The sequence below is a fragment of the Micromonospora sp. M42 genome (assembly GCF_000568915.1).
GTDB classification, from domain to species: Bacteria; Actinomycetota; Actinomycetes; order Mycobacteriales; family Micromonosporaceae; genus Micromonospora; species Micromonospora chalcea.
Genome location: NZ_KK037233.1, coordinates 320,031 through 375,372 on the forward strand (window position 1 = coordinate 320,031; position 55,342 = coordinate 375,372).

52 protein-coding genes are annotated in these 55,342 nt (G+C 72.0%); 21 read left to right on the forward strand and 31 right to left on the reverse strand.

Features of this window, described 5'->3' with window-relative positions:
• Positions 1 to 34: 34 nt before the first annotated feature.
• The 3 genes from MCBG_RS34630 to MCBG_RS01125 form a co-directional block, all read right to left on the reverse strand.
• Entirely contained in the window at positions 35 to 166 is a 132-nt protein-coding gene (locus tag MCBG_RS34630; RefSeq protein WP_255358559.1) for a hypothetical protein, read from the reverse strand.
• Positions 167 to 253: 87 nt separating this feature from the next.
• Positions 254 to 706, reverse strand: coding sequence for a hypothetical protein (locus tag MCBG_RS33390; RefSeq protein ID WP_223200976.1), 453 nt, complete (start codon positions 704 to 706; stop codon positions 254 to 256).
• A 262-nt stretch (positions 707 to 968) separates the two neighbouring features.
• Entirely contained in the window at positions 969 to 1,265 is a 297-nt protein-coding gene (locus MCBG_RS01125; protein ID WP_013286940.1) for a DUF1540 domain-containing protein, read from the reverse strand.
• A 635-nt stretch (positions 1,266 to 1,900) separates the two neighbouring features.
• On the opposite strand from MCBG_RS01125, the gene MCBG_RS01130 reads away from it, so the two are divergent.
• A complete protein-coding gene (locus tag MCBG_RS01130) occupies positions 1,901 to 2,476 on the forward strand; it encodes a VanZ family protein (RefSeq protein WP_043323164.1) in 576 nt (191 codons plus the stop codon).
• 84 nt (positions 2,477 to 2,560) lie between these two features.
• On the opposite strand, the gene MCBG_RS01135 is transcribed toward MCBG_RS01130, so the two are convergent.
• Entirely contained in the window at positions 2,561 to 5,281 is a 2,721-nt protein-coding gene (locus tag MCBG_RS01135) for a sugar-binding protein (RefSeq protein WP_043323166.1), read from the reverse strand.
• 508 nt (positions 5,282 to 5,789) lie between these two features.
• On the opposite strand from MCBG_RS01135, the gene MCBG_RS01140 reads away from it, so the two are divergent.
• The 7 genes from MCBG_RS01140 to MCBG_RS01170 all read left to right on the forward strand — a co-directional run bounded on the left by MCBG_RS01140 (position 5,790) and on the right by MCBG_RS01170 (position 14,433).
• Positions 5,790 to 6,938, forward strand: a complete 1,149-nt coding sequence (locus tag MCBG_RS01140; RefSeq protein ID WP_043323169.1) for an ROK family transcriptional regulator — start codon at positions 5,790 to 5,792, stop codon at positions 6,936 to 6,938.
• A gap of 258 nt (positions 6,939 to 7,196) precedes the next feature.
• On the forward strand, positions 7,197 to 8,312 hold the full coding sequence (locus MCBG_RS01145; RefSeq protein ID WP_223200977.1) for an extracellular solute-binding protein: 1,116 nt from the start codon (positions 7,197 to 7,199) through the stop codon (positions 8,310 to 8,312).
• Positions 8,309 to 9,382, forward strand: coding sequence for an ABC transporter ATP-binding protein (locus tag MCBG_RS01150; protein WP_043323172.1), 1,074 nt, complete (start codon positions 8,309 to 8,311; stop codon positions 9,380 to 9,382). Before MCBG_RS01145 ends, MCBG_RS01150 begins: the two co-directional genes overlap by 4 nt.
• Complete coding sequence (locus tag MCBG_RS01155) at positions 9,379 to 11,127, forward strand: ABC transporter permease (protein ID WP_043323174.1); 1,749 nt, start codon at positions 9,379 to 9,381, stop codon at positions 11,125 to 11,127. Before MCBG_RS01150 ends, MCBG_RS01155 begins: the two co-directional genes overlap by 4 nt.
• Positions 11,115 to 11,936: a creatininase family protein gene (locus tag MCBG_RS01160; RefSeq protein WP_043323177.1), complete on the forward strand. Its 822-nt coding sequence runs from the start codon at positions 11,115 to 11,117 to the stop codon at positions 11,934 to 11,936. The genes MCBG_RS01155 and MCBG_RS01160 overlap by 13 nt, the downstream gene beginning before the upstream one ends.
• A gap of 47 nt (positions 11,937 to 11,983) precedes the next feature.
• Entirely contained in the window at positions 11,984 to 13,438 is a 1,455-nt protein-coding gene (locus MCBG_RS01165) for an argininosuccinate lyase (RefSeq protein WP_043330003.1), read from the forward strand.
• A 95-nt stretch (positions 13,439 to 13,533) separates the two neighbouring features.
• Positions 13,534 to 14,433 (forward strand): ROK family protein, encoded by a 900-nt coding sequence (locus MCBG_RS01170; protein WP_043323180.1) that lies wholly within the window; start codon positions 13,534 to 13,536, stop codon positions 14,431 to 14,433.
• A 70-nt stretch (positions 14,434 to 14,503) separates the two neighbouring features.
• On the opposite strand, the gene MCBG_RS01175 is transcribed toward MCBG_RS01170, so the two are convergent.
• The 23 genes from MCBG_RS01175 to MCBG_RS01285 all read right to left on the reverse strand — a co-directional run bounded on the left by MCBG_RS01175 (position 14,504) and on the right by MCBG_RS01285 (position 36,332).
• The gene (locus MCBG_RS01175) at positions 14,504 to 15,364 is read right to left on the reverse strand and encodes an HpcH/HpaI aldolase/citrate lyase family protein (protein ID WP_043323183.1); all 861 of its coding nucleotides are present in this window, start codon (positions 15,362 to 15,364) and stop codon (positions 14,504 to 14,506) included.
• Between the two features lie 12 nt (positions 15,365 to 15,376).
• Positions 15,377 to 16,840: a dihydroorotase gene (locus MCBG_RS01180; RefSeq protein ID WP_043323186.1), complete on the reverse strand. Its 1,464-nt coding sequence runs from the start codon at positions 16,838 to 16,840 to the stop codon at positions 15,377 to 15,379.
• 22 nt (positions 16,841 to 16,862) lie between these two features.
• The gene (locus tag MCBG_RS01185; protein WP_043323188.1) at positions 16,863 to 18,269 is read right to left on the reverse strand and encodes an MmgE/PrpD family protein; all 1,407 of its coding nucleotides are present in this window, start codon (positions 18,267 to 18,269) and stop codon (positions 16,863 to 16,865) included.
• Positions 18,262 to 19,101, reverse strand: coding sequence for a cyclase family protein (locus tag MCBG_RS01190; RefSeq protein ID WP_043323192.1), 840 nt, complete (start codon positions 19,099 to 19,101; stop codon positions 18,262 to 18,264). Before MCBG_RS01190 ends, MCBG_RS01185 begins: the two co-directional genes overlap by 8 nt.
• 31 nt (positions 19,102 to 19,132) lie before the next feature.
• Positions 19,133 to 20,332: a CaiB/BaiF CoA transferase family protein gene (locus MCBG_RS01195; RefSeq protein WP_043330005.1), complete on the reverse strand. Its 1,200-nt coding sequence runs from the start codon at positions 20,330 to 20,332 to the stop codon at positions 19,133 to 19,135.
• Complete coding sequence (locus MCBG_RS01200; protein ID WP_043323194.1) at positions 20,325 to 21,185, reverse strand: IclR family transcriptional regulator; 861 nt, start codon at positions 21,183 to 21,185, stop codon at positions 20,325 to 20,327. The genes MCBG_RS01195 and MCBG_RS01200 overlap by 8 nt, the downstream gene beginning before the upstream one ends.
• A 42-nt stretch (positions 21,186 to 21,227) precedes the next feature.
• Positions 21,228 to 22,217, reverse strand: a complete 990-nt coding sequence (locus MCBG_RS01205; protein WP_043323196.1) for an EamA family transporter — start codon at positions 22,215 to 22,217, stop codon at positions 21,228 to 21,230.
• Entirely contained in the window at positions 22,204 to 22,668 is a 465-nt protein-coding gene (locus tag MCBG_RS01210; protein ID WP_043323200.1) for an Ohr family peroxiredoxin, read from the reverse strand. Before MCBG_RS01210 ends, MCBG_RS01205 begins: the two co-directional genes overlap by 14 nt.
• Positions 22,665 to 23,492 (reverse strand): alpha/beta fold hydrolase, encoded by an 828-nt coding sequence (locus MCBG_RS01215; RefSeq protein WP_043323203.1) that lies wholly within the window; start codon positions 23,490 to 23,492, stop codon positions 22,665 to 22,667. The genes MCBG_RS01210 and MCBG_RS01215 overlap by 4 nt, the downstream gene beginning before the upstream one ends.
• Positions 23,489 to 24,853, reverse strand: a complete 1,365-nt coding sequence (locus tag MCBG_RS01220) for a M20/M25/M40 family metallo-hydrolase (RefSeq protein WP_043323205.1) — start codon at positions 24,851 to 24,853, stop codon at positions 23,489 to 23,491. The genes MCBG_RS01215 and MCBG_RS01220 overlap by 4 nt, the downstream gene beginning before the upstream one ends.
• Positions 24,854 to 24,888: 35 nt before the next feature.
• Positions 24,889 to 25,635 (reverse strand): SDR family NAD(P)-dependent oxidoreductase, encoded by a 747-nt coding sequence (locus MCBG_RS01225; RefSeq protein WP_043323206.1) that lies wholly within the window; start codon positions 25,633 to 25,635, stop codon positions 24,889 to 24,891.
• 100 nt (positions 25,636 to 25,735) lie between these two features.
• Positions 25,736 to 26,587, reverse strand: a complete 852-nt coding sequence (locus MCBG_RS01230) for an ABC transporter permease (protein ID WP_043323208.1) — start codon at positions 26,585 to 26,587, stop codon at positions 25,736 to 25,738.
• A 12-nt stretch (positions 26,588 to 26,599) separates the two neighbouring features.
• Entirely contained in the window at positions 26,600 to 27,379 is a 780-nt protein-coding gene (locus MCBG_RS01235; RefSeq protein ID WP_043330007.1) for an ABC transporter ATP-binding protein, read from the reverse strand.
• Between the two features lie 75 nt (positions 27,380 to 27,454).
• On the reverse strand, positions 27,455 to 28,564 hold the full coding sequence (locus MCBG_RS01240) for an ABC transporter substrate-binding protein (RefSeq protein WP_043323209.1): 1,110 nt from the start codon (positions 28,562 to 28,564) through the stop codon (positions 27,455 to 27,457).
• Positions 28,565 to 28,693: 129 nt separating this feature from the next.
• Positions 28,694 to 29,080 carry a nuclear transport factor 2-like protein gene (locus MCBG_RS01245; protein WP_043323211.1) on the reverse strand — a complete coding sequence of 129 codons (387 nt, stop codon included), beginning with the start codon at positions 29,078 to 29,080 and terminating at the stop codon, positions 28,694 to 28,696.
• Positions 29,080 to 29,391, reverse strand: a complete 312-nt coding sequence (locus MCBG_RS01250; protein ID WP_043323213.1) for a hypothetical protein — start codon at positions 29,389 to 29,391, stop codon at positions 29,080 to 29,082. Before MCBG_RS01250 ends, MCBG_RS01245 begins: the two co-directional genes overlap by 1 nt.
• Entirely contained in the window at positions 29,391 to 30,467 is a 1,077-nt protein-coding gene (locus MCBG_RS01255) for a class I SAM-dependent methyltransferase (RefSeq protein WP_043323216.1), read from the reverse strand. Before MCBG_RS01255 ends, MCBG_RS01250 begins: the two co-directional genes overlap by 1 nt.
• A gap of 63 nt (positions 30,468 to 30,530) precedes the next feature.
• Positions 30,531 to 32,558 (reverse strand): oxidoreductase, encoded by a 2,028-nt coding sequence (locus MCBG_RS01260; protein ID WP_043323219.1) that lies wholly within the window; start codon positions 32,556 to 32,558, stop codon positions 30,531 to 30,533.
• 361 nt (positions 32,559 to 32,919) lie between these two features.
• Positions 32,920 to 33,504, reverse strand: coding sequence for a TetR/AcrR family transcriptional regulator (locus MCBG_RS01265; RefSeq protein ID WP_043323222.1), 585 nt, complete (start codon positions 33,502 to 33,504; stop codon positions 32,920 to 32,922).
• Between the two features lie 58 nt (positions 33,505 to 33,562).
• Positions 33,563 to 34,288 carry an ABC transporter ATP-binding protein gene (locus tag MCBG_RS01270; RefSeq protein WP_043323225.1) on the reverse strand — a complete coding sequence of 242 codons (726 nt, stop codon included), beginning with the start codon at positions 34,286 to 34,288 and terminating at the stop codon, positions 33,563 to 33,565.
• Positions 34,285 to 35,415: an ABC transporter permease gene (locus MCBG_RS01275; RefSeq protein ID WP_043323227.1), complete on the reverse strand. Its 1,131-nt coding sequence runs from the start codon at positions 35,413 to 35,415 to the stop codon at positions 34,285 to 34,287. Before MCBG_RS01275 ends, MCBG_RS01270 begins: the two co-directional genes overlap by 4 nt.
• Before the next feature lie 115 nt (positions 35,416 to 35,530).
• Positions 35,531 to 35,998: an SRPBCC family protein gene (locus MCBG_RS01280; RefSeq protein ID WP_043323230.1), complete on the reverse strand. Its 468-nt coding sequence runs from the start codon at positions 35,996 to 35,998 to the stop codon at positions 35,531 to 35,533.
• On the reverse strand, positions 35,952 to 36,332 hold the full coding sequence (locus MCBG_RS01285) for an ArsR/SmtB family transcription factor (protein ID WP_176722809.1): 381 nt from the start codon (positions 36,330 to 36,332) through the stop codon (positions 35,952 to 35,954). The genes MCBG_RS01280 and MCBG_RS01285 overlap by 47 nt, the downstream gene beginning before the upstream one ends.
• A gap of 324 nt (positions 36,333 to 36,656) precedes the next feature.
• On the opposite strand from MCBG_RS01285, the gene MCBG_RS01290 reads away from it, so the two are divergent.
• The 10 genes from MCBG_RS01290 (at position 36,657) to MCBG_RS31005 (ending at position 47,458) form a co-directional block, all read left to right on the forward strand.
• Positions 36,657 to 37,859: a dipeptidase gene (locus tag MCBG_RS01290; protein ID WP_043323232.1), complete on the forward strand. Its 1,203-nt coding sequence runs from the start codon at positions 36,657 to 36,659 to the stop codon at positions 37,857 to 37,859.
• Entirely contained in the window at positions 37,856 to 39,481 is a 1,626-nt protein-coding gene (locus tag MCBG_RS01295) for an ABC transporter substrate-binding protein (RefSeq protein ID WP_043323235.1), read from the forward strand. The genes MCBG_RS01290 and MCBG_RS01295 overlap by 4 nt, the downstream gene beginning before the upstream one ends.
• Before the next feature lie 32 nt (positions 39,482 to 39,513).
• Positions 39,514 to 40,467 (forward strand): ABC transporter permease, encoded by a 954-nt coding sequence (locus tag MCBG_RS01300; RefSeq protein WP_043323238.1) that lies wholly within the window; start codon positions 39,514 to 39,516, stop codon positions 40,465 to 40,467.
• Positions 40,468 to 40,531: 64 nt separating this feature from the next.
• Entirely contained in the window at positions 40,532 to 41,413 is an 882-nt protein-coding gene (locus MCBG_RS01305; protein ID WP_223200978.1) for an ABC transporter permease, read from the forward strand.
• A gap of 2 nt (positions 41,414 to 41,415) precedes the next feature.
• Complete coding sequence (locus MCBG_RS01310; protein ID WP_043323243.1) at positions 41,416 to 42,597, forward strand: M24 family metallopeptidase; 1,182 nt, start codon at positions 41,416 to 41,418, stop codon at positions 42,595 to 42,597.
• The gene (locus tag MCBG_RS01315) at positions 42,594 to 43,430 is read left to right on the forward strand and encodes an alpha/beta fold hydrolase (protein ID WP_043323247.1); all 837 of its coding nucleotides are present in this window, start codon (positions 42,594 to 42,596) and stop codon (positions 43,428 to 43,430) included. The genes MCBG_RS01310 and MCBG_RS01315 overlap by 4 nt, the downstream gene beginning before the upstream one ends.
• On the forward strand, positions 43,427 to 44,410 hold the full coding sequence (locus MCBG_RS01320; RefSeq protein ID WP_043323248.1) for an ABC transporter ATP-binding protein: 984 nt from the start codon (positions 43,427 to 43,429) through the stop codon (positions 44,408 to 44,410). The genes MCBG_RS01315 and MCBG_RS01320 overlap by 4 nt, the downstream gene beginning before the upstream one ends.
• Positions 44,394 to 45,383, forward strand: a complete 990-nt coding sequence (locus tag MCBG_RS01325; RefSeq protein ID WP_043323250.1) for an ABC transporter ATP-binding protein — start codon at positions 44,394 to 44,396, stop codon at positions 45,381 to 45,383. The genes MCBG_RS01320 and MCBG_RS01325 overlap by 17 nt, the downstream gene beginning before the upstream one ends.
• Before the next feature lie 29 nt (positions 45,384 to 45,412).
• Complete coding sequence (locus MCBG_RS01330) at positions 45,413 to 46,615, forward strand: dipeptidase (RefSeq protein WP_198033260.1); 1,203 nt, start codon at positions 45,413 to 45,415, stop codon at positions 46,613 to 46,615.
• 87 nt (positions 46,616 to 46,702) lie between these two features.
• Complete coding sequence (locus MCBG_RS31005; protein WP_051610902.1) at positions 46,703 to 47,458, forward strand: GntR family transcriptional regulator; 756 nt, start codon at positions 46,703 to 46,705, stop codon at positions 47,456 to 47,458.
• A gap of 67 nt (positions 47,459 to 47,525) precedes the next feature.
• Here MCBG_RS31005 and MCBG_RS01340 read toward each other — a convergent pair whose 3' ends face one another.
• The gene (locus MCBG_RS01340) at positions 47,526 to 48,893 is read right to left on the reverse strand and encodes an extracellular catalytic domain type 1 short-chain-length polyhydroxyalkanoate depolymerase (protein ID WP_084789395.1); all 1,368 of its coding nucleotides are present in this window, start codon (positions 48,891 to 48,893) and stop codon (positions 47,526 to 47,528) included.
• A 242-nt stretch (positions 48,894 to 49,135) separates the two neighbouring features.
• Between MCBG_RS01340 and MCBG_RS01345 the strand changes: the two genes are divergently transcribed.
• From MCBG_RS01345 to MCBG_RS01360, 3 genes are all read left to right on the forward strand, one after another.
• On the forward strand, positions 49,136 to 50,107 hold the full coding sequence (locus tag MCBG_RS01345; RefSeq protein WP_043323252.1) for a PaaX family transcriptional regulator: 972 nt from the start codon (positions 49,136 to 49,138) through the stop codon (positions 50,105 to 50,107).
• Between the two features lie 76 nt (positions 50,108 to 50,183).
• Positions 50,184 to 51,794 carry a cytochrome P450 gene (locus MCBG_RS01350; RefSeq protein WP_223200979.1) on the forward strand — a complete coding sequence of 537 codons (1,611 nt, stop codon included), beginning with the start codon at positions 50,184 to 50,186 and terminating at the stop codon, positions 51,792 to 51,794.
• Between the two features lie 53 nt (positions 51,795 to 51,847).
• Positions 51,848 to 53,086 (forward strand): beta-ketoacyl-[acyl-carrier-protein] synthase family protein, encoded by a 1,239-nt coding sequence (locus tag MCBG_RS01360; RefSeq protein ID WP_043323254.1) that lies wholly within the window; start codon positions 51,848 to 51,850, stop codon positions 53,084 to 53,086.
• 8 nt (positions 53,087 to 53,094) lie between these two features.
• Here MCBG_RS01360 and MCBG_RS01365 read toward each other — a convergent pair whose 3' ends face one another.
• The 3 genes from MCBG_RS01365 to MCBG_RS01375 form a co-directional block, all read right to left on the reverse strand.
• Complete coding sequence (locus tag MCBG_RS01365; protein ID WP_043323256.1) at positions 53,095 to 54,417, reverse strand: glycosyltransferase family 2 protein; 1,323 nt, start codon at positions 54,415 to 54,417, stop codon at positions 53,095 to 53,097.
• Positions 54,418 to 54,419: 2 nt separating this feature from the next.
• Complete coding sequence (locus MCBG_RS01370) at positions 54,420 to 54,689, reverse strand: phosphopantetheine-binding protein (RefSeq protein WP_030499105.1); 270 nt, start codon at positions 54,687 to 54,689, stop codon at positions 54,420 to 54,422.
• Between the two features lie 86 nt (positions 54,690 to 54,775).
• Positions 54,776 to 55,342 (reverse strand): 4'-phosphopantetheinyl transferase family protein (locus tag MCBG_RS01375; protein WP_084789399.1); only part of this gene is annotated, 567 nt, incomplete at its 5' end.

The following is a 55,342-nucleotide window of genomic DNA, read 5'->3' on the forward strand; positions in this document are numbered from 1 at the left end:
CCGCCGCGATGCGCTCGGTAGGGAGCGGACAGCCCTAGCCGAGCAGCGTCCGCAGCGCCCCGGCGAGGCCGGCGCCGGCGGTGACCGGGTGGAGGAAGGACAACCGGATGTCGGCGTGACCGTCCGGCCGCTCCGCGCGCAGCACGATGCCCTCGGCGTCGAGCAAAAAACAAAAAACATCCGCGTCGCGCCGGCGCTGACGGCGCTGTCGACGAGCGCACCGAGCCGGTCCAGAGGTCGCCGTGGCACCGGGTCAGGTGCCGAGGTGGGCGGCCTCGTCGACGGCGATCGGGTCCGGGCGGGCGGCACGGTACGTGCCGAGGTCCACCGCGACGGGTTCGGTGGCCCGGTCGAGGAGGATCTCGTCCGGCTCGATCGCCCACAGCGCCACCGGCGGCAGGTCGAGCAGCGACATCACGGTGGCCGGGTCGCAGGCGTCGAGCGCGGCCGGGTCGAAGCGGCGGGCGGTGCCCAGGATCCGCAGCCGGTCCCGCACCCGCGAGCGTACGGCGACCGGAGCGAGGTGGGTCACGTCCACGCGTACCGCACCGCGGTGACCGCGCGCGGCCACCAGCAGGCCGCCGGTGCGGCTCATCGCGTCGACCGCGAGGACGATCGTGCCGTCGGGGAGGACTGCGTGGGCGGACAGGAGGTCGGCGGTGGTGTCGCCGAGCGTCAGCCGCAGCGACGAGGCAGCGCTCAGCACGCACCGGGCGGCGACGGCGTCGCGGGGCGTGGAGGTGACCGGAGACGGCCCGGCGGCGACCGGGGTGACGCCGGTCGACGGGCCGGGCGCCCGGCGGGGTGCAACGCCATGTCTGTCTCCTCGGCCCGGAAGGGGTGAAGTCGGCCCAGGTCAGACGGTAGTAGGTAAGGCTTACCTGTGCAACGGCGGGTCGGGTGCCGGAGACGCGTACGGGTCACGACGGTGACCGTCGTGACCCGTACGGGCGTGGGTGTCCGCTTTGTCAGGCGGGCTGGTAGGTCAGGCAGTCGCTGACGGTGGCGCCGGGGCCCACCGTGATCGACTCGGCCGTGCAGGCGAGGTTGGTGTTGAACACGCACTCGGCCCGCGCGCACGCGCCCACCGCGCCGGTGACCTCCGCGATCCCGCCGCTCAGCGACGACTCGACGAACGTCGCGCAGGACGCCGCGTCGGCGCTCGCCGCCACGGTGATCGCGGGCGCGTGACAACCGTTGTCGTTGAAACTGCACGCCGTGGCGGCGCACTCACGTACCGGCGGAGACTGCAACAGCGTCTTCATGGTGCCTCCAAGTCATGCGGGCCGGCGGTGCGACGGCCGGCCTCGTGGTGCTCGAATGCCATTCGGTATTAGCCCTGCGAGCGGGGCTTCAAACCTGTCCGCCCGAAGTGAGGATCATGCTCACCATAGCAGCGGAATGCGGCGTCGGCGGCGGTAAACCGTCGATCCCGCGCGAACTCCCGGGCGGGCGAAGATGAGGCTTACCTTTGTAAGGAAAGCCTTTGTTTGCCGGTGCGAGGTGGGCGTGCGCTGGCCCCGTCCGCGCTGGTCCGAGCGCAGGGTGCGGTCCGGCGAACGGCCTGGAGCGCGCCGAGGGTCATGCGCCGGATCGGGGAGGTGAATTGATGTGCGGAAATCGGCGCTCCGGAGCCGGGAATTGGTTTCGTCGCCCGGGGCGGAAATCGAATTTCCGCAGCGCCGGTTCCGTACACGGAATTGTGTGCCCGCGCCGGTCGGCGGCGGTGGGTCGGCCGGGGGTCCGCGTCGTGCCCGTGCGCCGGGCTGTCGTCCGCGCGGGCCGCCCGGGGCGGGGGCCCGCGGGGTGGCGGGCAGGATGGCACCCTGAGCGGGCCGGGGCGCCGGTCCGCGCCGGTCGGACCTGGCGGGATCCCCGGGCGGACAGAAGGTGAGGCGGCGTGGTCGAGGGGTGGCACGGCTGGTTCGGCACGATCAACGGGGTCGTGCTCGTCACGGTGGCCGCGCTGCCTTTGGCCGCGCTGGTGGTGTGGCTCCTCGCGCGCCGGCGCGGCGGCGGGCCGGCCTGGCGGCTGTCGCTGGCCGAGGTCGGCATCGTCTACGGGACCGCGCCGTGGGTCTGGATGATCATGCTCCCGGGGGACGGCGCCGGTGTGGTTCCGGGCCGGGTGAGCCTGGTGCCGCTGCGGGACCTGCTGACCGTCCTCGCGAGCGGGCCGCTGACGGTGGCGGTCCAGATCGTCGGCAACCTGCTGGTGTTCGCGGCGCTCGGGTTCTTCGGCCCGATGCGGTTCGCGGCGCTGGCGTCGGTGCCGCGGATCCTGGCGCTCGCGGCGGGCTGCTCGGTCCTGGTCGAGGTCGCGCAGTACGTCCTGCGGCTGGACCGGGTGTCCTCGGTGGACGACGTCCTGCTCAACACCGCCGGCGCCGGACTGGCCGCGCTGGCCTCGCGCCGCTGGTGGCCGGCCCCGGCGTTTCCGGACCGGCCCCTGCCGGTGCCGGCGGCGAAACGCTGAACGGCCCGGATGCGGCACGATGGGCCGGACCTCACGGCCCGGCCCATCGCGTCAGCACGTCAGGTCGACGCGTTCACCGTCCGGTCAGCACAGCTTCTTCGCCAGAGCGGTGGTGGCGCCACCGCTCTCGTACGAGACGAGCAGCGAGGTGCCGGCCGGGAGCGACCCGCTCAGCGGCAGGACGAGCGTGCCGTCCTTCCGCAGGCTGGCCTGGGTCTGCGCCACGACCCGGCTGCCGTCCCAGACGAAGACCCGGGCGGTGCCGGCCTTCTTCACCTGGAGCTGCACCGAGACCTTGTTGGCGGTGCGGGTGACCTTCTTGAGCTTCACCGTGTTGTCCGCCAGCTTGGCGTAACCACCCGGTGCGACCCCGTCCGAGACGGACTGCAGCAGGGTCTGCGGCGAGTCCACGCTCAGCGCCGCGGTGTCGGGCATGATCGGAGCCTTCGGCGCCGACGGCTGCGCCGGCAGGCCCGGCAGGAGCGCGTTGCCCCAGCGCCACGGGTCGGCCCGCACGCCGCTCCAGGTCGACCAGCCGACCCGGGTCTGCGAGCTGAGGTCCTGCGTGTCCGAGTCGTTGACCAGGATGTTCAGGCCCATCCGGCTCGGGTCGATGGTGTCCGGCAGCACGCTGAACGGAATCTTGACCTCGATCCGGTAACCCGTGTACGGGTTGCTGGTCACCACGGAGGCGATCTCCACACCCGGCGCGGTCTCCGGGCCGCCCTGGTGGTTGTCCCGCTCCCGGGCGAAGCACGGCGGGTTCCCGTTGGCCGGGTCGTTCGTGGCCGGGAAGAGCGCCATGTTGAACACCGTGGAGGTGTTCGCCGAGTTGCCGCGCGGGTCGATGCCGAACTCGATGTTGTCGTTACGCCGCGGACGCTTGCAGTCCTCCGGCGGCAGGACGGTGCCGAGCACGTCATCGGTGATGTTGAAGATGGCGTACAGGGCGTCGTCGGTGTGGGTCAGCTGGGCGGTGCCGGAGATGTCCGACGCCGGGGCGGCGGTGCCCTCCCAGCGGGTGGAGATGTCGATGACCTCGCCGGTGTACTCGTGGTCGTGCCCGTGACCGTCCACCGTCGGCGCGGTGGTGGCCTTCGGGATCGTGGTGGTCGGGACCAGGTTGAACGCGCCCGGCTCGGTGGCGCTGCCACCGACGTAGCTGGTCTCGATCTGCACCCGGTAGGCGCCGTTGTCCGGCGCCCGGTTGGCCGTCGGCAGCGACGTGTCGGTGTTGCTGACGGTGAACGTCACCGAGGTGGTGGCGCCCGGCCGCAGGCCGCTGTACGGCACCTGCTGCTCGGCCACCGAGAAGCCGGCGGGAACGTTCAGCTTGACCGAGCCGGACTCGACCCGGGTGCCGTGGTTGGTCAGGTTGACCTTGACGCTGCGGGTGCCGCCGCTGGGGATGTTCAGCAGGGACTCGATGAGCGCGTCGAGCTGCTGGGTCTTGTTCCGCACGGTCCAGGCGCGGAAGTCGGCGATCTCCTCCAGCGGCTCCAGGGTGCCGCGCACCGGAGCGGTGCCCTGCACCTGGGCGCTGCTGACGCCGCTGCCGTCCTTCTTGCTGGTCAGCGTGGCGTTGAGCCGGAAGCGGGTGCCCACCTCGACCTGCGCGGGCGGGGTGACGGTGAAGGTCTTCACGACCTCCTTGCCCGGGGTCAGCGTGCCGACGTTGCCGTTGCCGCTGACGCTCCAGCCGGCCGGGACGTCCAGGGCGACCTTGGCGCCCGGGATGGCCTTCTCGGCGTACAGGACGGTGTCCACCTTGATGGGCTGGCCGCCGACGGCCTCCCAGGTGCGCGGACGCACGTGGATCTCGGTGCCGAGCGGCAGGCCGCCCGGGGCACGCAGGGTGGCGCCCTGCAGCGCGCCGGTGCCGGCGCCCACGTTCGGGTCCGGGTACGGCGTGCGGGTGTCGATCAGCGTCAGCCGGTTGCAGCCGATGGCGTCCGGGTTGGTCGTCGGGAAGGAGCTGTTGCCCCAGCCCTGCGACACGTACTCCCGGCGGGCCCAGGTCTGGACCGTGTTCCACCGGTTGCCGTCGTGCCGCGCCGACTCGTAGCCCTGCCAGGTGCCGAAGATGACGTTGCTGGCCTCGGCCGGCGTGAACGTGGTCTCGCAGGCGGGGCCGTTGGTGCCGGTGGTGCCGCTGCCACCGGTCTGGAAGATGCGGGAGACCCGCCAGGGCTTGAGCCCTTCCTTCTTGATCTGCTCCGGGAACGCCTTCGGGTCGGCCGCCGCGTAGAAGGCCTCCACGGCCAGCATGGCCGCCTTCTGGTGGTTGCCGTGGTTGCCCTGCGTCGCCGAGGGGTTCATCGTGAGGATGACCTCGGGCTTGGTGGTCCGCAGGACCCGCACGATCCGGGACAGCGTCTCCTGGTGGCCCCAGACCTCCTCGGTCAGCGGGGCGCTCGCGGTGTACCAGAAGTCGAGCGCGTCCAGGTTGTAGATGTGCTCGACGCCGGCCCAGCCGACGGCCTTGCGCTCCTCGGCCTCCCGCAGGATGCCGAGCTCCGGGCCCTCCTCGAGACCGGTGGCGTTGCCACCGCCCTCGCCGCGGGTGGTGGTGATGACGCCGGCCTTCATGCCGTGATACTCGTTCCAGTATCCGAGCATGCCGAGCTGGCCTGCCTCGTCGTCCGGGTGCGCGCCGATGAACATGATGTCCAGGTCGACGGGCTTGTCGGACTTCTTGGCCTGTGGCTTCGGTGCTGCGTTCTGGGGGTTGGCCTGGGCCGGAGTGGCCAGGCCCAACGACAGAAGACCGCACATGGCGATCGCTGCCGTGGTGCGCCATCTCATGGGCATACCTCTTCGTCTCGAAGCGAGAGTGCTGCGGCTGGGGGACGGGTCACGGGCCCGGCGCGCGCCGGGTCGTGACGCGGACAGCTGTCCATTGAGGACTGTCGGGTCCTCGCTGGTCGTGGTGCTCGACAACGGGGTGATGGTGTACGCGCACCGTCACGGCGTGAGCGGTGCACACGGTGGCGACGGATCGGTCCACCGGAAGGCCTTCGGGCCGTAACCTAGGGATCTTGCGGAGGCGTCGTCAATAGGCCCGGACGACTTTCTTCCTTATTCGAAGAAACAATCCCCGCAGCTCAGTGGCCCGGCTGCTCGGCCTGCATCAGCCGGAGGGGGCGCTTTGCCCTATTTTGGGCACCCAATGTGGACGCGAGGGCCCGGTTTTGCGCGCCATGTCGGGGTGGCCTGGCGCGTCCGGCTTGCCACTTCCCAAATTTCCGCTGGCCGGAGCTCCGAGATCATCTCGTTACTTGACGTCTCATTTTTTTCACACTAGGAAGAAAGCGTGTCTGACAAAGCCCCGACCAGCCCGGTCAGCCGTGAGCGGTCCCGTGAGATCAAGCGTCTCTCGGTGATCTTGGCCGCCCGGCAGGCCCGGCGGCTGTCCCGAGTGGACCTGGCCGAGATGACCGGCCTCTCGGCGGCCACGGTCACCGCGCTCGTGCGGGAACTCGTCGCCGAGGGCTACCTCATCGAACGCGGGCCCGGCGCGCCCACCACCGGCCGGCCCCGGGAGATGCTCGAGTTCAACCCCCGCGCCGAGCTCGTCGCGGCGGTGTCGCTGGAGCCACCCCGGATCAGCTGCGAGATCGCCGACAGCGAGGGCGCGGTCATCGCGCACCGCGTCGCGCGGCTCGGCGCGAACGTGGTGGAGACCGTCTGCGAGTTCGTCCTCGACCTCGTCGGCGACAACCTGCCCTCGCTGCGCGGCGTCGCGATCGCGGTGCCCGGCGTCTCCACCAACGGCGCGGTACGCCTCGCGCCGTCGGTCGGACTGGTCGAGGCGTGGCCGATCGGCGAGTCCGTGCAACGGCGGCTCGGCGTGCCCGTGGTCGTCGACAACGACGTGAACCTCATGGCCGCCGGCGAGTGCGTCGCCGGCGCCGGCGCGGACGTGGCGAACCTGCTGCTGATCCACGTCGCCGAGGGCATCGGCGCGGGCCTCGTGCTCGACGGCAAGGTCCGCCGGGGCGCCAGCGGAGCCGCCGGCGAGGTCGGCTTCCTGCCGCTGGGCGGCACGACCGAGCGTCGCTACAGCGGTGTCGGCGACTTCGAGGCCCGGTGGTCGGTGAACGCCATCGCGGAGCGGGTCGTCGCGCTCAACCCGGGCCGCCGGCCCGAGTCGCCGGTACGGGAGCTGAGCCGCCTCGCCGCGACGTCTGCGCCCGCCCGCGAGTACCTCGACGAGGTCCTCGGCGCCTGGGCCGGGCTCATCCTCTCCTGCGCCTGCGTCGTCGATCCGGGACTGGTGCTGCTCAGCGGCGCCGCCGCGGAACTGGACGACGCGGCCCTCGACCAGCTTCAGACCCTCGTCTCCGCCCGGACCCCGGCCCCCACCGAGGTGCGCCGGGCCACCCTCGGTGACCAGGCAGTGCTGCACGGAGCGATCAGCTACGCGCTCTCGGCCGCGGTGCCCCGCCCCTCGCTTCCCTGACCACCACCCGACCCCGGCCCCCGACGACCCCGACCCCGACCCCGACACCCACCACACCCCACCGTCACCGTCGCGGCGACCGCGTCCGGATCCCGGACGACAGGTCGCGGCGCGATGCGGCGCGCCCCGGTCCGGGCGCGACCCGCGGACCTTCGACCCCGAGCCCGGGGAGCCGGTGAACCCGCCGGCGTCCCCGGGCCGGCACCGCACACCGTCTTTCTCCGCTCCCGATAGTTCCCCCGCAAAATGGAGGTACCAATGAAACGTCGTTTGGCCCTGGCCGTCGCGTTCAGCGCGCTGCTGGCCGTCAGCGCGTGCGGCAGCAGTGACGACGACAAGGACACCGGCTCCTCCGGCGCCGCGCCGGCCGAGAAGGTCGTCATCTACAGCGCCCGCGACAAGTCGGTCACCGACTACGTCGTCGAGCAGTTCACGACCAAGAACCCCGAGTACAAGGGCAAGGTCGAGGTGCTCAACATGGGCGCCCAGGAGGTGCTCGAGCGGGTCCGCGCCGAGAAGGCCAACCCGCAGGCGTCGGTCTGGTGGGGCGGCACCCAGCAGGGGCTGGCCGCCGGCGCGTCCGAGGGGCTGCTGGAGTCCTGGCAGCCGTCGTTCGCCTCGAAGATCGACGCGCGGTACAAGGACGCCGAGGGCCGCTGGTTCGGCGAGATCCTGCTGCCCGAGGTCATCATGTACAACAACAAGGCGCTGACCCCGGAGACCGCGCCGAAGGACTGGGACGACCTGGTCGACCCGAAGTGGAAAGACAAGATCATCATCCGGGACGTGGCCGCCTCCGGCACCATGCGCTCGATCTACGCCTCGATGATCCAGCGCTACACCCCCGACGGGTCGAACCCGCAGCCCGGCTACGACTGGCTGCGCAAGCTCGACGCCAACACCGTCGAGTACGCCGCCAACCCGAGCGACCTCTACCTGAAGATGTCGCGTGAGCAGGGCGTGGTCAGCGCCTGGAACCTCCAGGACATCCTGCTGCAGGCCAACGAGAAGATGCCGTTCGGCTACGTCATGCCGGCCTCCGGCGCGCCGGTGCTCGTCGACGGCGTGGCCGCGGTCAAGGGCGGCAACACCGAGGGCGCGAAGAAGTTCCTCGAGTTCCTCTTCGACGACTCGCTGCGGGCCAGCCTGGCCAAGGACTACTTCCAGATCCCCGCGGTCGAGATCGCCGAGAAGCCCGAGTGGCTGACCAAGCTCGACCTCAAGCCGATGGACGTCAACTGGGACGTGATCGGCAAGAACGAGACCGCCTGCCTCCACACTGGACGCCCGTCCCAGCGGGCGCGGCTAAGACGCTCGGAACCGGGCCGTGCTGCGGCACGGCCCGGCTTCGTCCTGGAAGGACCCACGAAATGATCGATGTCCGACTGACGGCGGTCAGTAAGCGCTTCGCCAAGTCGAGCGACTCCGCGGCGGTCGATGACGTCACCGTCACCATCGGAGCCGGCGAGTTCTTCACGCTGCTCGGGCCGAGCGGCTGCGGCAAGACGACGACGCTGCGCATGGTGGCCGGCTTCTACTTCCCGACCTCCGGTCACATCCACTTCGGCGACGACGACGTCACCCACTGGACGCCGAACAAGCGGGACACCGGCATGGTGTTCCAGAACTACGCGCTGTTCCCGCACATGACTGTGGCGCAGAACGTCGCGTACGGGCTCAAGGTCCGCCGGGTCTCCCGCGCCGACCAGGCCCGCCGGGTCACCGAGGCGCTCGAACAGGTGCACCTCGCCGGGTACGGCGACCGGCGCATCGACGCGCTCTCCGGCGGCCAGCAGCAGCGGGTCGCGCTGGCGCGGGCCCTGGTCATCCGCCCGCGCACCATGCTGCTCGACGAGCCGCTGTCGAACCTCGACGCGAAGCTGCGCGAGGAGACCCGCGCCGAGATCCGGCGCATCCAGCGGGAGAGCGGCACCACCTCGATCTACGTGACGCACGACCAGGCCGAGGCGATGGCGATGTCGGACCGGATCGCCGTCATGGAGTCCGGCCGGGTCCAGCAGGTCGGCACCCCGCACGAGATCTACTACAAGCCCGCGAACGCGTTCGTGGCCCGGTTCATCGGGCGCAGCAACGTGCTGAGCCTGCCGGTGACCGGCGCGACCGACGACAGCGTCGCGGTGCGCCTGCCCGGCGGCGCCACCATCGACGTCGGCGCGCCCGCCGGGCACGGGCTCGGCGCGGGCGACACCGCGCTCGTCTCCGCGCGCCCCGAGCACATCGCGCTCGGCGGCGACGACGACACGGCGGCCATGCGCGGCCGGATCAGCCACGTCGAGTTCACCGGCATGGCCACCAACATCAGCGTCGACGTCGACGGCAACGAGGTGATGGCGGCGCTGATCGACGCGCCGGCCGGCCTGCAGCTCGGCGACGTGGTGGGACTGCGGCTCGTACCGGAGCGCCTCTGGGTGGTCAAGCCGTGACCGCTGCGACCCGGACCGCCCCCGCCTGGGCGGCGGCCCTCGGCCGGCGTCTGTCCGGCGGGGCCAATTCCCGCTGGTTCCCGTACCTGCTGGTGCTGCCGCTGGTCCTGGTGCTCTGGGGCTTCGTCGTCCAGCCGATGTTCGCCACCTTCCGCGAGAGCGTCAGCGCCAACGGCTCTGACAACTACCTGCAGTTCCTCTCCTCCTCCGGGGTGGCCCGCGAGTCGCTGTTCACCTCGCTGTTCATCTCGGCCGCCAGCGTGCTGCTCTGCGGCATCGTCGGCGTGGCGATGGCGTTCCTGCTCAAGCGGTTCCACTTCCGCGGCCGGCGGCTCATCGAGGCGTTCATCCTGGTGCCGGCGGCCCTGCCGCCGCTGATCGGCGCCGTGTCCTTCCAGCTGCTCTACAGCAACATCGGCATCGTGCCGCGCGGCCTGCAGGCGCTGCTCGGCACCGAGAAGCCGGTCCTGGCCTTCGACGGCATCGCCGGTGTGCTCGTGGTGCACACGTTCACCATGTACCCGTTCTTCTTCCTGGCCGCCTCCGCGGCGCTGGCCGGGATGGACCCGTCGGTCGAGGAGGCTGCGTACAACCTCGGCGCGGGCCGGTTCCGGGTGTGGCGCACGGTCCTGCTGCCGATGCTCACCCCCGCGCTGATCTCGGCGTCGCTGCTGGTCTTCATGACGTCGCTGGCGTCGTACACCGCGCCGCTGCTGTTCAACGTCAGCCAGACCATGACGATGCAGATCTACATCAACCGCACCAACGGCGACCTGCCGATGGCCTCGGCGTACGCCTCGGTGCTCGGCATCGTCTCGATCATCTTCCTGCTGGCGATGCGCTGGTACGAGGGACGGCGCAACTACCAGTCGCAGTCCAAGGGCATCTCGGCGGTCCGGCGGGAGATCACCAACCCGATCGGCCGCTGGCTCGCGCCGCTCGCCTCGGTGCTGGCCACGCTGGTCCTGCTCGCCCCGGTCGGCGCGATCGCGCTCGTCGCCTTCTCCGAGGACCGGTCCTGGACCACCGAGGTGCTGCCGCCGACGTACACGTTCGAGAACTTCGTGACCATCTTCACCGACCCCAAGGCGTTCGAGCCGATCCTCAACTCGGTGCAGATGAGCCTGATCGCGGTCGTGGGCTGTGTGGTGATCGGCGTGCTCATCGCGTACGCGGTGCGGCGGCTGAAGTTCGTCGGGCGCGGCCTGCTCGACGTGGCCGTGATGATCGCCTGGGCGCTGCCCGGCACGGTCGTCGCGATCAACCTGATCTCGGCGTTCAGCACCGGCAACGCGTTCAGCTTCGGGCAGGTGCTGGTCGGCACGTTCTGGATCCTGCCGCTGGCCTACTTCGTGCGGTTCCTGCCGATCGTGTTCCGGTCCAGCTCCGCGACGCTGGCGCTGATCGACCCGTCGCTGGAGGACGCCGCCCGCAACCTCGGCGCCTCCTGGCTGCGCGCGTTCTACACGATCACCGTGCGGCTGATGCTGCCCGGCGTGCTCGCCGGCGCGCTGCTGGCGTTCGTGCACGGCGTCGGCGAGTTCGTCGCCTCGGTGCTCATCTACACCTCGTCGACGGTGCCGATCTCGGTCGCCATCAACAACCGGATGTACAGCTTCGAGCTGGGCACCGCGGCCGCCTACGGCATGCTCCAGGTGCTGCTCATCTTCGTGGTGATGTGGTTCTCCGGTCGGCTGGAGAGCAGCCGGACCGCGACCCGGAGGGCCGAGCAGTGGACGAACTGATCGAGCGGTGGCGGACCGGGGGAGGGCTGCTCCCGGTCACCCGCGTACCCGGGCACGCGTTCGCCGCCGTGACCGAGGCGGCCGACCTGGCGGTGCTGCCGGTCGGCGCGGTCGAGTGGCACGGCCCCCACCTGCCGATCGGAACCGACCTGATCCTGGCCGAGGGCTTCGCCGGGGAACTGGCCACCGGGCCGGCCCGGGCGGTGCTGTTCCCGGCCACGCCGTACGCCGCCTGCCCGGGCCAGACCCGGCCGTGGCCGGGCACGGTGGCGCTGCGACCGGAGATCGCCGTCGGCTACCTCGCCGACGTGCTCGCCGGCATCGTCGAGGCGGGCTTTCCCCGGGTGCTCGTGGTCAACGGGCACGACGCCAACATGTCCACCGTCCGCGCCGCGATGGAGTGGGTCTCCGGCCGGCACCGGGCCAGCATGATGCTGGTGAACTGGTTCCAGCTCGTCGGCCCGGACGAGACCACCGAGATGTTCGGTGAGCTGCCCGCCCGGGGGCACGGCGGCGCGTACGAGAGCTCCGCGGTGCTGGGCTTCGACCCGGACGCGGTGCGCCTGGACGCCGCGCCGGACCTGCCGCCGAAGCCGAAACTGCCCACCCCGTACCCGTACGTGCTCGTGGAGTCGCGGCCCGACCCGTGGCAGGGCTGGTCGGGCCATGTCTCGCTGGCCGGGGAGGAGGCCGGCGGCCGGATCCGCGCCACCGCCGGCGCACGCCTGCGCGAGCTGGTCGGGGCGTGGCTCGCCGCGCCGCTGCCCGGGCCCCCCGGCGCCGACGGGCCGGACCAGACGACCGGATGACCACGCGCGGCACGCCGCACGACAACGCACCACCTCGGGAGGCCACCATGAGCCCGTCACTGACCGTCTATCAACAGCACCACCTCCGGGTGGTGTTCGACCACCACGTCGCCCACCTCTACCCGGCGATGGTCACGGCCAGCAAGGCCCACGTCGTCATGCTCGCCGAGCAGGGACTGATCACCGACGAGGCCGCCGCCACGATGCTGCGCGGCCTGGTCACCCTCACCGGGGACCGGCCCGAGGAACTGGAGTACGACGGCAGCGTCGAGGACGTCTACTACACGCTGGAGAAGCGGCTCGCCGCCGCGGCCGGCATCGAGCCGTCGCAGCTCAGCGTGCAGCTCGCGCGCAGCCGCAACGACCTCGACGCCGGCGTGTTCCGGATGGTGCTGCGCGACCAGCTGCTCCAGGTGCTCGACGCGCTGCTGGCCACCGGCCGTACCGTGCTGGACCGCGCGGACCGGCACGCCGACGTGGTGGTCACCGGCTACACGCACCGCCGCCCGGCCCAGCCGACCAGCATCGGGCACGTCTTCGCCGGCTACGCGGAGGCGCTTGCCGGTGAGGCCGCCGCGTACGCCGACCTGCTGGACGAGATGAACCGCTCGCCGCTGGGCTCCTGCGCGTTCGCCGGCACCGACCTGGACATCTCGCCCCGGCGGCTGGCCGACCTGCTCGGCTTCGACCAGCTGATCGTCAACTCGTACGAGGCGGTGGCCGGCGCGGACCACCTGGTCCGGGTCGCCACGCTCAACGCGCAGGCGCTCGCCACCGGGGCCCGGCTGGCCCGCACGCTGATGGACTGGCTGAGCTGGGGCTGGGTGGTCACGCCCGGCGAGTTCACCCAGGGCAGCAGCATCATGCCGCAGAAGCGCAACCCGGTGGTGCTGGAGCACCTCGTCTCGATGGCCGGCGCCGCCGCGGCCGACGCCGCGAGCGTGCTCAACAACGTCGGCGCCGCCTGGTGGGAGGACTCCAACAACGCCACCACCGACGTGCAGGCCCGGCTCTGGGACGGCGACGACCGGGCGTACCGGTTCTTCTCGCTGCTCGGCGGCCTGATCGAGAAGCTGGACCCGCTGCGCCCGCCGTCCGCTGAGGAGATCGTCGCCTCCGGCGCCACCACCACCGCCGCGGCCGACGCGCTGGCCCGCCACGGCGTGCCGTTCCGGGGCGCCCACTCGCTGCTCGGCCGCCTGGTACGCGGCGGCGCGCCCGCCACCTGGACCGGGGACCTGGTCCGGTCCACCGCCGCCGAGCTGGGTCTGACGCTCGACGACGCCGCGGTGCGGGACCTGCTGGCCGCCGCGGTCCGCCCCGAACTCGTGCTGCGCCGTGCCCAGGCCGACGGGCCCGGCGAGGCGGCCGTCCGGGACCAGGTCGGACGACTGTCTACAATGCTCGACGCGGTGCAGGAGCGGGCGCAGGCGTTGCGCGAGCGGCTGACCCGTGCCGACACGGCTCTCGCCGAGGCGGTCGCGGCGAGGGTAGGCCCGTGACGGGGCGACAGACGCAGCTGGCCGTGGTCGCGGACGTCGTGTCGCGGCGACCACGTGATCTGGACCGACGGCCCGAAGGGCGATCTGACATCACCATGGAACGACCGGCAAATCCGCGCCTGCTCGGCATCGACTTCGGCGGCACCAAGATGGCCATCGGCGTGGGCGACGCCGACGGCCGGCTGCTCGTCTCCGAGCGCCTGCCCACCAATGCCGAGCAGGGCGCGCAGCAGGCCCTCACCCGGGCGCTGGACCGGGCCCGCGAACTCGCCGAGCAGACCGGCGGCACGCTCGTCGCGGCGGGCATCGCCTCGCCCGGCGTGGTCCACGACGAGGGCATCGAACTGGCACCGAACGTGCCCGGCTGGGAGCAGCTGCGGCTCGCCGACGCGGTCCGCGCCCACCTGAACCTGGCGCACGTGCGGGTCACGAACGACCTGAAGGCAGCCGCCCACGCCGAGCTGCGGCTCGGGGCGCTGCGCGACGCGGACCCGGGACTCGTCGTCGGGCTCGGGACCGGCGTCGCGGCGGCGGTCACCGTCAACGGCGAGGTGCTGCCGGGCCGCCACGGCGCCGCCGGGGAGATCGCCTACGGGCTGACCGACCACAGCTGGCCGCCCCGCCTGGAACCGATGCTGGAGGCGACGTTCTCCGGCCGGGCCCTGGACGAGCTGGCGCAGCGGCTGGGCGTGGACGGCCGGGCGGCCGGCCTGTGCGCGGCCGCGCAACAGCCGGGCGAGGTACGCGAACAGCTCCGCCGACGCGTCGACGAACTCGCCCGCCACCTCGTCACCTGCTGCCTCGTGCTCGACCCGCAGCGGATCGTGCTGGTGGGCAGCGTCGCCGGCAACGACCTGGTGCGGGCGCTGCTGACCGAACGGCTCACCCATACGCTGCCGTACCCGCCGGAGATCGTGCTGTCGGACTTCGCGCAGGACGCCGCGCTGCTCGGTTCGCTCGCCATGGCCGTCGAGGCCCAGCCCGCGGTGGTCTGAGCGGGCCGGGCGCCGGGAACGGATCGGGCGGGGCGCGGTGGGGCGCCCCGCCCGGTCGTTTCTCGCGGGTTCAGTCGGTGGACGCCTCGGCGCGGCGTACCACCTCGGCGGCGGCCCGCACCACCGCCCGGTCCAGCAGCCGCCCGTCGGCGTCGGTGGCCACCCCGGAGCCGCCGCGTTCGGCCCGCTCCAGCGCCGCCAGCACGGCCCGCGCCGAGGCCACCTCGGCCTCGGTGGGGGTGAACACCTCGTTGATCGTCGCGATCTGCCCGGGGTGGATGGCGCTGCGGGCCCGGAAGCCCTGCCGCAGCAGCGCCCGGGTGGTCAGCTCCAGCCGTTCCGGGTCGCGCAGCGTCGTCTCCACCGGCCCCACCGGCGGGGTGATGCCGGCCGCCGCCGACGCGACCACGACCTGGGAACGGATCGGCGCGAACTCCGCCCGGTCCGGCCCCGGCTGCAACCCCAGCTCACCGGCGAGGTCCGCCTCGCCGAGGCCGAGCCGCAGCACCCGCGGCGCGGCGGCCACCCGCGGCGCGGTGAGCACGCCCCGGGCGGTCTCGATCAGCGCCACCACCCGGAACGCCGGGGCGTCCGGGCCGAGCCGCCGCTGCACCCGGGCCAGCGCGGCGTCGACCTCGGCGAGCAGCTCGGGCTCGGCCTTCGGCACCCAGACCCCGGCCGCCGCCGGGGAGAGCACCTCGACGTCCGCCGCGACCTGGTCGCTGTTGATGCGCACCCACAGCTCGGGGCCGGCCGGCACGGCGGCGCCCAGGTACCCGGCGACCGTCTCCCGGGCGTGCGCCTTGCGGGCCGGCGTGACCGCGTCCTCCAGGTCGAGCACGAGCGCGTCCGCGCCGCGCCCGGCCGCCTTGTCCAGCAGGTCCGCCCGGTCGCCCGGCACGTACAGGTAACTGCGCGCCACCGCCGCCATCAGTCGTTCCCCCTACCGCTGCGGGCGGGCGAGGTAGCGGCCGGCCGGCTCGCCGGTCACCTTGCCGTCGACGAGCACGTGCTGCCCGCGCACGAAGGTGTCAGTGACCCGGGCGGTCAGCTCGAAGCCCTCGAACGGCGTGTACTCCTGCGTCGACTCGGAGTCCTCCGCGCGCACCGTCCAGGTCGAGTTCGGGTCGACCAGGCAGATGTCGGCGTCGTACCCCTGCGCGATCGCGCCCTTGTTGCGCAGGCCGAAGCGCTGGGCCGGGTTCCACGAGGTCAGCTCCGCCACCCGCTGGTAGGACAGGCCGCGCCGGTTGCCCTCGGTGACCAGGCCGGGCAGCAGGTACTCGGCGCCGCCGAAGCCGGACTTGGCGACGAAGATGTCGTCGCGCGGCTCACCGAACTTGACCTCGTCCTTGCAGCAGGCGTGGTCGCTGACCACCCAGTCGATCTTGCCGTCCAGGACGTACCCCCAGAGCGCCTCGACGTCGGCGCGCGGGCGCAGCGGCGGGTTGACCTTGCCGCCCAGGCCGTGCGCGGTGTCGATGTCGGCCACCAGGTGGCCGATGGTCACCTCGCGGCGGAAGTCGATGTGCGGGAACGCCCGCGCCATCCGCAGCGCCGCGTCGACCGCCTTCTCCGAGGTCAGGTGCAGCAGGTTGATCTTCGGCAGACCGGTCTCGTGCGCCAGGTACGACGCGATCGACACGGCCAGTCCCTCGGAGTGCGGCGGCCGCGACGCGTGGTACGCCTCCAGCCCGCGCAGCGTGCCGTCCTGCTCGACCTGCTTGGTGTACGCGCTCATGATCTCGGCGGTCTCGCAGTGCAGCGACAGCGAGATCTCGTCGGCCAGCTCGGGGAAACGCTCCCGGGCCGCCTGGACGCCCCGCATCACGAACTCGAAGTGGGCGTAGTCGTACCGCTCGCCCTCCGGGATCATCAGGAACGAGTTCTGGTCGGCGGAGCGGCCGTGCAGGCCGTGGCTGCCGTAGAACATGAAGATCTTGAACGAGGTGACCCCGTGCTCCTCCACCAGCGACGGCACCTCGCCGATGTGCTCCCGCGACATCGGCGCCAGGTGGAAGCCGTAGTCGATGTAGGAGCGGCCCTCGGTCGCGGCCAGGACCTCGGGGAAGAAGTCCGCGTACCGGCCGCCCCGGTTGAGGTAGTACTGCCCGGTGCGCATGTAGTTCAGCGCCGTGGTGACGCCGCCCTGCACCGACGCGCGGCTCTCCGAGACGGCGTCCTCGCTCAGCGGGTTGTAGATGCCCCAGTGCTGGTGCGCGTCGACCACGCCGGGGAAGGCGAGCCGGCCGCCGCCGTCGACGACCTGGGCGGCCTCCGCCCGGTCGATCTGCGGCGCGACGCGGCTGATCCGCCCGTCGGTGACGCCGATGTCCATCAGCTCGGGCTCGGGCCGGTCGTGCCGGACCACGCGGACGTTTGTCAACAGCAGGTCGTAGGTGCTCATGGTGTTGCTCCTCGTGCTCGGTTCAGCGGCGGTTGATCAGGCCCATCAGGCCGTGGACGTCGGGGGCCTGGTCGAGCCGGTGGACCTCGTCGGCGATGCGGGCGGCGGTGGCCTCGGGCAGGGACGCGGCGTTCGTGCGGAACTTCACCGCCAGCTCGGCGTCGCTGAGCGGACGCTGCGGGCCGCCCCGGTTGGCCAGGACCTCCTGCACCCACTCGCGTCCGTCCCGGGTGACGATCCGCAGCACCGCCGGGAACTGGTGCGGGAAGATCTCGTCGCACCGCTCGTCGGCCACCACGTCGACCCGCGCCATCAGCGCCCGCCGTTGCGGGTCGTGCGCCAGGGCGTCGGTGAAGTCGGCCAGCTCCACGCCCAGACCGCCGCCGCCGATCAGGCCGGCGGCGACCGCGTACGGGCCGCTGAACTGCGCCTCGTAGCCGGTCTGCGGCGCGCGCTTGCGCTCGATCGGCTGGCCGATGGTACGCACCGTCGGCGTGGGCACGCCGAGCGTGATCGACTCGATCTCGTCCAGCGGCAGCCCGCGCTCGCGCAGCGCGATCGCCGCGTCGATGGCGGCGTGGGTGAAGTGGTTCGCCGGGTACGGCTTGAAGAAGATGCCGGGCACCGCCCACTCGGAGCCGAGCCCGCGGACGATCTCGTCGCCGTCGAACTCGCCGCGCAGGAACGCCTGGAAGAAGCCGAAGCGCCCCTCCAGCACGGTCGGCGGGCCGGTCACGCCGTGCCGGGCCAGCTGCGCGGCGCTGACCGCCGCGTGCGCCGCCCAGCCGCAGTGGATCCGCTTGACGGTGCCGCCGTTGCGGTTGGACTCGATCAGCCCGGCCGCCATCGAGGCGGACACCCCGAGCGCGTCGAGCGTGCCGCCCGCGTCCAGCTTCAGCAGCCGGGCCGCGGCCACCGCCCCGCCCAGCGTGCCGCAGATCGAGGTGGCGTGCTGGCCGTGCTCGAAGAAGACCGAGTTGCCGGCCGCCGGGTCGTAGCCGGCCATGCCGAGGCGTACGCACGCCTCCAGGCCCACCGCGATCGCGGCCACCGTCTCCTGCCCGGAGGCGCCGGACAGCTCGGCGGCGGCGAGCGCGGCCGGCACCACCGTGGCACTGGGGTGCAGCACCGACGGCAGGTGCGTGTCGTCGTAGTCGAGGGAGTGCGCCAGCACGCCGTTGGCGAACGCGGCCAGCGCGGCCGGGACCTTCTCGTCCACGCCGACGGCGGTGGCCTGGCCACGGCCGCCCTGCTCGGCGACGTACGCCAGCGCGGCCTGGCTGGTCGGCAGCGGCTGCGCCGCCACGCAGAGCCCGAGCACGTCCAGCACGCGGGCCCGGACGCTGGCGACCACCTCGTCGGGCAGCCTCGCGGCGGAGGTGTCGGCGGCGAAGGCGGCCAGGTGCCGGCCCAGGGTCGGCTCAGCCACGGCTGACCACCGCCAGCGGACGCACCGGGGAGCCGGTGGCGCCGTACAGCGGCAGCGGGGCCATGACGAAGGTGAACTCGTGCACCCCGTCGCGGGCCAGCTCCTCCAGCGCCATCGTCTCGATCAGGTAGATGCCGTGCTCCACCAGCAGGATCCGGTGCGCCGGCAGCGTGCTGTGGCCCTTGCCCGGCGGCAGGCACTCGAAGGCGATGGTGTCCGCGCCGGCCGCGTGCACGCCCCGCTGCGCCAGCCAGCCGGCGCCGTCCGCGCCGACCCCCGGTACGCCGGAGTCCTTGCCGATGTACTGGTTGCGGTCCTCGTGGTCGAACAGCCGGCCCCAGCCGCTGCGGATGAGCACCACGTCGCCCGCGCCCACCGGCGTGCCCTGCCGGGACACGGTGGCGTCCAGGTCGGCGGGGGTGATCTCGTAGCCGGCCTCGCAGCCCTCCAGGCCCAGCGTGGCGGGCACGTCCAGCAGCACGCCGCGGCGGACCATCGGCGCGACGGTGTGCACGCCCAGCTCGTCGAACCGGCCGCCGACCTGCGCCGCGGCGGCGTCGGCGCCGCCGTGCAGCCGGCCGTCCTGGGACACGTGCGCGAGGGCGTCGACGTGCGTGCCGACGTGCGTGCCCATGACCAGCAGGTCGTTGGCGGCGGAGCCGCCGTCGGCGCGCACCATGTCGCCGTGCCGGCGCGGCAGGGTGAGCCCGAACGCCGGGTGGTTCGGTGACTGCGGCATGCCGACGGTCAGCCGCCGGCCCAGGTCGTAGATCGTGACGCCGGCCTGCACGGCGTCGAGCAGGCGGTCGGCGGTTCTGGCAGTGGTGCCCACGGGGTTCCTCGCGTTTCGGCTGTCGGCGTCGTCAGGCGACGACGCCACGGGCTTTCAGGTCGGCGATCTCGGCCGGGTCGCAGCCGAGCTCCTCGACGAGCAGGGCGTCGGTGTCGGCGCCGGGGGAGCGGCCGGTGAAGCGGATCCGGCCCGGCGTCTCCGACATCCGCCACATGACGTTGTGCATCCGCATCGGGCCCAGGTCCGGGTCGTCGACCTTCGTGATCATCTCGGTGGCCTGGACGTGCGGGTCCTCGACGATGTCCTTGGCGCTGTAGACCGGTGCGACGGCGGCGCCGGCCTCGGCGAAGGCCGCGGCCACCTCGTCGCGGGTCCGCTCACCGATCCACGACCCGACGTACTCGTCGAGCAGGTCCGCGTGCGCCACCCGGCCGACGCCGGTACGGAACCACGGCTCGTCGATCACCTCCGGGTGGCCCACCAGCCGCAGCACCCGCTCGGCGATCGCCTGGGCGCTGGTGGAGATGGCGACCCACGACCCGTCCTTGGTCTGGTACGTGTTGCGCGGCGCGTTGTTCGTCGACCGGTTGCCCTGCCGCTGCTCCACCACGCCGAGCTGGTCGTAGACGGTGGGACCCGGGCCGACGGCGGTCATGATCGGCTCCAGCAGGCTCATGTCGATCACCTGGCCCCGGCCGCCGGAACGCTCCCGGTGCCACAGCGCCATCATCACCGCCGAGGAGGTGGCGATGCCGCAGATGCTGTCGGCCAGCCCGAACGCCGGCAGCGTCGGCGGGCCGTCCGCCGTGCCGGTCAGGTGGGCGAACCCGCTCATCGCCTCGGCCAGCGTGCCGAACCCGGCCCGGGAGGCGTACGGGCCGGTCTGCCCGAAGCCGGTGATCCGGGCGATCACCAGGCCGGGGTTGACCCGGTGCAGCTCCTCCGGGCCGATGCCCCAGCGCTCCAGCGTGCCCGGGCGGAAGTTCTCCACCAGCACGTCGGCCCGCTCGGCCAGCCGCAGCAGCAGCGCCGCGCCGTCCGGCGCGGACAGGTTCAGCCCGATCAGCCGCTTGTTGCGGGAGATCTCCTTCCACCACAGGGGATGGCCGTCCTTGGTCTTGCCGTGGCCGCGCATGCTGTCACCCATGGTCGGGTGCTCGATCTTCACCACGTCGGCGCCGTAGTCGCCGAGGATCTGACAGCACAGCGGTCCGGCGAGGATCGTCGAGACGTCCAGCACGCGCAGGCCCGTCAGGGGTCCGTCACTCACCTGTTCCACCTCCCCAGTTCTGTTCCTGACCCGTCCGTCCGGCGGCACGTTGCGCCGGCGGCCGGAAACCCAGTTCGGCGGATATCTCCGCCGCCGCCGCGGCGACCAGCGCGCCGTGCGCGGCGCAGACCTCCGGGGTGAACCGGTTCTGCGGCCCGCACAGCGAGATCGAGCCGAACACCTGCCCGGTCGCGTAGCGCACCGGCGCGGCCACGCTGCCCGCGCCGTTCTGCCGCTCGCCCATGCTCACCGCGTACCCCTGGCGGCGGACCCGGCCCAGCTCGGACCGCAGCTTCGCGGTGGAGGTGATGGTGGCCGAGGTGACCGCGTCCAGCGGGTGGTGGTCGAGGTAGTCCTCGATCTCCGCGTCCGGCAGCGCCGCGAGGATCGCCTTCGACGACGACCCGGAGTGCAGCGCGTGGCTGGTGCCCAGGGACACCGACATGCGTACCTCGTGCGGCGAGAGCACCTGGTCGATGTAGACGCGGGTCCAGCCCTGCCGCACCGACAGCGTCGCGGTCTCGCCGCTGTCGCGCACCAGCCGGACCAGGTACCGGCGGGCGATGTCCGGCACGTCCAGCGCGCGCAGCGCGGCCAGTCCCACCGCCAGCGCGCCGCTGCCCAGCCGGTACCGCTTGGTCTCCTCGTTGAAGGTGAGGAAGCTGTCGGCCACCAGTTCCTTGAGGATCCGGTGCGCGACCGCCTTGGGCAGTCCCAGCTCCCGCGCGATCGTCGACACGCCGAGGGTCTCCGGCGCCCGTTCGGCGATGATGTTGACGATGTCGAGGGCGCGTCCGAGGCCGGAGCGGGTCCGGCCGGCGGTGGCGCTCTCGACAACCGCTGTGGTGATCATCTTCTCTCCTCCACTGTCGACGTAGGGCGGGATCGCCGGGCCTCAGGCGGGCGCGACCGGAGTCTTCCCGGGCGGCAGGCCGTCCGGCTGCCGGGGTCGCTCCCGCGCGATCACCAGTGCCACCGAGGCGAGCACCACGGCGCCGGCGAGCACCTGACGTCCGGACAACGACTCATCCAGCACCATCATGCCGAGCAGGACCGCCACCACCGGGTTGACGTACGCGTAGGTGGACGCGAGCTGGATCGGCGCGTTGCGCAGCAGCCACGTGTAGACGCTGAAGCCGACCACCGTGGACACGAGCATCAGGTAGGTCCAGGCCAGCCAGGACCGGCCCGTCACGTCGGACAGGCGGAACCCGCTCAGCTCACCGCTGGCCAGGCTGGCCACCGCCACCGCGAGACCGCCCACGAGCATCTGCCAGCCGGTGCCGACCAGGTGGTCGGCCGGCATGCGCAGCCGCTGCGACAGCGTCGAGCCCAGCGCCCACACCATCGTGGAGAGCACCACCAGCAGCATCCCGCCGAGGTGCCACCCCTGCGTCGGCACCGCGAACAGCAGCGCCAGCCCGACCACACCGCCGAGTACGCCCACGGCCGCCAGCGGGGACGGCCGCGGACCGACCACCAGCCGCAGCACCAGCACCCACAGCGGCATCCCGGCCACCAGCAGCGAGGTCAGACCCGTCGGCACGTACAGCTGGCCCAGCGCCAGCAGCGCGCTGCCGGCGCCGACCATCAGCAGCCCGCTGGCACCCACCCCGGTCCACTGCCGCCGGGGCAGCAGCAGCCCCGCCGGTCCCCGCCACAGCGCCGCCACCGCGAACAGCAGCAGCGCCGCGGCCAGGAACCGGGCCGAGGTGGCCACCAGCGGCGGAATGCTGTCCAGGGCCACCCGGTTGCCCAGGTAGGTCGAGCCCCAGATCAGGTAGACCGCGCCGAGCCCGACGGCCAGGGCCATCGGGCCGGCGGGCCGCGGCGGATCCGCCGGGTGGCGGGCCGCCGCGGGCCGGGTCACGTCAGCGGTGTCCATTTACCCGGATCGCCACCGCGGTGTTGCCCCGGAGGGCGTTCGAGTACGGACACATCCGGTCGGCCAGCTCCACCGCGCGCTCCAGGTCGGCCTGCGGGCACTGCGGCGCGGACACGTCCAGCACCACGGCGATCGCGTACCGGCCGTCGTCGGTCTGCCCGAGGGAGACCGAGGCGGTGACAGTCGTCGGGCCGGGCTTGACGCCGGCCTGGCGGGCGGCGACGGCGAGCGCGCTGTCGAAGCACGCGGCGTAGCCGGCGGCGAACAGCTCCTCCGGGTCGGTGCCGGGCGCGTCCGGGCCCCGCTGGGCGGGACGGGTCAGGTCGACCCGCAGCGACCCGGTCAGCGACCGGGCGCTTCCGCCCCGGCCGCCGGACACCTCCACCTTCGCGGTGTAGACGGTGTTCGCCGGTACGACCTTCGCCTCGGACGCCGGGGTGCCGACGTTCATGCCGGCACCTCCGTTCCCAGGTCCGCGTGCACCTGCGCGGCGACCGCGTCGGCGAACGCCTCCGGCTGCTCGTCGGCCACGAAGTCGGTGCCGCCGGGGATGGTGACCAGCTCGGCGCTGGGCAGCGCGGCCCGCACCTGCGGCGTCATCCGGTCCAGCAGGTCGTCGGCGCCGTGCAGCAGCACGATGGGCAGCGCGTCCAGGGCGGCCGTGTCGACGTGGTGGTCGAACACCGCCCGGTACGCGGTGGCGTAGTCCGGACCGGTCAGCAGGTACTCGGTGACCTGGCGGTTCGCCTCCTCCGGGGTCAGCGCCGGGTACAGGCCGTACACCCGGTCCCAGATCACCTTCAGGTGCCCGCCGTCGCGGTCCGGGGAGTAGCCGGGCGCGTACGACCGCTTCTTCTCCGCCCGCTCCTGCTCGTCGTAGAGCGGGATGCCCTGCAGGATCAGCCGGTGCACCCGCTCCGGCGCCGACATCAGCGCCTGCGCGCCGACGATCGCGCCGGTGTGCTGCCCGAGCAGGTGCACCTTGGACAGCCCGAGGGCGTCGGCGAACTGCCACACGCCGGCCGCGTACTCGGGGATGGACCACGGGCGCGGCGGGGCGTCGGACATCCCGAAGCCCGGCGTGTCCGGGGCGATCACCCGCAGGCCGCGGCGGGCCAGCGGCTCGATGACCGCGTCGTAGGTGGCCGAGGAGAGCGGGGACTGGTGCAGGATCAGCAGCACCGGTGCGTCGGCGTCGCCGCCGTGCCGGTAGTGCACCTGACCCCACGGCACGTCGACGTAGGCGCGGCGGGCCACGCCGCGGGCCCGGGTCACTCGGCCACCGCCAGCGCCGCCATGACCTCGATGACGTGCTTGATGCCGGCCTTGTAGTCGTCCAGCCGGATGTTCTCGTTCGGGCCGTCCACGCCGGAGTCGGCCCGGGAGACGCCGACGCCGACGATGGGCCGGTCGGCGATCACGCCCTGGTTGCCGATCCACTGCGTGTACGGCTCGATCACCGGCTCGGTCCCGTACACCCGGCGGGCCGCGTCCGCGACGAGCGCGACGAACGGGTCCCGGTGGTCGGTGAGGTTGGGCCGGCTGGTCGCCATCACCTCGATGCGCAGGTCACCGAAGCCGGTCGCGGCCAGGTGGTCGCGCACGCACCCGAGGACGCGCTCCGGGTCCTGGCCCGGCACCAGCCGGATCTCCAGCTTCGCCGACGCCGTCGACGGGATGCCCAGCGTCACGTCGTCACGCATGTCGCCACCGGCGATGCCGGCCACGGTCAGCGTCGGCACGGTCCGGATGGCCACCGCCGCGGCCTGGTCGTCCAGGTCGCCGGTGAACCGCTCGACCTGGGCCCGCTTGCGCAGGAAGTCCCCGTCGAACGCCACCTTCTCCAGCAGCGCCCGCTCCTCGTCCGTCGGCGGCCGTGCGTCGTCGGCGAAGCCGGGGATCGTCACGGTGCCGTCGGGCCGCTGCAGCTGCGCCAGGGCGGCGGCCAGGCGCGCCGTGGCGGCCGGCAGCAGCGCGGTGTTCTGGCTGGTCAGGTCACGCGGCAGGGTCTGCGCGGTGAGGCGCAGGTAGAGCACGCCCTTCTCGGCCAGCTTGAGCAGCAGCCGGTCCTCGCCGTCGAGCCAGGAGTTCTCCCACAGCGCCGCGTCGCTGGCGAGCCGGTCGGCGTGCGCCTGTACGAACGAGCCCAGACCCGGGCTGTGCAGCCACTTCTTGCCCTCGAAGATGATCCGGTTGGTCACCGGCGGGGTGAGCCCGGCGAGCTTCCAGGCCGCCGCCGCGTGGATGCGGGACATGATGACGCCCTTGTCGTCGGCCACGCCCCGGGCGTAGAGCCGGCCGTCGTGGATCTCCGCCGCGTAGGGCGGGCTGATCCAGTCGGCGTCGTCACCGGCCGGCTCGACCTCCACGTCGTAGTGCGTGAAGTGCAGCAGCGCCTTGTCGCCCTCGCCAGCCACCTCGGCCAGCACGTACGGGTACGACTGCTCCCACGGGATGATCTCGGCCTCGCCGCCCCAGCGGCGGACCGATCCGGCGATGAACTCGGCGGTGGCCTCCATCTGCTCCGGCTCCTGGCGGCGGCTGCGGATGCGGCACAGCTGCTGGAGCTCCTCGACGAACTCGTCGAAGTGGGCGTCGACGGCCGCCAGCGCGGCCGCGGTATCCGGTTTGGGCATGGTGGTCCTCACAGAAGGGGTCGGAGAGGGGAAAGTCAGTGGATGGTGACGCCGCCGTCGACGAAGATCGTCTGGCCGGTGGTCATGGCGGCGGCGTCGCTCAGCAGGTAGGCGACCGCGTTGGCGACGTCCTGCGGCTGCGCCATCCGGCCCAGCGGGATGCTCGCCATCTTGTCCGCGAGGTACGCCTCGTCGCCACGTACGTCGGAGGTCATGTCGGTGGGCACGATGGTCGGTCCGACGGCGTTGACCCGGATCCGGTCGGGCGCCCACTCCAGGGCCAGCACGCGCGCCATGTGCATCACGCCGGCCTTGCTCACGCAGTAGCCGAGCGTGTTCAGCACCGCGATGTGCCCGTTCGTGGAGCCGATGTTCACCACCGCGCCGCTCGTCTGCCGCAGCGCCGGGTACGCGGCCTGGCACATCCGGAACGTGCCGGTGAGGTTGACGTCCAGGACGTCGGTGAAGTCCTGCTCGGACATCGTGGCCGCCGGCCCGCGCCGGACGATCCCGGCGTTGTTCACCAGCAGGTCCAGGCGGCCGTGGGAGTCCAGGACCTCGTCCACCAGCGCGGCGCAGGAGCCGGCCGACCGGACGTCGACCCGGTGCCGGGTGTGCGCGCCGCCGGACAGCTCGGCCTCGCTCCAGTCGTCGAGCAGGTCGGCCTGGGCCACGGTGGCCCCGCGCTGCGCGAGCGTCGCCGCGATGCGGGCCCCGATGCCGCGGGCCGCCCCGGTCACCACTGCCACCCGGCCGTCGAACCGGTTCGGGTCGGTGTTCATGTCGCGTGTCCTGCCTTTCCGGTCCGGCCACCGGCCGGGCGGGCGTTGCGCACGCCCGACCGGTGCCCCCAACACGTGACGGCGGTCCCGTCCACTGCCGTCACGCGCCGATCACCTTCGTGTCCTCGGCCCAGAAGGCCAGCCGCTTCTGCAGCAGCCGGATCACGAAGTGCGCCACCAGACCCATCAGCGACAGCACCACCAGCACGGCGAACATGCCGGCGATGTCGAAGTTGTAGTTGGTCTGCAGCAGCAGGTAGCCCAGGCCCTCCTTGGCGCCGATGAACTCGCCGACGACCGCGCCGAGGATGGCGAAGACGATGCCGATGTCCAGGCCGGCGAAGATGAACGGCAGCGCGCTGGGCAGCCGCACCATCCGGAAGATCTGCGCCTTGCTCGCGCCGAACACCGTCAGCATCTGGATCTTGTCGGCGTCGGCCGCGCGCAGACCCTCGATGACGTTCACCAGCATCGGGAAGAACGAGATCACCGCGGCCATGACCACCTTGCTGGTCAGGCCGAAACCGAACCAGACCACGAACAGCGGGGCCAGGGCGACCTTGGGCACGGTCTGGAAGGCCACGATGTACGGCATCAGCGTGGCTTCGACGATCTTGATCTGGGAGATGAACGTGCCGAGCACCAGGGCGGCGCCGACGCCGATCACGAACCCGAGCAGCGCCTCCTGCGTGGTCACCCAGAAGTGACCCCAGAACTGGTCGTCGCCGAGCTGCTGCCACAGCGACTCGACCACGCTCGACGGCAGCGGCAGGACGTACTCGTCGACGCCGAGGAGCTGGACGCCGTACTCCCAGGCCAGCACGACCACGACGAAGACCGTCGGGACCAGCCAGAGCTGGGGCTTCTCCCGCAGGTCGAACTTGCGCCGGGCGGGCCGGGCGGACGGCGCCGGTGGCTGGGCCGGCTTGCGGACCAGGTTGCTTGTTGCCATGGCTGTCCCTCGTCAGTCGATTACGCCGGCGGCGTTGAAGTGTCGGCGGATCCGTTCCACATAGACCCCGGCCCGGTCGGACGACATGATGCCGAGCTCACGCGGCCGTTCCAGGTCGATGTCCATGACCTCGGCGATGCGGCCCGGCCGCGGGCTGAGCACCACCACCCGGTCGGAGAGGAAGACCGCCTCCGGGATGGAGTGCGTGACCAGCACGATCGTCTGGTTGCTCTCCTGCCAGATCCGCAGCAGCTCCACGTTCATGTACTCGCGGGTCATCGCGTCGAGCGCGCCGAACGGCTCGTCCATCAGCAGCACCGCCGGGTCGTGCACGAGCGCCCGGCAGATGCCGGCCCGCTGCTGCATACCGCCGCTGAGCTCGTGCGGGTACTTCTGCTCGAAGCCGTTGAGACCGACCATCTCGAGCAGTTGCTGCGCGCGTTCCCGGTGCCGGCGGGGATCCAGTCGCTGGATCTCCGCCGGCACCATCACGTTGTCGAAGATGGTGCGCCAGGGCAGCAGCGTCGGTGCCTGGAACACCATCCCGACCTCGGGAAGGGGCTTCGTCACGTCCCGCCCGGCGATCCGTACCGCGCCGCCGGTCTTCGGGCTGAGCCCGGCGAGGATCTTCAGCAAAGTGGTCTTGCCGCACCCGGACGGTCCCACGACCGAGATGAACTCGCCGCGACGTACCGTCAGGTTGATGTCGCTCAACGCCAGGGTCGGTGCCGACTTCCGGGGCCGGTACTCCTTGTCCAGCCCGTCGATCTCGATCCAGGAGTCTTCCGACACCGATGCCGGAGCCTGCGTCTGCGCCCGGCGGGCCGTCGCCTTGATGGCCATCGAAATCCCTTCCGCTGTCCGCTGCTAGGCGGTGTAGTTCGCGGCCTTGCTGAGCACCGCGGCCTTGTCGAAGTTGTTCGCGCCGGAGAGCAGGCTCGGGTCCCAGAGCTTCTTCAGGTCGACGTCACCGGAGATCTGGCCGGCCTCCTTGGTGTACGCCTGGGTCTTCGCCCACTCGTCGTCGCTGATCGCGCCCCAGTCACCGAACTGCTCCGGCTCGCCGCTGGCCGGCGTGGCCGTCTTCAGCCACGCGGCGAGGCTCTCGGTGTCCGCCTTGAGCCGCTCGTCGGCGGACTTGCCGGCGAGGATCTGCGGGAAGACCTTGTAGCCGATCTTCATGGCGGCCTCGGGGTTCTTGGCCGAGAAGAGCATCGCCTTGTACGCCGCGCGCAGGAACCGCTCGTACGAGTCCTTCTTGGCGTCGAAGTCACGGGCGCCGACGCTGAAGGTGAGCGACCGGATGCCGGTGAACACGTCCGGGTTGGTCAGGTACTTCAGCTGGGTGCCGGCGTTCTCGATGACCGCGTACGCCTGGGTGTAGAGCGCCAGCATGTCGACCTTGCCGTCGTTGAGCGCGGCGGCGGCCTGCGCGCCGACGCCCACCGGCAGCAGCTCGACGTCCTTGGCCGGGTCCAGCCCGGCGGCCTTGACGTAGGCGCGGGCGTACGGGGCCGAGCCGGAGGCAAGGCTGATCACGCCGATCTTCTTGCCGCGCAGGTCCGCGCCGCCGGTGATCGGGGAGTCCGGCTTCACCGCCATCACCCACGGCCAGTTCTGCACCAGGCCGCCGATGGCCTTGATCGGCACGTTCTTCTCCACCGCGCCGAGCGCCGAGCCGGCGTCGGCCGGGGTGATGTCGCCGCTGCCGGAGGCGACCGCCTGGAGGGCGGCGACCGAGCCGTCGGCGTTGATCGTCTCGACGGTCAGCTTCTCCTCGGCGAAGTAGCCGAGTTCCTTGGCGACCGCGTAGACGGCCACCTCCTCCTTCGGGCCGATCACGGCGGAGGCGATGGCCATGGTCAGCTTCGCCTCCTTGCCCTCGCCGCCGGCCTCGTCGTCGGAGCCGCCGCCGCAGGCGGAGAGAACCAGCGTGGCGGCCAGCGCCGCCGGGAGCAGTGCCCATTTCCGTTTCATATGCACACACCTTCGTCGTGAGTCGGGGGAGACCGCCTCCGCCGCCGTGGCGGCGGAGGCGGGGTATCAGGCGTCGCGGCGCGACGCGACAGTTGCCGTCAGGCGTCGCGCGGCGACGCCCCAGTGCCCTCAGGCGTCGCGCAGCGACGCGACCAGTGCCAGGTCGTTGTAGACGTGCTGCTCGACGATCAGCGCGCCGTCGAGCACGAACACGTCCGCGTAGCGGATGTCCTCGAACGGCGTGCCGTCGAGCCACTCCCCGTACAGCCGCCCGAGCGAGGTCACGGTGACCCGCCCGTTGTCGTCACCCACCAGGTAGCGGTCCCGGTGCTTGCGCACCCACCGGTAGGTCCCGGTCGAGGCGGCCGCCATCTCCCGCAGCGAGGAGTACTCCCGGCCGCCCGGGAAGACCAGCCGGGCCTGCGGCGCGAGGAACGCGCCGGCCTCGTCGAGCCGGCGGTCCTCACACAGCTGCAGGTAGCTGTCGATCAGCCCGGGCGCGTCCGGTGCGCTCATCAGCCGGTCTTCTCGCTCAGCGCCGCCTCCCACTGGTCCCGCAGCGGGTGCTCCGCGGGGCCGTGCTCGGTGAGGATGCGCATCAGGCGGGCCAGCAGCGCGTCCCGCTCGCGGTCGAGGACCCGCTGCTCCTCCTCGGTGGAGGCGAACCCGTCGACGGCGCCCTCGGTCAGCACGCCGGAACGGGTCAGCAGCGCCTCGACCACACGTACCCGCTGCCGGGTCACGTGCAGCTCGGTGGAGAGCTGCAGCACCAGGTCGAGCAGCTTGCCGACCTTGGGGTCTCCGAAGTAGTCGAACTCGGTGCTCATCACGCCTCCGGCTTGGTCGCGGCCAGTACGGCCCAGGGGAAGTGCCACTCGGGACGGTCGCCCCAGCCCTGCGGCTGGACGCCGTTGCGGCGCTCGTCGAACGGGGTCCACGACACGTCGGTCAGGCCCGCCTCGGCGCAGACCTCGATCAGGTCCGAGCCGAACAGGTCGTGGAAGAACGGCTCGTTGTTGCGCTCGGCGTGCTCGTAGACGGTGGCGTCGCGCAGCGGGTCGCCGGTGAGCATGAACTCCAGGAAGCGCAGCGAGCCGCCCGGCTTGAGCAGGCGCGCCGCCTCCACGATCGTTTCCCGGATCGCGGTGGCCGGCATCTCGTGCAGCACCATCGTGCCGGTGACCACGTCGCAGCTGCCCGACTCGATGCCGGTGGCCCGGCCGTCGGCCTGCCGGTAGTCGATCGCCAGCCCGGTCGCCTCGGCCTCGGCGTGGGCCAGCCGCAGACCCGGCGCGGCCAGGTCCACGCCGATCACCTGCGCGGACGGGTACTTGGCGGGCAGCGGCCGGGTGCTCTTGCCGAAGCCGCATCCGATGTCCACGATCCGGGTCGCCGCGGGCAGCTCGGGCAGGGCGGTCTTGGCGAACAGCGTGTGGAACTTGTAGCCGTCGTTGTCGCGCAGCATGACGATGCGCGCCCCGAACTCGTACACGTAGGCCGACATGTCGTCGGAGAAGAAGCTGCCGGGCTGGATGTGGATGTCGTAGTCGGTGTACCAGTCGGGCAGTTCCAGGTCTGGGTTCAGCTCCAGCGAGCCCTTCGGCTGCTCGGGCACCGACGTCAGCTGGTCGGTCAGCTCCTCGCGGCGGCTGAGCACCGCGTCGCCGGCGACCTTCCACAGCATCTTCTGCTGCACCCGCTCCAGGTGGCTGAACCACGGGTAGAGCGGAAGGCCGCGCAGCACCTGGCTCGCGTCGCCGACCGTGGTGGCCGCCGCGCCGGTGGCGCCGTACTCCTCGCGCAGCGCCGGGTAGACGGTGTCCGCCCAGCGCTTGCGCAGGCCGAGGACGAAGTCCACGGCGGAACGCTCATCCAGGGTGAGGCGCTCCTCGATGTCCAGCATGCGTGTCTCCTCTTCAGGTGGGGGAGGACCGGTCCGCGGCGGGCCGCGACCGGGATGGACGGGTCAGTGGGCGTACCGCACGCGATCTGCGGACGCGGTGTCGTAGCGGCCGAGGAACGCACCCGCCATGCGTCCCTCGTAGACGGCCTCGAAGGCCGTGCGGGGGGCGTTCGCGTCGCCGACGACGTGGATCCGGGGACCGTCGGGCAGCGCGTCGAGCTGCCGGTACAACTCGTCGGCGGCCTGCGGCGAGCCGGCGTCGACGACTGTGGTGACGCCCTCGACGAGGGTGTCGGCGCCGGCGAGCGGACCGCCCAGGGCGACCGCGTCGGCGCCCGCCGGGCGCGCCGTGCGCATCGGGTGCACCGCGATCCCCAGGTCCGCGAAGCGCTTGAGCAGCGCCAGCCGCGAGTACGTGGTGATCTTGGCGCTCACCGAGGCGGTGGGGGAGACCAGGTGGACGCGGGCGCCGCGCCGGGCCAGCCCTTCGGCCACCGAGGCGGCGGCCCAGGTGCCCTCGTCGTCGAGCACGACGACGGCGCCGGTCGGCCGGAAGTCGGGGTCGCTCAGCGCGTCGACGGCCTGCCAGATGTCGATCACCGGCGGGCCGCCGGGCAGCTCCCGCCGGGTGGGCCGGGAGCCGGTGGCCAGGACGACGTCCTGGTAGCCGCCGGCCAGCACGTCCTCGACGCCGATGCGGTGGTCGAGGCGTACCGGGATGCCGGCGGCCTCGACGTCGCGGGCCAGGTCGCGGGTGAGTAGGCCGAGCCGTTCCCGTCCGGGTACGCGCGCGGCCAGTTCCACCTGCCCGCCGAGGTGCCCGCGCGCCTCGACCACCGACACCTGGTGCCCGGCCCGGTGGGCGGAGAGGGCGGCCTCCAGGCCGGCCGGGCCGCCACCGACGACGAGGACCTTCCGCGCGCCGGACGGTCCGGGCAGCTCCGGCCAGGCCTGCGCCCATTCCCGCTCGGCGCCGACCTCCGGGTTGACCACGCAGGAGATCGGCAGGCTGGTCTCCAGCCGGCCGATGCAGCCCTGGTTGCAGGCGAGGCAGGCGCGTACCTCGTGCTGGCGGCCCTGCTCGGCCTTGCGGACCAGGTGCGGGTCGGCGATGTGCGGGCGGGCCAGACCGACCAGGTCGGCCTCGCCGGCGGCGACGAGCTCGGCGGCCTCCGGCAGGCTGTCCAGCCGGCACACCGCGAGCACCGGCAGGTCCGGGAACTCCTGCTTGAACAGCGCCGCGTGGTGCCGGAACGGGGCGTGGCCGAAGCTCATGTCCGCCATCTGCGTCGCGAGCGACCAGCTGCCGTGGTAGGCGGAGTGGCTGACGTGCACGTAGGCGAGCGGGAAGTCGGCGCGCAGCTTGCCGACGATCTCCAGCACCGCGGCCGGGTCGAGACCGCCGGGCAGGAACTCGTCGGCGCTGACCCGCAGTCCGACGGGCAGGTCCGGCGCGGCGGCCAGCACCGCGGTGAGCACCTCACGGGTCAGCCGCATCCGGTTGTCGAGGCTGCCGCCGTAGGAGTCGGCGCGGGTGTTGGTGTGCGGCGAGAGGAACTGCTGCAGCAAATGGCCGTGGCCGGCGTGCACCTCCAGGCCGTCGAAGCCGGCATCACGCATCCGCCGGGCGGCGGCGGCGAACGCCTCGACGACGACGGCGATGTCCCGGCGTCCCATCGCGTGCGGCACGTGTGAGCCGGCCGCCCACGGCACCGGTGACGAGGACCAGGCGGCGGTGCGGGTCGCGTCCCCGTTCGCCTGCCGGCCGGCGTGCATGATCTGGGCGAAGATGCGCGCGCCGTGCTCGTGCACGGCCTCGGTCACCGCCGCGTACGCCGGGATCGACGAGTCGTCGAAGCTGCCGAGGCTGATGCTGCGGCCCGCGCTCGTGGGGTGCACGCGGATCGCCTCGGTGATGATCAGGCCGACGCCGCCCCGGGCGCGCTCCGCGTGGTAGGCCACGTGGCGCCCGGTGGGCACGTTGTTCAGTCCGAAGTTGGTGGTGTGACCGGGGACGAAGACCCGGTTCCGCAGTGTGAGACGACCGAGCCGGGTGGGGGAGAGAAGAGCGAGAAGCTTGTCGTCAGGCATGCCTCGGACTTCCTGTTTCGGGCCGCGCTCGGCATGGCCGAGAGCGTTCGGTTGAACCGTACGCCGTTCGATTGAGTGGAACGGTAGGGGTGACGCCGGTCTCCGTCAACAGGCTACTGATCGGTAACTTACCGAACCGTACTGCCTCTGACCTGCTGTTCCACTAGGCGGAACGCAAGCGGGCAAGGTTCGTCGATTCGTGGCTCGATCGTTCGGGCGGCCACGGGAGATGACAGTGCCGCCGCCCGGCGACCGGCCGGCGGTCCGTTTCGATCGTTCGGTCGGCCGGGTCGGCACTGTCCGGTTCGGAGGGACGCTCGCCGCGAGGCGGCCGGGTGGGACGTGCCGGCGGTGGCGGGGGTCAGGCAGCGGCGGGGCGCACGTACGGCGTGAGCAGCTCGCGGGCGAGGCCGGTGGCCGAGGGAAGGTCGAGGCCGTTCTCGATCATGCGGCTGAGGGCGTAGACGATCGACTGGATGACCTCGGCCATCCGGTTCGGGTCGCTCGCCCCGTGGTCGGCGAGAGCGGCGCGCAGCGGCGCCTCGAGGCTGTCGTGCAGGAGGCGGCTGGAGGTCGCGAGCACCTCGCTGTTGCCGACTGTCGCCATCGCCCGGGCCAGCGCGTGGTCGCCCCGGGCAACCAGTTGCAGGTTGGCCTCGACGTACGCCAGGATCCTCGACCCGGGCGTGCGGGCCTCGGCCATCCGGTTCTCGACGAAGGCCGACCACCGCGGAAAGGTGTCGGCGACGAGCACGTCGAACATGTCGGTGCGCGACTTGAAGTAGGAGTACGCGCTGGACCGGGCCAGGCCGGCGTGCCGCGCCACGTCGGCGAGGCTGGGGATCTGGTCCGGGTGTTGCGAGAGCAGGGCGCGGGCGGCGTCGAGCAGCGCCGCCCGCTGGGCGGCCCGGTGCTCGGCGACGGTTGAGGCCTGGATCTTCGGCACGCCAACCTCCAAGTCTCCGGTGCGCGCACCGGGTCCGCGTCGCGCCCTGCCGTCGCGGTCAGCTGCTCGTGGCGAGCTTGCCGTCGATCATCTCGTAGACGGTGTCACAGTACTGCAGCACGTCGTGATCGTGAGTGACCATGACCACCGCCACCGACCGCTCCCGTGCCTCCTGGGCGAGCAGCTGGACGATGTCGTGGCTGCGGGCCCGGTCCAGCGCCGCTGTCGGTTCGTCCACCAGCAGCACGGACGGCTGTGTCATCAGCGCCCGGGCGATGCCGACGCGCTGGCGCTCGCCGCCGGAGAGCTGGTGCGGCCGGCGGTCGGCCTTACCGGCCAGGCCGACGTGCGCGAGCATCTCCAGCGGGTCGCGTCCGGCGCGGTCCCGCCGCCCGCCCAGTCGCAGCGGCAGGCGCAGCTGGTCGGCGGCGGTCAGCGCGGGCAGCAGGTTGCCCGACTGGAACACGAACCCGACGTGCCGGCGGCGAAGCTCGGTGCGCGCTCGGCGGCTGGACACGGTCATGTCGTGGCCGGCCACTGTGACGGCGCCCTGATCGGGGCGGGCCAGCCCGCCGGCGACGGCGAGCAGGCTGGACTTGCCCGCGCCGGACGGCCCGACGATCGCGGCCAGCTCGCCCGGCGCGACGGTCAGGTCCACGTTGTCGAGCGCGTGCACGGTCTCCGCGCCGTCGCCGTGCCGCAGGTGGACGCCGCGCATGACCAGGCCGAGGTCGGTCGGCGCGGTGCCCGTCGTCGAGGGGGATGCTGTGGTCCGGCTGCTCATCGGTTGCCTCCCAGGGCGGTCGCCGGGTCGATGGAGGTGAGGCGGACGACGGCGGCTGCCGCGCCGACCAGGCCGAGCACGAGCAGTCCGGTCGCGGCGGCGGCGATGCTCTGCGGGTGCAGCGCGAACGGCACGTTGCCGCCGGAGATCAGCGCGCCGAGGCCGAGTCCGATCCCCATGCCGACGGCGATGGCGAGGGCCAGCAGGATCAGCGCCTGGGTGAGGGCGTCGCGCAGCACCCAGCCGGTCGAGGCGCCCAGCGCCCGCAGCACGGCGACCTCCTGCTTGCGCTGGATCGCCCAGACCGCGAAGAACGCGCCGGCCACGAGCGCCGAGATCGCGTAGAGGAAGCCCTGGATCAGCTGGAGCGTCGTCGTCTCGGCGGTGTAGCCCGGCGAGGCGCCGTAGGACTCCTCCAGCGTCAGGCTCTCCGTGCCGGCGGCCTTGTCGCCCGCGGCCAGGTCCACCGAGTCGCCGTCGGCCGCGCGGACCGCGACGGCGGTGATCTCCTGGGTGGCCTGTGCCGACACCTGCGTGCCGGCCGGCGTGCCGGACTTGACCGCCTGCCAGGTGGCCAGCGGTACGTACGCCACGTCGACGTGGCCGAAGGTGTCCTGCTGCTCGGTGACGCCGATGACCCGCAGCTTCGTGCCGAGCCGGTCCACCGTCACGGTGTCGCCGACGCGCAGGCCCGCGTCGATCGCGGTGGGGCTCACCACGATCCCGTCCGCCGGGCCGAGCCGGTCGCCCTCGCTGACCGCGGGCGACAGGAACGAGTCGGTCTCGACGCCGAACAGCGCCAGGTCGACCTCGGTGCCCCGGTCGGTACGCCCGTTGATGAGCGTGTTGCCGAACGGGGTCGCCTCCGCCACCCCGGGCTGCTCGCGCCAGGTGTCCACCGTCGAGGCGTCCACCACGCTGCGCGAGAACGCCGAGTCGTGCTGCACGCCGTGGGCGAACGCGAACGAGGTGACCGGAAGGTTCTGCAGCCCGGAGACGCCGTCGCGGACCAGCCCGACGGACAGGCCGGACAGCATCACCATCAGCACCGAGATCAGCACGATCACGGCTCCCATCAGGGCGAATCGCAGCCGCGCGAACCCCAGCTCACGAATGGCCAGGAACATCAGCCGCCACCTCTCATGTTTGTCGACACCATGTCGCGATCTTATCAACGCGGTGTCGGCAAAAAGCGGGACGCGGCGATGTCTACCCGACCACAATCCGTGACGGCGCGGCCGGTCAGCCGGGCGAGGGCAGCGTCCCGCGCTCCCGCGTCAGGTACGTCTCGATGCGGGCGAACGCCCCGGTCCACACCTCGGTGGCGAAGAAGTCGCGCAGCTCCGGGGCCGGGAAGCCGCTCTGCGTCACGGTCATCAGCGTGCCGCCGTCCTTCTCCTCGAAGGTGACCTCGACGCGGGTGGTCATCGTCTCGCCGTCCGGGCTGCTGCCGGAGGACTCGGTGACCAGGCGGTGCGGGCGGTCGATCTCCAGGAACGTCTGGGTCTCGCGGAACAGCATGTCGGGGGAGGGCCCCCAGACGGCTGTCTGCTTCCCGCCGACCCGCAGGTCGACGTCGATCTCCACGATGCCCGGCTCCTCGTCCAGGATGCCGAACCAGATCTTCTGTTTGCCGGCGTCGGTGTAGGCGTCGAACGCCTCCTCAGGCGTGCCCGGAAGCTGTCGGGTCAGGTGGATCTGGAGCGTCATGGTCACGGTCCTCCGTGGTGAGAGTGAGATAGGCGTCGAGGCCGTCCAGGCGGCGTGCCCAGAGGCGCCGGTAGAAGCTGATCCAGGCCATCGCCGTGTCCAGCGGGGCCTCGCTGAGCCGGCACTGTCGGGACCGGCCGACCTTCTGCGTCACCACGAGACCGGCGTCCTCCAGCGCGCGGACGTGCTTGCGCATGCCGGTGAGGCTCATCCCGGTGGGCCCGGTGAGCTCGCTGATGGTGGCCGGACCCGTGCCGAGCCGGATCAGGATGTCGCGTCGGGTGGGGTCGGCCAGGCTGGCGAAGACCCGGTCGAGCGTCTCTTGCTGAACCACATGGTTCACCGTACAACACTGAACCCCTTGGTTCACCATTGCCGCGCATTCGGCGTGCATTTCGCGGTCGAGTGGTCTGACCACTGGGGGTGATCGAGGCGCGGTCCGCCGTTCGGCCCGATCGCCTCGTGCATTCGGCCGGGGCCGGCTCAGTTGCTCGGCCCGCTTGCCGGAGACCGGTCCCGACCTGCGGGAATGTTCCCCGATTCCGGTAACGGAAAGGTCACGAGGTATTCCTGTGCCGTGCTTGCGCTCGGTACGTTCCACGAGGCATGAGGTCAGACCTCACTCCTCATGCCTCTAGCTGACGAGGTGAGTAGACCAGTGCAGGAACCCGCCCCCCGCTACGCCGGATACCGGTCCTTCGACTACCTGGTGCCGCATGTGGACTACAAGGTCTTCGAGCTCGCGCCACAGATCGGCCGGGTGCCGGAACACGACCTTGGCCTGACCGACGACCAGCGTGCCCGCGTCTCCCGGCTGCTGCGCGAGCACATGGCCATCTCGCTGCACGAGCACCCGAAGATCCTGCCGGCCGACGTGACGCAGTTGCGCGACTACAACCGCACCGGCCGCAACTCCTTCGGGTTCGAGGGCCTGGCCCGGTCCGGCATGACCGCGGTCTTCGACAACTTCATGAACGGCACCGGCTGCGTGACCAGCGAGCACGCCTGGAAGTGGGACGACGTCATCTACGACATCGGCCTGCGCTTCGCCGACGTCGCCAAGCAGGACCACGTGGTGGTGGCGACCACGCTCGAACAGATCTTCGAGGCCAAGCGCAACGGGCAGATCGCCCTGGTGGCCGGCCTGGAAGCAGCCACGATGATCGAGAACGAGCTGGACCGGATCGACATCCTCTACGGCTTCGGCGTACGCCAGATGGGCATCGCGTACAGCCAGGCGAACATGCTCGGTTCCGGCCTCTCCGAGGACCGCGACGGCGGGTTGACCCACTTCGGGCGGCGCGCGGTGGACCGGATGAACAAGCTCGGGATCGCCATCGACATCTCGCACTCCGGCGACCAGACGTCGCTGGACGTGATCGAGGCCAGCCGGGTGCCGGTGTTCATCACCCACGCCGGCGCCCGCTCGGTCTGGAACACCCCCCGGATGAAGCCGGACGAGGTGATCCGGGCCTGCGCCGAGCGGGGTGGCGTGATCGGCATCGAGGCCGCTCCGCACACCACCCTCTCCGGCGACCACCCGCACCACTCGATCGAGTCGGTGATGGACCACTTCACCTACTGCGTGGAACTGGTCGGCATCGACCACGTCGCGTTCGGCCCGGACACCAATTTCGGTGACCACGTCGGACTGCACGACAGCTTTACCCAGCACCTGGCGATCGGAAAGGCCCACGGAGTGGTGGACCACCCTCGGGTTCCGTACGTGAGTGGCATGGAGAACCCGGCGGAGTGCTTCAGCAACATCGTCGGGTGGTTGGTCACGCACGGTTACTCCGACGACGAGATCGCCAAGGTCATCGGCGGCAACATCATCCGGGTTCTTCAGGAGGTTTGGTGAACAAGACAGTCAAGGGTCGGTGGCGGCTCGCTGTCGCGCTCGGCGTGGCGGCCACGCTCGGTGTCTCCGGCTGCGGTCTGAACGAGGAGACCTCCTCCTCCAGCGGCTCGTCGTCGGACTCGGTGCTGCGGATCGGCACCACCACCGACGTGAGCAACTTCAACCCGCTCCAGTCGTTGAGCAAGACCGACTCGTGGATCCTCAACGCGATGTACCCGCACCTGCTGCGGATCGACGAGAACGCGAAGAAGTCGCCCGAGCTGGCCAAGGAGTACCGCTACGAGGACGACGGCAAGACCGCCGTCTTCGTGCTGCGCGACGACTTCAAGTGGACCGACGGCAAGCCGGTGGTCGCCGAGGACGTGAAGTTCTCCGCCGAGTCGATCATGAAGTACAAGCTCGGCAACGTCGCGGCGAAGCTGACCTGGGTCGAGTCGGTCGAGGCGCCGGACGCGACCACTGTGAAGTTCAAGCTCTCGCAGCCGTACGCGCCGTTCGCCGAGGGCGTCGGCTTCTGGATGTCGGTCGTGCCGAAGCACGTCTTCGAGCCGGCCGGTGACCTGTCCAAGTTCGCCAACGACTCCAACTGGGTCGGCGCCGGGCCGTTCGTCCTGGACAGCATCACCAAGGGCCAGCGCTACGTCATGAAGCGCAACGAGCACTACCCGCTCGCGCCGGGTGGCAAGGCCGCGGTGAGCCAGGTCGAGTACCGGGTCTACCCGGACGTGAACACCATGATGCTGGCGCTGCGCAACGGCGACATCGACATGATGGGCACCCCGGTGCCGGTCTCGGCGGCGAAGACCTTCGAGAACGACGACAAGATCAAGCTGAAGAAGGTCGGCGCACTCGGCTTCGCGCACCTGACCTACAACATGAAGAACAAGTACCTCGCCGACCAGGACGTCCGGCAGGCGCTGTCGATGGCGGTCGACACCAAGGGGATCATCTCGGCCGTGCTGCAGGGCGACGGCCAGCAGATGGCCGGCCCGATCTCGCCGATCTTCTCCGAGTACGACAACACCGAGCTGCAGCCGTACCCGTTCGACCCGGAGGGCGCGAAGGCCAAGCTGAGCGCGGCCGGCTACAAGGACGCCAACAACGACGGCTTCTTCGACGAGCTGAAGTTCGGCGTGGCGTGCGACCAGTCCAACGCCAACATCACCCGGGTTGTGCAGCTGTTCCGGGAGAGCGCGGCCAAGGCCGGCGTGAAGCTGGAGAACGAGTGCGTGGAGCGGAACACCTTCCTCACCCGCACCAAGAACGGCGAGTACGACATCGACGCCTCGCAGTGGGGTGTCTTCGACAACCCGATGGACCAGCTGCGCAGCACCTACCTGTCCAGCAACCCGGGTGGCATCAACTACAACCTGCTCGAGTCGGCGGAGATGGACGCGCTGATCAACGACGCGGCCGGCACCACCGACGTGGAGGCGTTCAAGACCAAGATCAAGAACATTGACAAGGTCGTGCACGAGCAGGCGTACCTGACCCCGCTGTACGTGGAGAACTTCCAGTTCGCCTACAACGCCAGCAAGTTCACCGGCTTCGTCCCGTCGCCGTCGGACCTGCTCGGCATGGTCACCGCGTACTCGCTGGCCCAGGTCACCCCGGTCAAGTAACCCACCCAACCAGAGGAGAGGAGGGGTCCCCCGTGGCGCGTTTCGTGCTCAGCCGGGCACTGAAGGCCGTCCTGACCGTGTGGATCGCGATCACTTCGACGTTCTTTCTGCTCCGGCTCCTGCCGGGGGACCCCACGACCCTCATGGTCGAGGGCGACATGACACCGGAGATGCAGGCGGCGCTGCTCAAGACGTACGGCCTGGACCGTCCGCTGTGGGAGCAGTACGTGTCGTACCTGCGCGAGCTGGTCCAGGGCAACCTGGGCATCTCGTTCCGTCAGATCCAGCCGGTCACCGACATCATCCTCGACCGGCTTCCCTGGACGTTGCTGCTGGCCGGCAGCGCGTTCGTCCTGACCGTCGCCGTCGGCATCCCGATCGGCGTGGCCGCCGCGGTCAACCGCGGCAAGTGGCTCGACCGCGCGTTGCAGGGCTTCGGGATCAGCGCCAACGCGCTGTTCGTGCCGAGCGTCGCGATCCTGCTGCTGGTCTTCTTCGGCGCCCAGCTCGGCTGGTTTCCGATCGGCGGGGCGATCGACCCGGACACCCGGGGCGCGGCGGCCTACCTGAGCCTGGCACACCACCTGGTGCTGCCGGTGCTCTCCCTGGTCCTGGTGCAGCTCGGCCCGTACGCGCTGACCCTCCGTACCAACATGATCGAGGTCCTCGGTGAGGACTACATCCGCGCCGCGCAGGCGCGTGGTCTCTCGGCCCGGCGTCGGGTGTGGAAGCACGGCCTGCGCAACGCGATCCTGCCGGCGCTGACCCTGATGGGCCTGCAACTGGGCACCCTGGTCGGCGGCGCGGTGCTGACCGAGACGGTCTTCGCCTACCCCGGGGTCGGCCGGCTGATCTACGAGGCGGTCGGGCAGCAGGACTACCCGGTGATCCAGGGGGCGTTCATCATGCTCGCCGTCACCGTGGTGATCGCCAACGCCCTGACCGACATGCTCTACGCGGTCCTCAACCCCCGGATCCGGCTGTGAGCGCGCGCCGCGTCCCGGCGCGTCGCCCGGATCCGTTCGCCGCCACCACCGAAGGGAGGGTGCCGTGAGTGCCCCCGTGCTGACCGAGCAGGCGCTCCCGCCGGCCCCGGCCGCGCCCAGGCGGTCCTTCCTCTCCGGCTACCTGCGTCAGCCCGTCGTGGCGCTGTCGGTGCTGGTGCTGCTCGTGATGGCGGTGCTGGCGGTCTTCGCGCCGCTGATCGCCGACGAGCCCGCCGGCGCCGGCGCGGACGTGCTGCAACCGCCCTCCGGGGCGCACTGGTTCGGCACCGACGACCTCGGGCAGGACATCTTCGCCCAGGTGGTCTGGGGCACCCGGACCAGCATGGTGATCGGCCTGGCCGCCTCGCTGCTCGCCATCGTGCTGGGCACCGCGATCGGGCTGGCCGCGGCGTACTTCCGGCCGTTCGACGCGGTCGCCACGGTGATCACCGACGTGATGCTGGCGCTGCCCACCCTGCCGCTGATGATCATGCTGGCGGCGGTGGTGAGCCCGAGCGTCACGACGCTGACCCTGATCATCGGGTTCTTCGCCTGGCCCGAGGTGGCCCGGCTGATCCGGTCACAGGGCCTGGTGATCAGCGCGATGCCCTACATCGACGGCGCGCGGGTGCTCGGCGCCACCGGCTGGCGGATCGTCACCCGGGAGATCCTGCCCGCCGTCGTCTCGCTGATGGTGGTCAGCGTGCTGCTCACCGCCTCCCGGGCGGTGATCTCCGAGGCCGGCCTGAGCTTCCTCGGGCTCGGCGACCCGGACGCCTGGTCCTGGGGACGCATCCTGCTCAACGCCCAGCGCAGCGGCACGATCGCGATCGCCTGGTGGCAGACGCTCTTCCCGTCCCTGGCGATCCTGTTCCTGGTGCTGGCGGCGACCCTCGCCGGAACCCGGTTCAACGACACCCGCGACCCCCGTCGCAACGGAGGCTGACCATGCGACTGCCCGAGAGCTTCTACCACAGCGTCCGTGGCCGGCTCGCCGAGGCGCTCGAACAACGAGGGCTGGACGGGTTCCTGGCCACCTCGCCGGCGGAGGTCGCCTTCCTCAGTGGCTTCTTATACATCGCCACCGAACGTCCGGTGTACCTCTGGCTGCCGCGGACGGGGGATCCGCTGCTGGTGATCCCGCGCCTCGACGAGGAGTACGCGGCCCAGCAGGGCGTGACGGTCCAGACCGTCACGTACTTCGAGTACCCGGGCGTGGTCACCGCCGAGGAGACGCTCGCCTCGGCGCTGTCCCGTCCGGGCGGTCCGGTCCGCCGTATCGGCGTGGGCGCGGGCCTTTCGGTCGGCGCGTTCCGGGCGCTGTCCCGGGCCATCGGCGGGGCCACGCTGGAGACCACCGACGCGGTCGCCGAGCTGCGGCTGCGCAAGTTCCCCGAGGAGATCCCGTTCCACGAGGCGGCCGCGCGGATCTGCGACGAGATGCTGGCCGCCGGACGGGCCCTGATCGAGGAGGCGCTCGCCGCCGGGCGGCCGCTGCCGCGTGAGGACGAGATCGCCCGGCACGTGATCGGCTTCGGCACCGACCGGATGTACGCCGAGTACGACCTGGTCGTCTACACCACCAAGCTGGCCGGCGGGCTGGTCTACGCCGGCCCGAACTCCGCCCTGCCGCACGGCCTGCCGACCCGTCGGCGGCTCCAGCCGGGCGACACCCTGATCCTCTCCCTCGGCGCGGCGGTGGCCAGCCGGTTCGTGGAGAGCGAGCGGACATTCGTCATCGGCGAGCCCACCGCCGAACAGGTGCGCTACTACGAGGCCGACCGGGAGGCGCAGGAGGTGGGCACCCAGGCGATGATCGCCGGGCGTACCTGCGCCGAGGTCAACCGGATCTGCCTGGACGTCCTGCGGGACCGGGGCCTGGGCGACTACATCCGGCACCGGCAGGGCCACGGCATCGGGCTGCAGAACCACGAGGCACCCTGGGTCGAGGACGGGGACCACACCGTGCTGGCCTCCGGGATGCTGCTGTCCAGCGAGCCCGGCGTCTACGTGCCCGGCCACGCCGGCTACCGCATCTCCGACACGGTCCTGGTACAGGACGACGGCCCGCGCCGGCTCACCCGGTACCCGCGTGACCTGGCGTCCAACATCATCGAGGGGGTCCGATGAGAATCAACGGAGCGGAACTGGTCGTCGAGGCGTTCGGCCCGGTCGACGGCCCGGCGATGATCGTGCACCACGGTGCGCCGGGCCTCGGCTCCCGCCAGGAGCCGAAGCGCTCGTTCGGCCCGTTCGCCGACCGCATGCGGGTCATCGTCTTCGACGCCCGCGGCTCCGGCGAGTCCAGCGACGACGAACCGTTCACCCACGAGCAGTGGGTGGCCGACGTGGACGCCATCCGCGCGCACTTCGGCTACGAGACGATCGTCATGGCCGGCGGCTCGTACGGCGGGTTCATCGCCATGGAGTACGCCATCGCCCACCCGGAGCGGGTCTCCGCGCTGGTGCTGCGGGACACCGCCGCGGACACCGCGCACGACCACCTCGCGGTGGAGCGGGCCCGTAACACCGACCGTTCGGTGATCCCGGAGTGGGTCATCGACCGGATCGGCACCGGCCGGTTCGAGAGCAACGAGCAGTTGCGCGAGTACTGGAAAGCGATCCTGCCGCTCTACGACCACCAGCACGACCCGGCAAAGGACGAGGCGCGGCTGGCCGCCACCCGGTTCCACTACCGCACCCACAACGCCGCCTTCGGGCAGAACATGCCCCGCTACGACCTGAAGCCGAAGCTGCCGTCGATCACGTGCCCGACCCTGGTGACGGTGGGCCGGCACGACTGGCGTACCCCGGTGGCCGCCTCGCAGGTCATCGCGGACCTGGTGCCCCGCGGCGAGCTGGTGGTCTTCGAGTCCTCCGGCCACTCGCCGCAACTGGAGGAGCCGGAGCTGTTCCAGCAGGTGGTGCGGGACTTCCTCAGCCGCGCCGGAGTGCTCCGATGAGCCTGCTGGAGATCGCCGACCTGAAGGTCGCGTTCCCCGGTCCGACCGGGCCGGTCAACGCGGTGAACGGGGTGTCGCTGCGGATCGAGTCGGGGCAGACCCTGGCCATCCTCGGTGAGTCCGGCTCCGGCAAGAGCGTCACCGCGCAGGCGGTGACGGGCATCCTCGACGTGCCGCCGGCGACGGTCAGCGGCTCGGTCCAGCTGCGGGGCCGGGAACTGCTGACCCTGTCACGCAAGCAGCGGGAGCGGGTCAGCGGCGAGGAGATCGGGATGGTCTTCCAGGACGCGATGGCGGCGCTCAACCCGGTCTTCACCGTCGGACACCAGATCGTGGAGGTGCTGCGGGTCCGGCGCGGCATGTCCCGGGCCGACGCCCGCCGCCGCGCCGTCGAACTGGTCGACCGGGTGCGGATCCCGGCGGCCAAGGACCGGATGCGGGACTATCCGCACCAGTTCTCCGGGGGCATGCGCCAGCGCATCATGATCGCGCTGGCCATCGCCCTGGAACCGGACCTGCTGATCGCGGACGAGCCCACCACCGCGCTGGACGTGACGGTGCAGGCCCAGGTGATGGAGTTGCTCGCGGAGATCCAGCGGGACAGCGGAATGGGCCTGCTGCTGATCACCCACGACCTGGGGGTGGTCGCCGAGGTCGCCGACGACGTGGCGGTGATGTACGCCGGCCGGATCGTCGAACGGGGCACCGTCGAGCAGATCTTCGCCGGTCCGGCGCATCCCTACACCGAGGGGCTGCTCAACTCGATGCCCCGGGTGGACCGGCGCGACGAGCAGCTCTACGCGATTCCCGGCGCTCCGCCCAACCCGGCTCGGCTCCCTGCCGGCTGCCCGTTCCACCTGCGTTGCCCCCGGGCCACCGACGAGTGCCGGGTCGTCCTGCCGCCGCTGCTGGCGCTGCCGGCCGATCGCGCCAGCGCCTGTCACCACCACGAGGAGGTGCTCGATGCCACCCGGCGATGAGGTCGTGCTGCGGGTCGAGAACCTGGTCAAGCACTTCCCGGTCAAGGGACGGGTCCCGTTCACCTCCGGCGGCGTGGTCAAGGCCGTCGACGGTGTCTCCTTCGACCTGCGCCGGGGCGAGACGCTCGGCGTGGTGGGCGAGTCCGGCTGCGGCAAGAGCACGCTGGCCCGCATGCTCGTCGGGCTGGAGCAGCCCACCTCCGGCGCGGTGCGCTTCGGCACGTCAGTGGTGCACCAGGCCAGGGGACGGGAGCTGCGGGCCCTGCGCCGGCGGATCCAGATCGTGCTCCAGGACCCGTACACGTCGCTGAACCCGCGCCGCACGATCCGGGAGATCCTGCTCCAGCCGTTCGAGATCCATCCGGACGTGCTGGACCGCCGGCGGCGGATCGAGCGGATCAAGGAGCTGCTCGACCTGGTCGGTCTCGACCCCGGCCTGCACCTGGACCGCTACCCGCACCAGTTCTCCGGCGGGCAGCGCCAGCGCATCGGCATCGCCCGGGCGCTCGCGCTCAGCCCCGACGTCATCGTCTGCGACGAGCCCGTCTCCGCGCTGGACGTGTCGGTCCAGGCGCAGGTGGTCAACCTCCTGGAGCGGCTCCAGGAGGAACTCGGCGTGGCGTACGTCTTCATCGCCCACGACCTGTCCGTGGTGCGCCACATCTCCGACCGGGTGGCAGTGATGTACCTGGGCAAGCTCGTGGAGACCGGCCCCGAGGTCAGCCTCTACGAGTCGCCCCGGCACCCGTACACCCGGGCGCTGCTGTCGGCGGTGCCGGTGCCGGACCCGGCCGGCCGGCAGGGGCGGCAGCGGATCCTGCTGGCCGGCGACCCGCCCAGTCCGGTGGATCCGCCCTCGGGCTGCCGGTTCCGGACCCGTTGCTGGCAGGCGGCCGACACCTGTGCCACCACCGAACCACCGCTGGCCGCCGGCGCGCATCCGGTCGCCTGCCACTTCCCGCTGGCCGCGTGACGGCCGGCGATCGCCAAAGGAGAAGCGTCTTGCTGCAAGAACCCGCCCCCCGGTACAAGGGTCACAGGTCGTACTCGTACCTGGAGCCGCACTCGGACTACCGGGTGTTCACGCTGGCCGAGGAGATCGGCCGGGTGCCGGAGCACGACCTCGGCCTGACCGACGCTCAGCGTGCGCGGGTGACGCGGCTGCTCACCGAGCACGCCGCCATCTCGCTGCACGAGCATCCGGTGGTCCTGCCGGCCGACGTCAGCGAGCTGCGGGCCTACAACCGCACCGCCCGCCAGCGCACCGGATACGAGGGGCTGGCGCGCTCCGGCCTGACCGCCGTCTTCGACAACTTCATGGCCGGCGCCTCCTGTGTGACGAGCGAGAACGGCTGGAAGTGGAACGACCTCGTCTACGCCCTCGGGATGCGGATGAGTGACCTCTACAAGCAGGACCACGTCTTCCTGGCCACGTCCCTGGACGACATCCACGCCGCGAAGCGGGACGGCCGGCTGGCCCTGGTCGCGGGCCTGGAGTGCAGCAGCCCGATCGAGAACGAGCTGGACCGGATCGACATCCTCTACGGCTTCGGCGTACGCCAGCTCGGCATCGCGTACAGCCAGGCGAACATGCTCGGCGGGGGCCTGTCGGAGAAGCACGACGGCGGGCTGACGCACTTCGGCCGCCGGGCGGTGGACCGGATGAACAAGCTCGGGATCGCCATCGACATCTCGCACTCCGGCGACCAGACCTGCCTGGATGTCATCGAGGCCAGCCGGGTGCCGGTGTTCATCACCCACGCCGGCGCCCGCTCGGTCTGGGACACCTCCCGGATGAAGCCGGACGAGGTGATCCGGGCCTGCGCCGAGCGGGGTGGCGTGATCGGCATCGAGGCCGCCCCGCACACCACGCTCTCGCAGGCGCACCAGCACCACTCGATCGAGTCGGTGATGGACCACTTCACCTACTGCGTGGACCTGGTCGGCATCGACCACGTCACGTTCGGTCCGGACACCATGTTCGGCGACCACGTGGGGGTGCACGACACCTACGCCGGCAACTACGCCCACGACGCCGGCAACCGTCCGCAGCACCCGCGGGTGGAGTACGTGTCCGGGCTGGAGAATCCGGGCGAGGCGTTCGGGAACATCGTGGGCTGGCTGGTGGCGCACGACTACTCCGACGACGAGATCGCCAAGGTGATCGGCGGCAACACCATCCGGGTGCTGGAGCAGGTGTGGTGAGGCCGTGCCGGTGATCGTCCGAGCGGACGTGGACGAACTACACTCCGTACGCCGACGCGGCGGCGGGCAGTGATGAGGTGAGGGCGGATGGCTCGGCGGGAAACCGCGCTACAGGCGGCGCACGGCCGGCTGCGGCAGCTGATCGGCAGCGAGTTCCGGTCGGGTGAGAAGCTGCCCAACGAGCGGGACCTGGCCGATCGTCTGGAGGTCAGCCGCGCGACGGTGCGCGAGGTGCTGGGGCAGCTCGCCGCCGAGGGGGTGGTGACCCGGACCTGGGGGATCGGCACCTTCGTGCACGACGACGCCGAGCGGGTGCCGGTGTCCATCGGTGACGTCACCGCGCTGCGGGACCGGATCACCGCCACGGGTCACCGTCCGACGCTTCAGGACGCGTCGGTCAGCCGGGCGAAGTGCCCGGCCGACTGCGCGCGCGTCCTCGGACTGGAGCCGGGCTCGCCGGTGTGGCGGGTCGACCGGCTCTTCGCCGTGGACGGGGTCCCGGCGGCCTGGATCCGTGATCACCTGCCGCTGCGGTTCGACGGCCGCGACCTCGACCCGTCCGGGCTGCTCAGCATCGACCTGGACATGTTCGAGTTCCTGGCCAGCGCGACCGGCATGCCGGTGCGGCGGGCGGAGATCGAACTCACCGCGGTGCTCGCCGACGACGAGGCCACCGAGCGGCTCGGCGTGGCGGTCGGACATCCGCTGGTCACCGCGACCCAGGTCGGTTACGGGACGGGCGGAGCGGCGCTGTTCCACGGCCACATCACGGTTCGCACCGACGTGTTGACGCTGCGGATCAGCCGCGGCGGGGCTCCGGAATCCGCCCCACCGGCCGGGTAGCCGGCGGCCCCGCGACGCGGGGTCGCGGGGCCGCCGTCCGGACGTCACCGGGGTCGGGGTACGCCGGTCAGGTGAGCGTGCAGGACTGGCCGTTGAGGGTGAACGAGCTGGGCCGCCCGGCGTTGCCGGTGTGCGTGGCCTGGAAGCCGATGGTGGTCGAGCCGCCGGCCGGGATGGCCGCGTTGTAGGAGACGTTGCGCGCCGTCACCTGGCCCGAGGAGGGGGAGTACGAGGCGTTCCAGCCGGAGGTGATGGTCTGGCCGCCGGGCAGCGTGAACGCCAGCGACCAGCCGTTCACCGCGGTCGAGCCGGTGTTGCTGATGGTGATGTTCTCGGTCAGGCCGTTGTTCCAGGCGTTCAGCTCGATGCGCACCGAGCAGGCGCCGGTGCCGGGCGGCGGCGTGGTCGGTCCCGGCGGCGGGGTGGTGGGGCCGGGCGGGGGCGTGGTCGGCCCCGGCGGCGGAGTGGTCGGTCCCGGCGGGGGCGTGGTCGGCCCGGGCGTGCTGGTCAGGCCGAAGAAGGCGATCGCCGCCGCGGCCATGCCGGACGACGGCAGGCTGTGCCCGGCGCCCTGGATGCTGTACGCCTCGACCTGCACCATGCCGGTGGAGTCGGCGTAGCGCCGCCGGTTCCAGCCGGACTGCGGCGTGTCGGTGGAGGTGGGGTTCTGGCTGAGCCCGAACACGTTCGTCCACTGCTCGATCGTCTCCTGCAGCAGCGAGTACGGCACGAGCGTGTCGTTGGTGCCGTGCCACAGCTGCACCCGGGGACGCGGCCCGGTGTAGCCGGGGTACGCCTGGCGGACCGCGTCACCCCACTGCTGCGGGGTGCGGTTCATGTTCCCGCCGGTGCACTGGCTGGACCCGGGCGGGTAGTCGGAGGCGCCGGCGAAGCAGTTGAACGGCACCCCCATGAACGCCGCACCGGCCTTGAAGACGTCCGGGTAGAGCGCCAGCATGTGGTTGGTCATCATGCCGCCGGACGAGCTGCCGGTGGCGTAGACCCGGTCCGGGTCGGCGCCGTACTGCTGCTGCACGTAGCGGACCATCGAGATGAGCGACACCGGGTCACTGCCGCCGCCGCGGCGCTTGGCCGCGTCGGACCAGGTGTCGAAGCAGTTGCCGAACCCGGCCTGCTGGGTGGCGCTGGGATAGATCACGATGAAGCCGTACCGGTCGGCCAGCCCGGCGAACTCGCTGCCGGAGTAGAAGCCGGGGCCGGAACCGCCGCAGCCGTGCATGGCCACCACCGTGGCCGGCCGGGACGGGCGGTTGTCCGGCACGTAGACGTGCATGCGCATGCGCCCGGGGTTGTCGCCGAAGCTGGTCACCTCGGCCAGCGACGCCGCGTACGCGGGTTGCACGGTGGGGATCACCAGGCCGGCCGCCACCAGCGACGCGGCCAGGGCCACCACCATCTTGGCTCTGATTCTCACGGAGACTCCTTCGATCGCCTGTGTGCAGGCGGGAATGAGCGGTCACGCGCCGCGCCGGCCGCCCGGACGGCAGCGGTGTCGCGCCTCGCTCACGGAATGTGGCTTGCCCGGCCCGGCTCCGCGCTCATATGGCACATAGTGTTCCCGTCGGGCGGTGAACTGTCAATCGAAGCACGCCGATACGCTGCGGCGGCGTTCGTCTAGAGTCGATGCTCCGTCCCTGAGCCGAGCCCGGAGCGCGTGTGCCAAGCCCGTTCGACATCGAGGAGATCTACCCGGACGAGGCGCCCACGCCACGGCTGCCCCGGCGGCAGGCCGGCACCTCGCCGCAGAGCGTGGCGGTGACCCTCCTGGCCGACTACACGCTGCGTACCCGGGCCCCGCTGCCGTCCGCCGCGATCGTCGAGCTGCTCGCCGAGACCGGGGTGACGAGCGCCGGCGCGCGTACCGCGATCAGCCGGCTGGCCCGGCGCGGCGTGCTGGAGGGCAGCCGGCAGGGCCGCAACAGCTTCTACCGGCTCAGTCGTGGCGCCGCCGCCGACCTCTCCGCCGGCGGCAGCTGGATCGTCGCCTCCACCGCCGACACGCAGGCGTGGGACGGGTGCTGGACGGTGGTCGCGTTCTCGCTGCCGCAGGACCGCGGCACGCAGCGCCGCGCCCTGCGCGGGCAACTGCGCTGGCTCGGCTTCGCGCCGCTGTACGACGGGCTGTGGATCTCCCCGTACGAGCTGGCGGAGCCGGCCCGGTCGCGACTGGCGCAGCTCGCGCCCGGCGCGGTCACCGTGTTCCGGGGCCGGCAGGACGCGCTCGACGTGACCGGCCAGCGCGCCCCCGTCGACGCCTGGGGCATCGCCGCGATCAGCGCCCAGTACGAGGATTTCCTGCGCCGGTGGACCCCGCTGGCGTCCCGGCTGGAGTCGGTCGACGGTCCGGCGGCGGTGCGGGCCCGCACCGAGGTGATGGACACCTACCGGCGGTTCCCCACGCTCGACCCGCGGCTGCCGCTGGAGCTGCTTCCGGCCGGATGGCTGCGCCGGCCGGCCCGGGACCTGTTCACCGCCGTCTACGACGGATTGGCCGAACCCGCGCAACGGCACGTGCGGGCGGTCGTCGCGCGGTTCGCCGATCCGGTGCCGCCCGGCATCCAGGCGCACACGACCGCCGACATGCTCGCCGGCGTACGCGAGGACGCCTGCGGGGCGGGCCCGGACTGACCGCCGGACGTCCCGTGGACACATCGGCGCCGGTGAGTCTATGGTCACGGGACTGCGGTGACCGCGAGGAGTGGCCATGAGCGTCCGCGTCTCCCTCGACGAGCTGCTCGGCGACGAGGTGCGGCGCGACCCGTACCCCTTCTACGCCCGGCTGCACGAGGCGGGGGAGGCGGCCCGGCTGCGGCCGGGCGACCCGCACGCGCTCGTCGTGCACGGCTACGAAGCGGTCAACCGGGTGCTGCGCGACCCGGTGTTCCGGGTGCTCGGCGCCGACTACCTGGACCGGGCCGGCGTCCGCTGGCGCCAGCACCAGGTGACCCGGATCCTGCAGTCGTCCATGCTCAACGCCGCCGAACGCGACCACCTCCGGGTCCGGCACCTGTTCTCCCAGGCGCTCACCCCGCGCCGGGTCGCCGCGCTGGAACCGGCCATCGGGCGCATCGCCGACGACCTGCTCGACCGGCTCGCCGAGGCGGGCGCGGACGGCCGGCCCGTCGACTTCATGGCGCGCTTCGCGCTGCGGCTGCCCAGCGACGTCATCGGCGAGCTGCTGGGCGTGCCGGAGGAGGACCGGGAGTGGTTCCCGCCCCGGGTCCGCGCGTTCGACGCGGTGCTGGAGATCGGCCGCCGGTCCATGCGCGAGGTCCGGGCCGCCAACGTCGCGGCGGCGGAGCTGACCGCGTACTTCACCGACCTGGTCGCCGCGCGCCGGGCGACCCCGCGTGACGACTTCGTCTCCGCGCTGCTGCGCGGCCTGGACGACGAACCCGGCCGGCTGACCGCCGACGAGCTGCTCGCCAACCTGATCATCATGTACAACGCCGGGTTCCGGACCACCGCGAACCTGCTCGGCAACGGGCTGGTGCTGCTCACCGAACGGCCGGACGCGCGGGCCGCGCTGCGCGCCGACCCGTCGCTGGCGGCGTCCTACGTGGAGGAGATCCTGCGGTACGAGCCGCCGGTGCACTTCGCGGTCCGGTACGCCGCGGTGGACACCGAGGTCGCCGGCCTGCCGGTGCCGGCCGGGCGGACGGTGGTCGTGCTGACCGGCGCGGCGAACCGGGATCCGCGCCGTTTCCCCGACCCGGACCGGTTCGACCCGTCCCGCGCCGACAACCGGCACCTGGCGTTCAGCGCCGGGCCGCACTACTGCTTCGGGGCGACGCTGGCCCGGGCCGAGGGGCGGCTGGTGCTGCCCCGCCTGCTGGGACCGCTTCCCGGCGCTGACCGCCGAACCGGGGCCGCGCCGCGCGCTGATGCTGCGCGGGTACGACCGGCTGCCGGTACGGCTGACCGATCGGGTGCCTTGTCAAACCAACCTGATCGAGTAAGGTCGATGCTACGCGGAGTGTCCGCTCCGCGCCTCACAGGTTCCGTCGAGCAGGTCGAGCGCGCCGCCAGGCACCGTGGAAGGGAAACACCGGACATGACCGATGAGATCCGCGCGTTCCTCCTCGCCGCACTGACCGAGATGAAGTACGACGTCGGCGACGTCGACGACGACACCGTCTTCGGCCCGGCCGGGCTCGACGTGGACTCCCTCGGCCTGGCCGAGCTCGCGGTGCGGGTGGAGGACCGGTTCGGGGTCGCGTTCGACGACGACGAGGCGGAGGAGCTGGCGATGATGACAGTCGGCGAGTTCAGCCGCGCGGTCGCGGCGCGGATCGCCCCGGCCTCGGCGCACTGACCGATGCCAGGGCACGGCACCCGGCCGCGTCACGCCCCGGCGCGCCGGTTCCGGTGAGCGTGCGCGAACGGGTCACGGTCACCGGCATCGGGCTCGTCAGCCCGGTCGGCGCGACCGCCGCCGAGGTGTTCGACGCGGTCTGCGACGGCCGCTCCGGGCTCACCCGGCCACCGCACGACCATCCGCTGCACGGCGTCGTCGACGTCGCCGCGTTCGCCCCGGCGATCGATCCGGCCACCGTGCTGCCCGGCCCGGAGTCCCGCGTCGTGGACCGGTCGATAGTCATGGTGCTGCGCGCGGCCGAGGACGCGCTCGCCGACGCCGGACTGCGGATCGGCCACGACGTCGACAGCTACCGGGTGGCGGTCGTCGTCTCCGGCGTCGGCGGACTGTCCACGCTGGAGGAACAGGTGCTCGCCCGCGCCGGGCGCGGACGGTTCGGGGTCAGCCCGTACATGCTGCCCGGCACGCTGCCCAACATGGGCGCGGCCCGGATCGCGATCAAGTTCGGCATCCACGGCTACACCTCGTCGATCGGCACGGCGTGCGCGGCCGGCGCGCAGTCGATCGGCGAGGCGCTGCGCATCCTGCGCGCCGGCGACGCGGACGTGGTGCTCGCCGGATGCGCCGAGGCGCCGCTGTTCCCGACGTTCGCCGACGCGTTCGGCAACGCCCGGGCGCTCGCCCGCGGCTGGGCCGACCCGGCCGCCGCGAGCCGCCCCTTCGACCGCCGCCGCAACGGGCTCGTCCTCGGCGAGGGCGCCGGGGTGTTCGTGCTGGAACGCGCCGCGCACGCCGCCGCGCGCGGCGCCCGCCGGCACGCCGACGTGCTCGGCTGGGGCGCCACCAACGACGCCCACCATCCGACCACGCCGCGTCCGGACGGCGCCGGCGCGGCCCGGTGCATGCGCCTGGCCGTCCGCGACGCCGGTCTGGAGCCCGCCGACATCGGGTACGTCAACGCGCACGGCACCAGCACCCGGGCCGGGGACGCCGCCGAGCTGGCCGCGCTCGCCGACGTCTACGGCGCGGAAGCGCCGCCGCTGAGTTCGACGAAGGGCGTCACCGGGCACATGCTCGGCGTCTCCGGCGTGATCGAGGCGGCGATCGCGGTCGAGGCGCTACGCCGCGGCCTGCTGCCGCCCACCCGCAACCTGGACGAGCCGGAGCGCGACGGCGAGGTCGACCACATCCGTGGGCGGGCACGCGCGACGACGGTGGACGCGGTGCTGTCGAACTCGTTCGGCTTCGGCGGCCACAACGTCAGCCTCGTCCTGGCGCGGCCCGCCTGAGCGGCGGGTCAGCGGAGCGTGATCACCGTGGCCGCGTCGTACGCGGCGACGGCGACGCTGAAGTGCGGGCGCAGCATGTCGGCCACGTAGCCCAGGTCGGCGACGAGCGGCACCGGCAGCAGAGCGCGCTGGTCCAGGCCGGTACGGGTGGCGACCAGCTCGATCCGGTCGGCCTTGAGCAGCCCCCGGGTGAGGAACGCCGGCAGGTCCTCGGGGAGCAGGCAGCGCCACATGTCGACGTTGACGATCAGGTCCAGCGCGCCGGCCTTGAACTGCTGGAGCACGGTGCCGAGCAGGTGGGAGTTCGTCCCGCCGACCGGCGCGTCGTGGTCGAACGTGTGCGACCCGGGGCCCAGGTCGAGCGCGGACACGCCGTTGCCGACGACCAGCGCGGCGCTCGTGGCCAGCTCGTCGCGCAGCGACCCGGGCAGCACGTCCGGCCGGCCCAGCCCACCGGAGCGGTACGCCTCGATCGCCGCGCCGTAGAGCCGGATCCGGCCCAGGTGCCGGCCGAACGTGTTGATCCCGTACAGCACCTCGACGTCGTAGCGCAGGTGCTTGCGCAGCAGGTACTTCATGTTGTCCATCGAGGCGATCCCGTTGGACGTCTTGCGGAAGTGCGGGAGGTGGTAGGAGAGCGCGTCGACGTCCAGCCGGAACAGCTCCGGCGGGGCGCCGTGCAGATGGAACACCCGGTAGAAGAACTCCAGGTCCTCGAAGCCCCACTTGACCATCGCCTCGTCGAAGCCACCGACCCGCCGGAACGACTCGTGGTCCACCGACGCGTTGTGGGTCAGGCCCAGCACCCAGGGCGCGCTCGGGAAGTCGCCCATCCGCTGCGGGAGGGCGATGTCCTCCAGCCGCGGGTCGCCGCGCTCGGCGTCCAGCATCGCCGGCACGACCGGCTCGCCGCGGCGCAGCGCGTCCGCGCCGGCCCAGTCCAGGTCGTACCGCTGGCCGAGCAGCACCCCGGGACGGCCGGCGCGCCCGGCGTGGAAGTCGCGGTGCCGCTTGAGCAGCGTGGGGTGCGCCACCGTGTCGGCGTCCAGGAACATCAGCGTGGCCGCGCGGGCCCGGGCCGCCGCCGCGTTGCGGTTGGCGCTGCGCCCCCGGTTCCGGTCGCTGCGCACGTACTCGATCCGCAGCCGGCCCCGGTACGCGTCCACCACCGGGCCCAGCGCGACGGCCGACCCGTCGTCGCCGACGACGACCTCGAAGTCGGCGGCCGGCAGCGTCTGCCGGGTCAGCGAGCGCAGCGTGGTGTCGAGCGCGGACGGGTTCTCGTGCGCGGGCACCACCACGCTCAGGCTGGGCCGGTCCGCTGTGGGCATGCTCAGCGCGCGGTGGAGTTGGCGGTGATGTAGTCGGCCAGGTCCCCGAGCGTCGCCATCCGGTCCTCGTCCAGCTCCTCGACGTCGATCTGGATCTCCAGCTCGTCCTCCAGCGCCAGCAGCAACTCCAGGCCGAGCGAGGAGCTGAGGCCGAGCTCGTCCATCAGCTGGGTCTGCTCGGTGACCGGCGCGTCCGGCCGCAGCATCCGGGTCAGCAGCACGGTCAGGCGGTCCACGACCTGGTCCCGGGGCGGCGCGTCGTGTTCTAGCACCGGGGCTCCCACGGATCGATCACGCGCTCCAGCATGGAGTCATCAGAGCAGGGGAGATCGGTGAGTGTCAACGGGTGCGATGGTGGTCACGGGCAGTCACCGAGGTCGGTGCGACACTCGACGGCGTACGGCTCGTCGCCGGCCAGCGCCACCGCCACCGCGTACCCCCGTGGCGCGACCAGGTCGGCGAGCCGGTGCCGGCCGGCCGGGTCGGCGCACTCGACCACGTCGGCCCGGTCCACCGGCATCCCGAGGTTGGGCCACAGCCGGCCCCCGGCCGCCTTGACGGCCGCCTCCTTGCGGGCCCACAGCCGCACGAACCGCCGCGCCCGGGCGGCCTGGTCGGGGCCGGCGGCGACGTGCCGCGCCTCCCGGGGGTGGAAGAAGCGCGCGGACGCCGGCACCGGGTCCCCGCCCGGCACGACGTGCTGGATGTCCACCCCGACCGGGCGGCCGTCGCTGAGCGCCACCGCGACCAGATCGCCGGAGTAGGACAGGCTGGTGTGCAGGCCGCGCCACGGCCCGGTCAGCGCCGGTTTGCCGTACCGGCCGCGGCGCCAGGTCAGCGCCGCCGGTGACGCGCCCGTGGCCCGCCCGGCCAGCACGCGCAGGCGCCGTGCCACCGTGAACCGGTCCCGCAGCCCGTCGGCGGC

Excerpts from the sequence above, each read along its gene's own strand:
- MCBG_RS01150 (WP_043323172.1), top strand. The coding sequence starts at position 8,309 with ATGATCGATGTCCGACTGACGGCGGTCAGTAAGCGCTTCGCCAAGTCG.
- MCBG_RS01320 (WP_043323248.1), top strand. The coding sequence starts at position 43,427 with ATGAGCCTGCTGGAGATCGCCGACCTGAAGGTCGCGTTCCCCGGTCCG.
- MCBG_RS01245 (WP_043323211.1), bottom strand. The coding sequence starts at position 29,080 with ATGAGCGCACCGGACGCGCCCGGGCTGATCGACAGCTACCTGCAGCTG.
- MCBG_RS01230 (WP_043323208.1), bottom strand. The coding sequence starts at position 26,587 with ATGGCAACAAGCAACCTGGTCCGCAAGCCGGCCCAGCCACCGGCGCCG.
- MCBG_RS01275 (WP_043323227.1), bottom strand. The coding sequence starts at position 35,415 with ATGTTCCTGGCCATTCGTGAGCTGGGGTTCGCGCGGCTGCGATTCGCC.
- MCBG_RS01205 (WP_043323196.1), bottom strand. The coding sequence starts at position 22,217 with ATGGACACCGCTGACGTGACCCGGCCCGCGGCGGCCCGCCACCCGGCG.
- MCBG_RS01225 (WP_043323206.1), bottom strand. The coding sequence starts at position 25,635 with ATGAACACCGACCCGAACCGGTTCGACGGCCGGGTGGCAGTGGTGACC.
- MCBG_RS01255 (WP_043323216.1), bottom strand. The coding sequence starts at position 30,467 with ATGCTGGACATCGAGGAGCGCCTCACCCTGGATGAGCGTTCCGCCGTG.
- MCBG_RS01210 (WP_043323200.1), bottom strand. The coding sequence starts at position 22,668 with ATGAACGTCGGCACCCCGGCGTCCGAGGCGAAGGTCGTACCGGCGAAC.
- MCBG_RS01240 (WP_043323209.1), bottom strand. The coding sequence starts at position 28,564 with ATGAAACGGAAATGGGCACTGCTCCCGGCGGCGCTGGCCGCCACGCTG.
- MCBG_RS01180 (WP_043323186.1), bottom strand. The coding sequence starts at position 16,840 with ATGAGCACCTACGACCTGCTGTTGACAAACGTCCGCGTGGTCCGGCAC.
- MCBG_RS01125 (WP_013286940.1), bottom strand. The coding sequence starts at position 1,265 with ATGAAGACGCTGTTGCAGTCTCCGCCGGTACGTGAGTGCGCCGCCACG.
- MCBG_RS01220 (WP_043323205.1), bottom strand. The coding sequence starts at position 24,853 with ATGCCCAAACCGGATACCGCGGCCGCGCTGGCGGCCGTCGACGCCCAC.
- MCBG_RS01250 (WP_043323213.1), bottom strand. The coding sequence starts at position 29,391 with ATGAGCACCGAGTTCGACTACTTCGGAGACCCCAAGGTCGGCAAGCTG.
- MCBG_RS01260 (WP_043323219.1), bottom strand. The coding sequence starts at position 32,558 with ATGCCTGACGACAAGCTTCTCGCTCTTCTCTCCCCCACCCGGCTCGGT.
- MCBG_RS01280 (WP_043323230.1), bottom strand. The coding sequence starts at position 35,998 with ATGACGCTCCAGATCCACCTGACCCGACAGCTTCCGGGCACGCCTGAG.
- MCBG_RS31005 (WP_051610902.1), top strand. The coding sequence starts at position 46,703 with ATGGCTCGGCGGGAAACCGCGCTACAGGCGGCGCACGGCCGGCTGCGG.
- MCBG_RS01200 (WP_043323194.1), bottom strand. The coding sequence starts at position 21,185 with ATGATCACCACAGCGGTTGTCGAGAGCGCCACCGCCGGCCGGACCCGC.
- MCBG_RS01175 (WP_043323183.1), bottom strand. The coding sequence starts at position 15,364 with ATGGCGGCGGTGGCGCGCAGTTACCTGTACGTGCCGGGCGACCGGGCG.
- MCBG_RS01310 (WP_043323243.1), top strand. The coding sequence starts at position 41,416 with ATGCGACTGCCCGAGAGCTTCTACCACAGCGTCCGTGGCCGGCTCGCC.
- MCBG_RS01270 (WP_043323225.1), bottom strand. The coding sequence starts at position 34,288 with ATGAGCAGCCGGACCACAGCATCCCCCTCGACGACGGGCACCGCGCCG.
- MCBG_RS01365 (WP_043323256.1), bottom strand. The coding sequence starts at position 54,417 with ATGCCCACAGCGGACCGGCCCAGCCTGAGCGTGGTGGTGCCCGCGCAC.
- MCBG_RS01165 (WP_043330003.1), top strand. The coding sequence starts at position 11,984 with ATGAGCCCGTCACTGACCGTCTATCAACAGCACCACCTCCGGGTGGTG.
- MCBG_RS01315 (WP_043323247.1), top strand. The coding sequence starts at position 42,594 with ATGAGAATCAACGGAGCGGAACTGGTCGTCGAGGCGTTCGGCCCGGTC.
- MCBG_RS01135 (WP_043323166.1), bottom strand. The coding sequence starts at position 5,281 with ATGAGATGGCGCACCACGGCAGCGATCGCCATGTGCGGTCTTCTGTCG.
- MCBG_RS01145 (WP_223200977.1), top strand. The coding sequence starts at position 7,197 with ATGAAACGTCGTTTGGCCCTGGCCGTCGCGTTCAGCGCGCTGCTGGCC.
- MCBG_RS01325 (WP_043323250.1), top strand. The coding sequence starts at position 44,394 with ATGCCACCCGGCGATGAGGTCGTGCTGCGGGTCGAGAACCTGGTCAAG.
- MCBG_RS01170 (WP_043323180.1), top strand. The coding sequence starts at position 13,534 with ATGGAACGACCGGCAAATCCGCGCCTGCTCGGCATCGACTTCGGCGGC.
- MCBG_RS01350 (WP_223200979.1), top strand. The coding sequence starts at position 50,184 with ATGAGCGTCCGCGTCTCCCTCGACGAGCTGCTCGGCGACGAGGTGCGG.